The organism is Deltaproteobacteria bacterium (assembly GCA_016931625.1).
GTDB lineage: Bacteria > Myxococcota > XYA12-FULL-58-9 > XYA12-FULL-58-9 > JAFGEK01 > JAFGEK01.
Genome location: JAFGEK010000095.1, coordinates 1 through 42966 on the forward strand (window position 1 = coordinate 1; position 42966 = coordinate 42966).

Genomic DNA, 42966 nt, shown 5'->3' on the forward strand with positions numbered 1-42966 from the left:
ATTTAAAAGCATAAAAAAGATCTCTCACTACGTTCGAGATGACACCCATGTTTCGCCAGTATTTATTGAGAACTTACTAAATAGATAACAAAAGATTATAACGCAATTTTTAAAAATTTACTTCATTAAGCTTTTAGCTTGCTAATAGCCAATTAAAAAAAATAGCCAAATTATCAAAGCTGGCAGTAGGTCTTTTGATAGAGGGGTTTAACTCTTTTCATCTAAACTACCTATGATAAATAGAGTATTAGATGAAAGCTAATTGTCTGTAATAATTATGAAAATTAGTTAAAGAGATTTGGAGAATTCAAAGTGAAACTTGCAGCAAAAAAATCATTAGTTGCTAGCGATACAGATTCAAATCCACAAGAAGTCTTAGATCACGTTATGCTTTTAGGCTCAGTGGTGCAAGTCGACCCAGAGGGTAATGTTTGGGTTAAATATGCTGGGCATATGGCAACTAAAGCACGTGTTGCATCAACTTTAAGCCTTAGTGCTAGTGAAAACGTACCAGTAATGCTGTATTTTGCTGAAAAACAGCTTAAAAATCCTATTGTCTTATACGAAATATGCGAACGCTTAAGCGTAAACTCAAACGACCTTGCTGTTAATGCGCCAATCGAACAAGCTGTAGTCGATGGCAAAACTATTACTTTAAAAGGCAGTGAAGAAATACGTCTTACTTGCGGCAAAAGCTCAGTTATTCTTAATAAAAACGGTAGATTGATAATCAAAGGCGTTGAAGTTATCAGTCGCGCTAGCAAAACAAATAAAATTAAAGGGGGCTCGGTCAGAATTAATTGACAGGGTAATACTGCTTATGTTGCAGATGACCAACGAAACACCTTTTGAAGCGTCTTTTTTTCTTTTTCCTGATCAGCATGGGATTGATACAGTTTATACCGTCATAAAAGCCACTTTTGAATTATATCCAAAAGTACGCATTGCAGAAGAACAAACACCTGTTAAACTTGAAGATGAGTTTTGGTGTAAACCTGGGGAATCGAGCCTTAAATATGCATCTGAAATATGCCTAGGCAAAATAGGTACTGATGTTGTTGTTGGTGGTGATGCATGCGCACTAAATGAAAATGAAGTATCAGAGTTAGACGTAAGCATTAGTGTTGCAAGTCGTAGGCAAATGGCTCGGGTCATTGGCGATAGACAGTGGATTAAAACTTTTGACCAATGGCGTATATCGCCTGCAAAACCTTTTATCCGTATGCCGCTAATCTACGAACGTGCATATGGAGGGTATCATAAGCAAAATACAGAAGATGATAAATATTTAGCTGAAATGCGAAACCCAGTGGGCAAAGGCTTTTTAGGTAAACGTAAAAAAGATGAGATTGCCGATGCTGGGGTTCCTAATATTGTTCATCCAAAAAATGCTCAAGAACCGGTGGGTTTTTCTTTTATCGCACCGACATGGCAACCACGTATAGGTTTTGCAGGTACCTATGATGAACAATGGCAGAAAAAACGCGCACCATTTTTACCCAAGGATTTTAATTTGCGCTATTTCAACGTTGCCGCGCCAGAGTTAATTATTGAGCAGGGTTTAAAAGGTGGCGAAAAAGTCAATATAACTGGTATGTCACCAAGGGGTAAGCAAAGCTTTCTAATTCCAGTTTGTGAATTTGAAGTTAGTTTTTTAGTCGCGGGTAATACTATTACGCCTGAGGTTAAGTTAATAACAGTATTTATTGAAGCCAGTAGTGACCGCATTTCTTTAAGTTATATGGCCTCAGTGCCATGTAATAAAAAAGTATTGCAGGTTGAATGGATTGGTATTGCACTCGCTAAAAAGCCGGTGACTTAAGGAATTAACAGCAATGACGAATATAGCAATACTTAAAATTGGAATGTTCACGCCGGTTGGTCTTGATGCTGCTCAAACATCAACCTCGGTGGCGGCAGGGCTTTCGTGTGTGCAAGAATCCAGTATGGTTGATCAACATCAAGAGCCAATATTGGCTGGGTTGATTCCTGATGATTGTTTGTTACCAATTGAACCAAGTATTAGTCCCGAGAAGCCACTAGCCAATTTACATAAACGTATTTTGCAACTTGGTGGCGCTGCTCTGCAAGAAGTACTCACCGATGTTGAAAATACCGCTGCAATCCCAGTGTTTGTTGCACTGCCAGCCAAACCGAAGAATAAATTAAATAAACCCCTTGCAGATTCATTTGTGGCTGAATTAGCAATACAAGCACAGGTAGAAATTGATATAGCTAATAGCAAAATGTTTTGTAATGGTCGTGCTGGTTTTTTCTTAGCATTAAAAGAGGCGCGACAACGCTTAGCGAGTCCGCAGGGCCCTAATTTTATTATCGTTGGTGGTGTTGATAGTTATCTTGATCCTTATTTAATTTCACATTTACTCATAGTAGAAAAACGTATTTTGGCAACAGATGTGTTTGATGGTTTTCGCCCTGGTGAAGGCGCGGCATTTTTGTTGTTAGCATCAGAAAACGGATTAAAAGCATTTGCCGATAAACCTTTAGCAACACTTGCTGGTATTGGCATCGGTTCAGAATCAGGGCATCTTTTTAGCTCCGAGCCATATCTTGGCGAGGGGTTGTCTCAAGCTTTCGATGACTTATTCGCAAATACATCATCGCTCAGCGAAGGCGAAAAAGTGCAGACAGTATTTGCCGGGTTTAACGGTGAACATTTATTTTCAAAAGAATGGGGGGTAGGTTTTATGCGTCATCATCAATATATTAACGAAAAATATCGCATCGAGCACCCAGCAGAGTGTTTTGGTGATGCGGGTGCAGCATTGCCTGCTATAATGGCTGGCTGTGCAGCAGCTGGTCTGCAAGAAGGTGATATTGAGGGCCCAGTTTTACTATGGGCTGCGTCTGACGGAAGCGAGCGTGGCGCTGCTTGCTTTGTAAATAATAGAGAGGGTGATTAATTATGGCATCAACAGTTTTTGTAAATAGCCGTGGCGTTGTGCATAAAGGCAGTGGCGGAATGAATATAACGTTTCCAGATGTCTGCAAGACACCGTCACCGGCCGGGCCAATACCTATCCCTTATCCCAACATTGGCAAATCTTCTAATACCGCAGATGCCACTACCACCGTAAAGTGCGATGGAAAAAAATGCATGGTTAAAGGTGCAAATTATTCTTCAACTACAGGTGATGAAGCTGGCACCGCTGGTGGCGGGATAGTGAGCAGCAGCACCAGAGGCAAAGCAGAATTTATGCTTTACTCATTTGATGTAAAATTTGATGGTAAAAATGTATGCCGTATGGGAGACCCACTTTTTCATAATAAAAAGAACATTATGGGATAAGCCATGCCTAATATTTTAGATGGATTTGCAGTTATAATCGGCGCAGCTGCAAGTAAAATAAAAGAGCTTACTAGCAAAAAAGCCAAAAAATATAAATGTAAATGGAAAGATTGCAAAGGTGAACATGACAAAGATATTAACCCAATATATCCAGATAAAGGCTCAGTAGAGAAAGGTAAAGCTACGTCTGGCAAAGACTATGAAAAAGAATGGGTTAAAGAAGATCTTGAACCTTGGAAATTTCGCGGAATAGGGTATAACCCAAATCGCAAAGAAAAGCACTATCATGACGATGTGTTAAGCATGGATTCAAAATACAATCGAGATATAGTAAAAAAAGCCGTGTCTGATTATCCCTTTCCTACCTATAAGACACAGAAACATCATGTTATTTCTGTGCATTTGTTTAGTGACTTTAGTGTTTTAGCTTATAACGCAAAATTAGTCGATTACAATGTGAACGATAAAGAGAATGGTATATGCCTGCCAAGTTTTATTGCTGATATCGTAAGGCATGATTTACAATGTCATTTTGGTTCTCACCCAGCAAAGTATGATTCTATGTTAAAACCTATGCTAAGCAAACTTCAAAAAGCATCAAAAAAATATTGTAGTAAAAATAGACAGTTTAACCTTAAAATAGAACTTGAATTAATTTCATCAAGAGCTATTACTAATATAGAAAACTGGAAAAATGGCTGGTATGTGCGAAGTACAGCGTTAGAAGATCGAAAAAAGTCTTACAAAAAAGCTAACATACCGATGCCAAACTAAAATCTTAAAAAGAGAGTTTGCAATGTATTGGATATGGATAACAGGTGCACAAAACGAGTCTCAGGCTTGTATTCATGGGCAGCCAGAAGTTATTGAACGTTTGGATATTGAGTTTGATAATGGGTTGCCGATAACAATTGAAGTGCCCCATATTGAAATTATAGTTGAACCTGAATATGAAGGTATATATACTGACAATTTAATTGCGATGGGTGTGCCTGGTCTTGTATTTAATCAAAAACTTAGTGATGTGATAAGTGGAGCAGGCGTTGATAATATCGAATATTTTCCTGTTTCAGTAAAAATCGCAAGTACCGGCAAACTAATTACCGGCTATCAAATCGCTAATGTAGTAGGTCGTATTGACTGTATTGATCCAGCTTCTGAGCTGCAAAGAGATGATTTGGGAGATATAAGGTTTATAGACCATTTAATTCTCGATCATTCTAAAATACATGGTATGTTAATATTTCGGCTTGCTGAATACCTGCCCCTTGTAGTTGTTCATGATAGGGTAAAACAAGCAATTGAAAACGTAGGCATTACAGGTATCGATTTCTATCTTCCAGAAAAATTGGTTTTATAATTTTTAAAGATAAAGGCCCTACAAAAGAAATGGCATTACAATCGGAAAAAAGAAAGACTACGAAGTCGAACTAAATATGTCTAAAAAAAAGAACCGTGACCGAGTTGAAAAGTCTGCCACACAATTTCCATTTCCCACGTATATGACAGAAAAGCATCATGCGGTATCAGTAAAACTTTTTAGCAATTATTCAGATCTTACTCATAATGCTAAGTTAATAGGCTACAATGTTAACGACAAAGAAAACGGTATATGTCTACCATGTTTTATAGCTGATATTGTCAGACATGATTTGCAATGTCACCGTAGTCATCACCCACCAGCTTACAATAACCGGGTGTCAGAATTGCTAGAAGAGCTTGAACAAAAATCGTTGACCTACTGCAGTAAAAATAAACAGGTCGTGCTGAAACAAAAACTTGAGAATATTGCAAGACGAACAATGACTAATATAGAAAACTGGGTGCCTGGATGGTATTTGAGGAGCAACGCTCAGAAAGAAAGAGAAGATTCATATGCCAATGCAAATTTACCAATGCCATAATTAGCAACTATTTTCAGGAGAAAATAGCATGTACTGGATATTCGCGACAGAAACACAAAATGAATCACAGGCACAAATATTCGGACGTCCTGAAGTAATTAAACAATTAGGTTTATCATTTAACCGTGGTTTGCCAATAACTACCAAAGTCCCTGAAATTGAAATAAAAGTATCTCCAGCAGATGAAAATATTCTGACAGATAATTTAATCGCTAAGGGAACAAAAGGATTAGTTTTTAACAGCAAACTTCGCGAAGCCATAAGCAATACAGGAGTTGATAATATCGAATATTTTGATGTCGCAGTTTTGCTTGAAAGTTCTGGTAAAATCATTCGAGATTATAAAATGGCCAATATAGTTGGTCGTATTGACTGTATTGATCCAACATCAGAACTACAGAGAGATGATGATGGCAGTATAGAATTTATTGATAAATTAATTTTGGATGAATCAAAAATCCACGGCGCTTTAATGTTTCGCCTTGCTGAATTTCTTTCAATTGTTATTGTTCATGAAAACGTTAAGCAAGCAGTTGAAGCAGGGGGCTTTACTGGTATAAATTTTTATCAACCTGAAGATTATGTTTTATGATGTAAATTCACTTACAATGCTGTAAGTACGTTATGTGATGAGCAGCCAAGCAAAAACAAATTTACCAGCTGAAGTTATTGAAGGTCGTAAACGTTTTACTAGTGAACTAATTGAAGAGCACATCGATGAGGTGTCATTTCTTTACTTACGGCGAGCAACTTTACTTAAAGATTATACGCTAGGTTGGGGAATTGTCGCTGATATCGAAAAACGAATGCTTGCGCATATTGATGCCTTATTAAAACAAAGAGCCGCTGTTGAAAATGGTGATTTGAGCGACCCCGAAAGAGTTTATACACTCTTACGTATTTATTGTAGATGCGAAGATTTCAACCGGGTATGTACCATAATTTCAAGTATTTCTCCCGCAGTTTTGTTTAAAAAACATGACACCCACGCATCATTTAATGATAATTATTGGAATGATGAGGCTGCAATTCCTTTAATCAATGGTTTGCCAAAACCATTATCTAATGAACAAAATGCCTCAAATAATTTAACAGAAGAAGATGAAGAAGATGATACATTAGATGAATTAATAGATGACGATGATACGCGCAATGCGCTCATGCAAGCTGTGCAAGATGCGCTAATTATAGATATGCCAGTATCATTTAAACAGCGTTTTAATGAATTAGCCTTAGATAAAGATTTAATGCTTACCGATATCTTATGGAGAATTTATGGTCATCGACGCTGGTCTGCACCAAGTGAATCGCTGGTAATACCAGAACAACCTAGTGCGGGATATTGTTTTGCCGTTGGCCGATTGCAGGACAATAGCGCCTTTATGAGATTAGTTAGAGCCAATCATAGTGATAATGAGGCAATAAGTTGTGCTGCTGCCATTGGTATTTTAAGACTAAAAAACCGATTGTTGCTGAAAATACAAAAACCCGATTACAAATTGCCATGGCTTGCAACAGCAATAGGGCTAGCAGGGGCTTTTGATAACGTCAAAGAAATTTTATCCATACCAATTGACGAATGGTCACCTGCAACAACAATAGCGCTTGGATTACTAGGTTGTATACAAGCAGTAAAACCTCTTATCGAAGCACTGGCGGATGAAGATTTGGCGGCAATGGCGAGTTTGGCTTTAAATTTAATAACTGGGGCTGGGTTACAAGAAGAAGTATTTATTGCCGATGAAACTGAAGATGATGAGTTATTAGATGAAGAATTAGAAGAGCGACAAAACCACAAAGAATCGGACGAACAACAAGACGATGGATCTGAGGGCGAGTATGTTACGCGCTTGTCGCAAAAACCAGAGCAATGGCAACAATGGTGGTCTGAAAATCAGCAAAAGATGCAACCTGAATTGCGCTGGCGTTGTGGCAAACAATATTGCCCAGAAGTTTTAGTCGATTTTTTATGTGATCAAACATCAACCCCAATAGTACGTGATTTGGTTATTGAAGAATTAGCTATTCGCTATGCAATCGATGCTGCTTTTGAACCCAATGCACCGGTAGTTGAACAGCTAAGTCGACTCGAACAGCTAAAGCACACAGTAGCCAAAAGAGGACAAAAATTTAAACCAGGGGGATGGTATTTTGCGGGTGAACTAATTAGGGATACCCCCTAAGTAGAGTACTCGTTAATGCTTTCCTCACGTTGGTTTTCAACGTATTGCTGAATTTCATCTAGCGCAGTGTTGCTATTTGATGTTGCGAAATAACTTGGCGACCAAAGCACGCCTTTCCAATACCGTTTTTCGATGCTTGGCATATCACCTCGTAATAAACGTGAAGATACACCTTTTAAGCTATTTACTAATTTGGCAAGAGCAATCTTTGGGGGATAAGAGACAGTTAGATGAACATGGTCATCTTCACCATCACAGGCAACCAAAGTGCTTTCAAAATCATTACAAACTTTTTTAAATATTCGTGAGCAATATTTGATAGCTTGTTCGTTTAGCACGCCACGCTTATATTTTGTGACAAAGACCAAATGTGCCTGCAAGTTAGAAACACAATAACGACCACATCGAATATCATTCATATCATCCATAGACCAATTATATTCTACAAAACTTGTCTAAATACAAGGGTATTTTGCCTGCTTGATATTATTTCGCTGAATATAAAGGGAAAAGCGCAAATATAAGCATAATTTAGCGGGTTTTATAACCGAGCATGCAGGGTCTTTTCTCATATGCTATAATATTTTCGATGTCTAAAAGATTTAAAATGCGTACCATAGGATGTCTTACATTTGATTTAGCAGGTCCTTACAATTTCCCATTGTGGAAGGATCTCTCTGAATCAGCAATCAAAAATGGTGTTCAGTTAATTACATTCTGTGGTGGCCTGCTTAACGATCCTAGCGATTTGCACCGTCACTGGAATAGAATATTTGACCTTGCATCTGATCAAGTAATTGATGGGTTAATAGTACTCTCATCATCGATATCACATAGCTGCGGTGTTGCAGGACTTGCCGAGTTTTTAAATCGTTATAAAAATATACCAGTAGTAAGTATAGGTGTTGAGATCGAGGGATTCACCTCTATTTTGGTTGATAATGAAGGTAGCATGAAGACGCTTGTGCAGCATATGCTAAATGTGCACAAGGTTAAAAAGCCTCTATTCTTGTCTGGACCAAGCAATAACCAAGAAGCAAAGGTGCGTCTTGAATTATTTAAAATGTCTATGAATGAACATGGGCATACAATTGACCCTGCGCTAATTAAAAATGCTGATTTTCGTTATGATATTGCAATGGATGTAATGCGTGAATTCTTGTCAAATAAAGTCGCTTTTGATTCAATAATTGCTGCAAATGATGATATGGCACTTGGCGCTTTAGAAATATTATTAAAAGCCGGAATTAAAGTACCGCAGAAAATACCAATTTGTGGTTTTGATGATAGCGATTCAGCTCCTTGTAGTGCGGTTCCGCTTACGACAATGCGACAACCGATTAGTGCTATTGCTGAAAAAGCAATCGACATTGTTATCAACCTTCTTGATGGAATAAAAATGGAGTTGGTGCATCGCTATCCATCAGAAATTGTGGTGCGTAAATCATGTGGATGCTTAGCTAAAGAATACATATCATTATATGATCAGCAAGTAATTGATGTGCAGAAATTAACCACTTTTCCTAATGAAAACATATTCAATATAAACTCGATAAAAACCACACTTAGTGGAATATGCGATAGTATTATTTGCAGTGATCAGAAAGATGAATTATGGGCTAAATTTAAAGCTGGAGTTGAGACTGGTGAATTTGATGAGACACTTCTTGCATTTAGTAACATCGTTCAGCAATCAATAGGTAATAAAACTGAAAACCTTACCGCTTGGCACAACATACTCACTTTGTGGCAAGCATTATCTCGTAACACCTTTGGCCAAGATGTATCGCGATGGCCGGTAATTGAAGATTTTTTCCTGCGTGCGCGATTCCTTATCATTGATGCAGGCAACATAATGCAAGCAAGCCAAAGGATGAACATTAAACGACGAGACTTACGATTTTTTCTGTTCAGTGCTTCATCTTCTTTGATTGTTGATTTTTACCACTCTCTTGAAAGTATTGCCAATGAGCTACCGAAATTTGGAATCGTTGGTACTTATGTCTGCCGTTTTGATGAAGAAAATTATTTAAAAAATCGTCTTATCATGAATTATACGCCTGATGGCTCGCGCTATTGGAATCGTGAGGGAATAATATTTGATAGCAAAAACCTTCTGCCTGATTCGATTGTGATTGATGAAAAATATAACATCGTAATTGAACCACTTCTTAATTACGAAGACATTATTGGTTACATAATTTACCAATTTGAAGAACCAATTGAGATAATGGAAAACATTCATCAGCAGGTTAAAAATACTTTAATTAGCAATCAACTTATTCATGAGGTGCTTAAAGATAAGCAATTAAAAGTTTTATTGCATGATCTTGAACAAAAACAACATGAGCTAGAAAAAGCTTATAGCTCCCTCGAAGAAAACCAAGAGAAGATGCTGATTATTGAAAAGATGGCATCGTTAGGGAGAATGACTGCAGGGATAGCCCATGAAATGAGTACACCGATTGCTGCAATACGTATCGCTCTTTCTGGCATCAAACGGCTTATTGCTGAATATGATGCATCGATTAGAGATCCGGAAATTACCCAAATTGACCATCTTGGAATTGTTAATGATATGCGTCATACCATAGATCTTGCCGAGAGTGCTGCCGATAAAGCTGCCGCGTTTGTGCATGGTATGCGGTCGCAGACACGTGATCTTGAACCAAAAGACCGTTTTAGATTTAATGCGGTTTCGGTCATTCGTGAATCATTATTACTTCTCGGGCATACCCTTAAGTATGGCAATTGTGAGATGGTTTTTACTCCACAGACAGAATATGTCGAACTTTTTGGTGTTCCAGGGCGGCTTTCTCAAATTATTACTAATCTAGTTAACAATGCTGTTGACGCTTGTACGAGCGCTGGCCGCAAAGAAATAATCATTAAATTGAAGAAAAAAAATAATGAAGTTGAACTTTCCGTAAGCGATAATGGATGCGGAATAAGTCACGAAAATATAACTAAAATATTTGATCCTATGTTTACAACTAAGCCTTTTGGTGTGGGTACAGGTTTGGGGCTCACTCTAGTGCATAACATAGTTACTGGCGATTTCGGTGGCAAAATTGATGTTGATAGTACACCAGGGAATGGCACGACTTTCACTATCACATTCACCGAATCAAAGGAGGCTGTGCGTGGCAAGGAAGTATAAGCAGATTGGCGAATCCATAGCGTCCATTCTCTTAATTGATGATAATCTTGAATATCTCGAAGCCACGCGAATGCTTTTGCAACGTGAGGGTTATTCAATTACCACTGTGGCCTCATGTCTTAGTGCCCTTGATATTGTAACAAAAAATTATTTCGATCTTATACTTGTTGATTATTATATGCCCAATTTTACTGGGGAGGAGTTTATCAAAGAATTGCGGACTTTTAATAAGACCGTTCAAGTAATTCTCCAAACGGGATATGCAAGCGAGAATCCTCCACGTGAGCTACTTCGTAAATTAGACATTCAAGGTTTTTTCGATAAAAGCGAGGGGCCGAGCAAACTTCTGTTTTATATTGATATTGGAATCAAAGCGGCACGTACAATTCAACTGGCCCAAAAGAGTAAGGAAGGACTAAGTTATATTCTTAATAATGCCCCAGACCTTTATCGATTGCAATCTTTTGACGAATTAATGCAGAGTATTTTAACCCATTTAATAAACCTATTAAAAATGAGCAACACCTTATCAATAATATTTATGAACAATCAGCTTTCTGAAATAAAAGATAGCAATTATAAAAAAATAGACGCCTTCATCGCGATTGCTGATGAGCAATATGGGTATACTGTAAAAATAGGAGCAGGACGTTTTTCTCAAAAAGGTCCTGTTTCATTATATTTTAAACACGATGAAATGGATCTTGTAAACGAGGCTTTTATATCGGGCAATGTCTTATTGTCATCTAACCTATGCACTTTTATACCACTTAAAACAAAAGATAGCAGAGTTGGATTTGTCTATCTTGAGCATGAAATTTCAAATGAAGAAGATAAAGATCTGCTTAAGCTATTTGCAAATCAGGTAGCGATAGCGATTAATAACGCCAAAATAAGCTAAGCAATGTTGAAGCAGTAATGGTTTTTGCAAAAAACCTATGGTAATTTAATAAATATATTCTAACTCTTCTATAAAAAGTTTATCGCCAACGCTTACTTGGTTGTCTTTATGTAAATCAGATAGCAGCGAAAAGAAAACATTGCTACTAATTTTGCTGTGTTGATATAGCCATTGGGCTGTTAAAGCGATTGTAGATGCTTGTTGTTTATAGTGTAAAACATTTTTATAATTTTGCACGTAATCAATAATGTCAATCCCAGCGTAGCTGTTAATCTCATAATAAGCTAAATAAGAGGTCAGAAAATAATTTATAGTCGGATTGGTTATTACTAATACTTGCTCTAAGTTTTGACGTGCAGCTTCTTTTCCTTCAGTTACAGATTGCTCAAGACGTATGACCGCATCAGTATAGAAATATAGGTCAAATAAATTATTAGTAGTAATTTTGTTGTTTGCAATTGTCATAAAACGGGAACGCCAAGCATCAACATCAGTTGGACATTCTTTACCATATGGTGTCGTTTCGACGTCGGCACGGCACTCAATCCAGGCAAAAGCATTCTTGCAAGGTTTTATAGCGATATCAAATTCATCAATTGATAAATATTTGGAGTGCGCCAAAGCGATATCGCAAGCTTGTGCTAATAGTGACAGTAAGTTTTCGAATGAGGTGTCTATTAATACTGTCGAAATCCCAGCATTAAGATAAATCAGATTGTTCGTTAACGCTGAATCATTTGTTGTACTTTCAGCTACGGAGATTAAAGAAGATAATTGAGGTATGTCTCTGGCGTTGAGAAGAGATTCTGACGCAGTACCAACAAAGAACACATTAATACCTTCACTTGTAATTATATCTAGTGAGTTAGCCGAACGGTGCAATAAACCAACGATTTTTCCGTTATCATCAAGTACTGGTGATCCACTATCGCCAGGTAATGCATAACCAGTGCTATAAAACCAATCACCATAAATATTGTATACAAAACCATCACTCCATTTTTTTAATCTGCCTTTAGGATGGCCCACAACAGTAACGTGAGTACCAAGGAGTGATGCTAAATTGCGTGAGTTAATATCTAAATAATTTGAGGTTTTAAGCTTTGGTCCAGTTGGGTTTTCGAAAATTTGCACTATTGCCATATCGAGGATAGCGTCCACCGATACAGGTACAGCATAGGCGAATATTGGTTGCTGAAATGGCATATCTATTTGATAATTGAAACTTAATTTTACCCAACAACCCTCAATGGCGCACACTGAACCACCCAACACGTGGTCATTAGTTAGCAATAAGCCAGAGTCAGAGATGAATGAGCCAGTTCCATAGTTTATTTTTGTTTCTATACGAACCACTGCTTTAGCGGCGTTTTGAATTTTTACAGGGGCTTCACTAAGATCGAAAAAAGTTGGTAGGTTAAGATCTGTTGTATTCTTGGTATCCCCACAACTTGAAATAGCAAGCAAGAACGATAACAACCTCAATTTTCTAGATATCATCATGGTATTGTTAACTCCTCGGTGAGATAATAGGTGCATTATTATAATAGAGTTTTTAAAGGATGTTAAAGTAAACTTAGAAAAGCAAAATAAAGCCTAGTGGCTTTTTATGCCGATTACAAAAGTCAAATCATGTTTTGGCGGTATCAGTTATCATCATAAATAATTTTATTGAAATAGCGGATACGAGAGGTTATTGGTAGTTGCTAGGAGGTTTTTGCTTTGCGTACGCTCATTATACTAGGTTTAGTTGCATTGTCCGGTTGCGCTAGTGCTGGTTCAAAGTCTAAGCATTTTACAAACTCCAATGAAACGATGGTCACTCGCGATAGCTTTTGTCAATCGTTATTCACTGCATTTAAGGCATGTGCTGGCAATCCAGATTTGGTTCGTGGCGTAATCGAAGGCGCGTTGATTTCTGAAGAAGTTGGTAAAACCTACGACCAACTTTCAGACCAGGAGCTTGCCGAGCTTCATACAAAGGCTCAAAACGAAGTCAATAAACTTAAGCAGAACTTCTTAGATCCAGAGTTTGTGCCTAACTGTCAGCAAAGCATGAGTGCTGGTAAAATCGATCAGCAAAGGTACGATTTCGTTGCTCCGAAAATACATGGTAGTTGCAATGAGTTAGGTGCTGGGGTTTTCTTGTTCGTTCATGGGATTGTCGGCGAATTCGTGTTTTCTGGTTGAATTACGTTGATCAGAAGAGGACATTTCTAAATGGGGGAAACCGGACATTTCTATATCGGTTCTATATATAAAGTTTACATAATGTATATTATCAGACAAACATATATATCGATTTGAGACTGTTGTTTAGGCTCTTCTGTTTTTTTATTTAGAAATTTTTGTCTTAGCAAAAAAAATTAAGCCGCTTTATAGCTAACTAATTCTGCAAAAATTTTGCGCACATTAATATGTTTATATCTTTCACTACGGTTAGCTAAAAATTCAACTTGATGAACAAAAGCGATTTTATCATTTTCTGTAGATTTTGTTTTTCGAAATTTTTTTGCTGCTGCCAAAATTTCTTTACGTGCTTCGCGAGGTTCACAAAAATAACAATCGCTAAATAAAAACAAATCATCAAAAGGAATTATTCGAGCTTCTAAGATATCACCAATTTCAAGTCCGGCTGGTTTACGACGTTCAAATATAAGAAGTTTTTTACCAGTTAATAAATTTTTTACTTTAATTTTCTCATGTTTAAACGAGATTATTTCGAAAATTGAAAGTTCGGTTCTTGTAAGACTTGCATAACTATTACAATTATTCTCGTCCATACTTTTGCCATATTGCATTATGAAAAGCTCAGCTGGAGTTAATTCTGGGCGAAAAGATATTTTTCGATCAAGAATGTACCATTCAAGAAATATTGCAATTCTTCTTTCGAAACTAGCATCTGTTTCAAATAAATCGCCAGTTCGTTTGATATATTCTTTTTTAGCAAGCTGTAATTCAGCAGTAAGCTCTCCTTCGGCAGCAAAACGGGCTACTTCCTCGTAGTAATGTTGATACATTAACGAGACGTCCTTTTTTCTAATCACCTTTTCTCTTGAACCTTATACGCCCTTGCAACATGGTAACCTCTATTCTTCCTTGAAGACAATGGCCTATAAAGGGAGAGTTTTTGCTTTTAGATAATATGTCGTTAATTGATAAATTCCAACTAACATCCGGATCAATAATAGTAATATCAGCCGTACTCCCCTGAGTTAGTCTACCATAAGGAATACCTAAAACTCTTGCTGGACCAAAAGTTAATAATTCAAATATTTTTAAAAGCGGTAAGCTACCATTACGCCATAAATTCAACGATAGTGGCAAAGCAGTTTGTAGACCAATTACTCCAAATGCTGCATCTGCAAATGTTGTATCTTTTTCAATAATTGAGTGTGGTGCATGATCTGTTGCAATTACATCAATAGTGCCATCCGCCATCCCTGCAATTAAAGCCAAACGGTCTTTTTCACTACGCAAAGGAGGATTCATTTTGGCGTTGGTTTTATAATTAATAACAGATTCTTCATTTAATGTAAAATGATGCGGGGTTGCTTCAGCAGTAATTTTTACCCCTCGTTTTTTCGCTAAACGAACCATTTCTACAGATTTCTCAGTAGATACATGACAAATATGCAATCGCCCGCCTGTATATTCCGCTAACATAATATCTCTATTAATAGCAATTTCTTCAGCAATAGCCGGAATGCCACGAAGACCAAGGCGGGTAGCAGTTGGACCTTCATTCATATGCCCATCTTTTGACAAATTATGTTCTTCTGCATGCGAAAGCACCGGCATGTCAAAATCTTGCGAGTATTCAAGTGCATGGCGCATCAAGCGAGCATTTCCTACACTCTTACCATCATCACTTAGCGCTACGGCACCAGCCCGTTTTAGTTCACCAACCGGAGCCATAATCTCGCCATTGAGGCCGATACTAATTGCACCAACAGGTAAAACGCGTACTAAACCAACTTCCGAACCCCGACGAGCAACATAAGAAACAACTTCAGCGTTATCAGCTACCGGGTGAGTGTTCGGCATTGCAGCGATAGTAGTAAAACCACCAGCTGCCGCCGCCAGTGAGCCAGTAGCAATATCTTCTTTATATTCTTCTCCGGGTTCGCGAAGATGTACATGCATATCTATAAGGCCAGGAACCACCCATTTATTGCTGGCATCAATTTCACGTATATAATTTTCACCACCTAGATTTTGTTGGACACTACCAATAGCTGCAATAACACCATTTTCTATGCGAATATCGCAAACTGCATCAGTATTTGAAGCAGGATCAAGTACTCTTCCACCCCTGATTATAACAAATTCATCAGCGCAATCGTTGTCATTCATGCGCTTCGCCTCCTAAAATTAAATACATAACTGCCATACGTACAGCTACTCCATTTTCTACTTGCTCAAGAATAACGCTTCTTTCCCCATCCATAACATCAGGTGCAAGTTCAACTCCGCGATTGACTGGGCCCGGATGCATAAGAATGCCTTCTTTGCGAATATGTTTTAAACGGTTAGAATTTATACCGTATTCAACTGCATATTCCCGTAGATCTGGTAATAAACCCGCACTCATGCGCTCTCGTTGTAGGCGCAAAGTCATTGCAACATGCACACCGTCTAAAGCCTGTTCCAAATTTGCGCAAACAGTACAGCCGTATGTTTCAGCTAAACCTAATGGGATTAGTGTCTTGGGACCAAAAACCCGTAGCTTAGCACCAAGTTTGTGAAGACCTATAAGATTTGAACGAGCTACTCTTGAATGTAGGATATCACCAATTATTGCTACTTCAAGTCCTTCAAATTTTTCAAAATAGTCTTGGATGGTGAGCATATCAAGTAGCGCTTGGGTCGGATGTTCATGCTGACCGTCACCTGCATTTATTACCCGAGCTTTAAGGCGATTTGCTAAATAATGCGGCGCACCTGAGTCATGATGGCGTATAATGACTGCATCCAATTGCATAGCATCGAGGTTTTGCATGGTATCAAGAAGACTTTCGCCCTTCTTTACTGATGAACCCGCCGTTTGAATGTTTGAAATGTCAGCAGAAAGTCTTTTAGCAGCTAACTCAAAACTCATTCTCGTGCGTGTGGATGCCTCGTAAAAAACCGTCATTATGCTACGACCTCGTAAAGACGGAACTTTTTTTATTAACCGACGCGAAATGTCTTTGAATCCACGAGCTGCATCTAAAATGGCGTATATTTGGTCGACTGTAAGATCACGTATTCCAAGCAGGTGTTGTCCTGCAATCATTTTTGACTCCCTGAAATATAGCGTGAGCTGCCGCTTTGGCGTGTAATTCCCTCTCGTTTAGTAATAATTGCAATATCAGTTAAATTACTTACTTTACCCAAAGTAACATCAACGTGGTCATCAGCGGCGGTAGCTGCAATTTTACCGACTACATCAGCAGCTATTGGCAATTCACGCAAACCTCGATCAATTAGTACTGCCAATCGAATAGCTTTGGGTCTACCGTAATCCAAAATTGCATCAAAAGCAGCACGAACAGTACGACCAGTGTATAAGACATCATCTGCTAAAATCACTGTATATTGCGGTATTTTAAATGGTATTTGGCTACTGCCTACTACCGGCCAATCATGTGGGCCAAATCCGTCATCACGATATAAGGTTATATCAACCATCCCGATAGGTGGTATTTGCCCACTTAATTTTTCAATATGAGCCGCTAGGCGATGTGCTAATGCTTCGCCACCACGTTTAATACCAATTACAGCCCATGGAGCATCTTGCTGATTAGCAATTAATTTTGAGGCCATATCAGTAATAGCTTGCTCAATTTCAGTTGCGTCTAAGACAATTGTAGACATTTTTTAATCCCCCAACACTACATGCATGGTGTAAATCACCTTGTTAGATTCGAGGTTGTTCTTATGAACCGGAGATTATGGGTGTGTCAACGGGCAAGGTTAGATTTAAACAATGTACTAAATATGATGTAATAATGCATTAAGTCTTAGAAATAATGTTTCATTGACTCTTGCGTGTTTCTAGGTAGCCACGTTATCAGCATAAAGGTAGAGAATTTAGGGACACCACCTATAATCTACTGCCGTAAAGAAGCCTTTGCAGCGAAACTCAAATAGCAACCATGTTGTGTTGTTGTGGTCTTACAGCAGGCCAAAATTGAATTTTTGCTAATAAATGTAACCATGATTTATCAACGATAATTAATAATAACATCAGCGTGTTAGGATGAGTATGACAGGTAGCACATTAACCCACGAATCCCCTATTCGCTTAACTTATCAACTTGAATTCACCGGTAAGGCGCAGACAATATTAGTCAAAGCAAGTTTGAATATAGCTAGTGATCGTCTAACCGAAAGCGAATTAAAAAGGATGATTAAACGTCTGCATCCTATCGACCAAACCATAGCTCACGAATTATTCAGCTCTTCAATATTTGGTCAAATTTCTGATACTCAATTAGCTCGAATATTGCCTTTATTGGCACATAGAGAAACGCTGTTTGATAGCGAACCATTAAAGATTGAAGACCGAGAATTAACCCCACGTATCGAAGTGACTACCTCATTAGCAAATGGCTTGCGCATAGCAATGTATTTTCAAGATCGGCGAGGCGAACGCATTAATCTAGAGGGCAATCGATTGCTCGCAGGAGCTCAAGCTTTTTTAATGGCTAATGGCAAATTGAACCCCATTACATCAGGAGCCCCATGGGATCTTACCGCTTGGAGTCGTCAGCCAATACACGAGTATAAGAATGCGTTAGGACCAGCACAGCGTGATGAATTAGTTCATTCTTTATCACGAATCGGAGTACCCCCAGGTGATTTACAGTCCCTTGCCGTAAGGCGAGCACCACCTGATCGTATAGTCGCCAGCCTTTATCCGTTTGAACAAAAAGGCAGTATTGAAACTGAGTTGGTCTTACATGCCCAGTATGCTGGAGATTTGGCGCCAATAACCACTGCTAGTCATCGCGAAATTTATATGATGGCGCAAGAAGGCCAAGATTGCGGACTAATTGAACGTGATCTTGAAGCCGAACATGTAGCACGAGAACAAGCACGCCATGCAGGATTTCGTTATGATGCCAATCGAGGTCGTTTCATTGCTCGTGGTGAAGCAGCTTTACGTGCGCTTGATATACAAAGCGGTGCTTTACCTGCAAGCTGGACCATTACCATAAGTGGTAGCGCACCACGATTTCATCATAATTTGCAATTAAATAACCGTGTTGAATTGATTGCAGATCGTGGATTGTTGGAACTTAATGTAGATTTAAAATTTGGCGAACAAGACGACGATACTCAATTACAAACTCTTATCGATATGCAAGATCTACTAAAATGGTTAGCAAAAGATACCAAGTATATTCGTTTAGCAGATGGTTCTTTTATCGCGCCGAATGAGAAAATACGCCGTGGTCTGCGGGTACTTGGTGAGCTTGGTGCAGATAGTAACCGCATTCTTGTTAGTCCTTTATGCATTGGTTTAATTCGATTGCTGGGAGAAAGCGGTACTTTAGCTGCTGTCGATGCTAATACAAAAGCCTGGATGGACGAAGTAATGGGACACAGTGCTCCTCGTCAAGTAGAACCTCCTTTACAACTCACAAAAATTTTACGTGATTATCAGCATCGCGGTCTAGATTGGCTGATGATGCTGCATCGCTATTGCCTAACCGGCATTTTAGCTGATGATATGGGTTTAGGTAAAACGCTGCAAGCTTTAGCTTTATTGCAACTTGTACGTGATAACACCGGTCCAATGCCTTCATTAGTAGTGGCACCGACTTCGGTATTGCCTGTTTGGAGTGATGAAGCATTACGTTTTACTCCAAACCTGAAAGTACTTATTTGGCATGGTAGCCCGGAAGAGCGTCGTGATCTTTCTTTAAAAAATAGTGATTTAGTTGTTACTAGCTACGGTGTTTTACGTCGTGATATTGAACGCTTTGCAGAGTGCAGTTTTCGATATGTTATTCTTGATGAAGCGCAAAGTGCTAAAAATGCTGCCACTCAAAATGCCAAAGCGGTACGACGGCTTAAAAGCGAACGACGTTTGGCTTTGACCGGTACCCCTATTGAAAATCGACCCGAAGAGTTATGGTCAGCTTTTGACTTTTTGGCTCCTGGATTTTTAGGTTCGTTGCATTCATTTCGCAAACGTTTTGCTCGGCCCATTGAACGTGGTGAAGACCATGCACTAATAATGTTATCGGCAAGAGTGCAACCTTTTGTACTAAGGCGATTGAAAAGCGAAGTTGCCAAAGAACTGCCACCAAAAATCGAGTCTATTGTGCATTGTGAAATGTTGCCCGCTCAAAGAGCCCTTTATGACCACATGGCTGGAGAGCTACGCACTAGTGTAAAACAAAAAATTGCCAGTGTCGGTATTGAGCGTGCGCACATGAGTATTTTGGCGGCTTTAACACGTTTGCGTCAGATTTGCTGTGAACCTGCTCTACTACCAGTACCAGAAGGTATAAAAACCCCAGAATCAGCTAAATTATCTTTGTTTACTGAGCTTATGCGTGAAGCTTTAGAAAGCTCTCGTCGTGTGGTTGTATTTAGCCAATTTGTTGAAATGCAAAAACGTCTTATTGCTGTTATTCGTAAACTTGGCGTAGAGCCCTTATGGCTGCATGGTGGAACACGTGATCGAGCGCGTGTTGTTAGTGCCTTTCAAGATCCTGCAGGCCCACCAGTAATTGTTGTTAGTTTAAAAGCTGGTGGTACTGGTGTTACTCTCACTCGTGCAGATACGGTCATGCATTATGACCCTTGGTGGAATCCTGCGGTTGAGCGTCAAGCGACTGATCGTACTCATCGTTTAGGGCAGAAACAAAAGGTTACTGTCTATAAACTTGTCACCACTAACTCAATTGAAGAGCGAGTAGTTAAAATGGCTGGTCGTAAAGATGACTTGGCTGCTAAACTTTTATCTAGTGATGGCGTTAACGCAAAACATATTACGGTAGATGAAATATTACATTTACTTGATTAGAAATTTTAATCTCACCAATCTCGCAATAATTCACAGACTTCATCAGTATAAGAACGCCCATCATCTTTGTGAACAATTAATGGATTTTCAGTTAGGGTATTATTTTTGTAGATTTCATTGTGTTCTTGATATGAAGCTTCGATAAGCAAATATTTAGCAGCCGATTGTTCGCGAGGTTGTACAAAACGTCGTCGTAAAATAGTGATATGTTTATTGCTGATAAGAAGTTTTTCTAACTCTTCGCCTCTGCGTACTGGTATTATAGCCCCCACCCTTCCGATTATTGAATGTACCGCATGAGTGTTTTTAGGTCTGGTTGCTAGTTTAATCGCTTTAGCAACAAAATCAGCTAAAGTCCCATTTCGTTCATGGCGGGCTATATCACGACTATATTCACTAGCACCATGGCCTTCATTATTGCGAAAATATGGTGGATTGAAAACAACAAGATCAGCGTGAGAAATTTCAACTTGGCGCAAATCATCGTTTATTATCTTCATTCGATTTGTATAACCATTATTTTGAATGTTTTTATCCGCCAATTGCGCAAGCGATGTTTGGATTTCAACTGCGGTGACTTGCTTTGCTTTGCCCATGGCTAGCAAAAGAATCCCAATAATACCTATACCTGCTCCTAAATCGACAACCTGAACAGCAGGGCTGACAAAACCTGACAATAAAATTGGGTCTAGATTAAAACGATAGCCATAACCACGCGCTGGTTGCTCAAATAGAAGATCTCCATTCCATAAAGTATCTCTAGTAGTTTTCATCCGTTACGACGTGATGCCAAATGAGGATAATAACCAACCACTTCTTTTAAATCACTGCGAGAGATCGCTCCTTCGCGAAAAACTATAATACTTCCCTTATCATTTAGCCCTACTACCGTAGATGGCTCGCCACCAAAACATATGCCCATATCAATTACAATATCTACTGTATTTGACAATATAGGAGATAAATCGCTTGCATCTTTTATCGGGGCTTCACCAGTAATATTGGCGCTAGTTGCAGTAATAATACCTGTTTTAATAGCTAATTGCTGAGCAAAAGGATGGCTTGATATGCGCATACCAATAGTGCCATTCTGTGAATACAAAGCTGTTGGTAAATCTTGCTTTGGAGGCAAAGCTAAAGTTAATGGCCCTGGCCAATATTTTTTTGCTAAGAGCGCTAAAGTATGCGGTATCTCAGCCCAGCGTTCTACTTGCTCATTTGTGCCAGCTATAAGAGCTAAAGCTTTAGCTGCTTCGCGACCCTTGTTAATAACTAAACGCTCAATTGCATCTGTATTGCTGGCATCAACTGCGAGGCCATAGAATGTCTCAGTAGGAAACACCACTATTTTTCCTAAGTTTATGGCTTTTTCTGCAATATCAATAGCCTCATGGAAATCAACTGTTTGTGCCCATGGAGGCCGATTTCGCCGAATATTTTGAGAGTCAACAACTAACCAAACTGGGCTTAAAGACGACATATTAATAAGCCTTATCAATCAGTATAACTCGAGCCGTGCGTAATAGTATTTGAATATCTAAAAGCAACGACCAATTTTCAAGATACTCAATATCAAGCTTGACCATTTCTTCAAACGATAGTCGATTACGACCAGAAACCTGCCAAAGACCAGTAATTCCAGGTGGAGCTTCAAATCGACGACGATGCCATTGGCGATAGACTTCAACTTCATAAGGTAGCGCAGGACGTGGCCCGATTATGCTCATTTCTCCGCGCAGAACGTTAATTAGCTGAGGCAACTCATCAATAGAAAATTTACGAATAAATTTTCCTACCCAAAAAATACGTGGGTCATTTACAATTTTAAAGGTTTGATTTCCTCTTTGATTGCTATGAGCTTTGTTTTCAGTGATCCATTTTCGTGTGTATTCACGATGAATTTTATCATCATTACCAATGTGCATAGATCTAAATTTATAAAACGAAAATAATCGTCCGCGATATCCAACTCGCTGTTGTACATATAAAATAGGTCCAGGAGACGAAAGGCGAATTGCAATAGCAACAGCAATTAAAAGTGGTGATGATAACAGAAGTATTATTAATGAAACAACAATATCAATAATACGTTTTGCCGCCCAATTAAAGCCAACAATATTGGTACCACGCATACCGATTAAAGGAATGCCGTCTATTAATGTTATTCGTGCCCGATCAATCAGTAACTCATGAACACTTGGGATCATACTCCAAGCAATTTGATGACCTAGGCAGGCCTCAATTGATTCGAGTATAATGTTTTCAGAAGGTTGGTGTTCAACAATTATTAATGAGTCAAAAGAACCACTAGCGCATAACTGTTCCAACTCATCTGAAAAACCAATGGTGGTTAGGTCATTGTCACTAGTAGTAATCGATGTCCCCTGTTTACTATCATTTTTATTTTCTTGTTTATTTACAGATAGTTCTATCCTGCCCACTACTCGATAATATTCTTTGTCTTCTAAAAGAGCAGTAATTAAGGCAGCATCTGTTTTACTACGACCTAAAATTGCAACACGTGATTGTCCACCAAAACGGATTAATACTCGGTGTCTAATAACTCTAAAACATAATCGTTCAATTGAAACTAAAATTAAAACTAAAGGGATAAAAAAGACTATCATACCACGTGAATATGAGAAACCGCGATAAAAGAAGGTTGCAGATAACACGGCTAGAAAAGTCAGCAAGGTTGCTTTAAATACGGCACTTATTTCCTCGATAGGACTTTGAAAAATTCTATAACTACCGACGAAGGCACCAGCGATTATCCAAATCAATGCAACAAAAGGATAAGCAATAAAAATATCTTGCCAAGGCGCTGGTCCGCCTTTGGCAAATGGCAAATTTGCAGAATATCTTAAGTAAATTGCTAGATTAAGAGCGCCAAAAAAGACCGCCATATCTAGCAAAAATAACGCAAGTTTATGTTCTGCAAGACCTCTATCCTGCATAGAGCTTAACTTCCTTCACTTATAAACAAAAAGGAGCATATGCACTCTTTTTATAAATCAAGGGCAATAGGCACCCCTCCCTGCTCGAGACTTTTTTGAGCCGCAGCTAAAGCTTCAACCACTCTAAGACCAGCATGACCATCGGCACGAGGTATTTTGCCCTTATCAATAGCCAATAAAAAATCTAAAGTTTCTAAGGCTAAAGGTTCAGTTTGATCTAATTTCGGGCTCCAAATATCACCCGTTCGGTAAGATAAATGAAACTCACCAAAACTTTCTGGCGATTTAAAATTAACCCCGCGGTCAAAAATTTTAACTTTTTCGACAGTTTCAGTGTCATCATAGACCAACATTTTTTTATCACCCACAATAGCAGTACGACGAAGCTTTGATGGAGCTAACCAGCTGACTTCAAGGTGAGCAATACAACCAGAGGGGAATACTGCTGATATAAATGCCACATCGAATATTCCTTGCTGTACAAATGCTGCACCGGTTGCAGAAACGGTTTTAGGTTTTTCTTTTAACCAAGAAAATAGCATTGATAAATCATGTGGCGCTAAATCCCAAATTACCGAAACGTCACGTTGATGCAGGCCTAAATTAACTCGCATGCTAGAAATGAAAAAAATACGTCCTAATTCACCTCGTTCAATTAATTCTTTTATTTTTATTACCGGAGGTGAATACTCGAACGTATGACCTACCATAATCGTCAGTTTATTAGTTGCAGCATGACTAACAAGATCCCTAGCCTTTTCTACTGAAGCGGCTAAAGGTTTCTCGATAAATACATGTTTGTTAGCATTTAAGGCTTGTTTAGCTAAAGGATAATGAGTGTTAACAGGCGTTGCTATAGCAACACCATCGATATCACTTTGCAACAACTCATCATAGCTTGTAACAAACGTGACTCCTGGAAAACGAGTCTGCATGTGAGCTATTCGTTTTGGATCACTATCACATGCCCAAAGTTTTGAGCATAGTGGTTGCCCATAAAAGTTACGCAGCAAATTCGGACCCCAATATCCCAACCCAACTATTCCGATTTTTGCCACTTTATGCTCCTGCTTTAATAAAGGCGATTACTGCTTTGGTGATTTGATCAACTTCCTTCTCAGTTAGTTCAGCAAACATAGGTAGACTTACACAATTTGCTGTTACATGTTCAGCAGTTGGAAAAGAGCCTGGCCCATAACCAAGATATTTATAAGCCGGCTGAACATGCATGGGTGCCGCATAATGAATACCAGTTTGAATTCCTAATGTATTTAAGTGTTCACGTAAGCGATCTCGTTCAGGAACTAAAACGACATATAAATGATAAACGTGAGTGAAGTTGTGCTGAACTTTGGGAGTGACAATTGCATCAATGCCCGCGAAGCGTTCGTTATACCACGACGCTACTTTGGCGCGCTTAGTATTATTTAAAGATAATTTTTTTAACTTTACTGTTAGAATGGCTGCTTGAATTGCATCAAGACGACTATTTACTCCTGCCACTATATGGTCAGTATGAGAACCCCTACCATGATTAGCGATACAACGAATTTGTTGTAATAATTTATCATCGTTACCAACAACAGCACCAGCATCACCAAAGGCCCCTAAATTTTTGCCTGGATAAAAAGAAAAACCGGCGAGATCACCAAAACTCCCAATAGGTCGTTGGTTTATTGTGGCCCCATGAGATTGAGCGCAATCTTCAACTACTGCTAATTTATACCTCTTAGCAAAAACAATAATTTTCTCCATATCAGCAGGCTGACCATATAAGTGCACTGGAACAATTGCTTTTACCCCAGTTGTGTCTGTTTGCGTAAGATCAGCAGCAGAAATGTTGTATGTTTCTGGGTCGATATCAACAAAACGTGGAATTGCGCCTAACATTGATACAGCTTCAGCAGTAGCAATAAAACTATGAGCTGGTAATAATACAACATCGTTGGTACCAATACCTAAAACACGCAAAGCCAACATTAGGGCATCAGTACCATTAGCTACACCAACACAATTTCTAACTTTACAAAATTCTGCAAAAGCCTTCTCGAAATCACTAACCGCCCCACCACCAATAAACGTCCCTGTGCGTAAATGTTGTAAAAATACATCACTTAGCTCTGACTCTAGCGGTCGATGATGTCGTGATAAATCGAGAAATGGTATTATAGTGTTGTCCATGAAAACACTCGTATAATGGCTTATATACTTTGCTTTTGGTTAGTATTGTTTAAAGAATTGCTGTAGCAGACCAATAGAGTAAGGTACAAGTCACACTATACTGTAATCTAAAAACTAATAGGCGTTTGGTGATAAGAAACCACCGAATATGGTACGCAGTAAGATCTTTAGATCTAATAGTATTGACCAGTTTTCAATATAATAAAGATCAAGTTCTATACGTTTCTTCATACAAGTTTGTCCACGCATACCATTGATTTGTGCCCAACCAGTCATACCTGCTTTTATTTTATGTCTTAGAGCATAGCGAGGTACTTGGCGTTTAAACTCATCAATAAATGCTGGTTGCTCTGGACGTGGCCCTACTAAGCTCATATCACCACGCAATACATTAAAAAGTTGTGGCAGCTCATCAATCGAAAAACGTCTCAAAAATGCGCCTAAAGTAGTGCAACGAGGATCTCCTGGTTCAGTCATACGTGCGCCATTGTTTTCTGCATCAAGGCTCATGGTACGGAGCTTGAACATAGTGAAGATACGGCCATCCATACCAACTCGTAACTGCTTAAAAAATACTGGTCCATGACTGGTAAACTTAATTAAAGCGGCAGAAATAGCGATAGCCGGCAACGAAAATAATAAGGCTACACTTGAAGTAAAAATATCAAAACCACGTTTGGTTAATAAATTCCAACCTGCCAAAGGGGTTGATTGCAGATTAATAATAGGCATGCCATTTAATTCTTCGATGCTGCCACAGAGAGTCATATATTGATAAAAATCAGGTACTAAGCGCACATCAACGGTCTCTTGAGAAAGTACCGCCATGATACCTTTAAGCGCACCAAGTTTATCAACTGGTAAGGCAACAATAACCTGATCAATATTATGCTGTTCGAGTAAAGAAGAAATAGTATCTATGGTACCAATTACTTTGGTACCAAAAATAAGCTTGCCGACCAGATTTTCTTCATTATTACTGACAGCTATGCCAATAACTCTTAGACCTAATGTATCATGTTCGCGAATAGTTTCTAAAACACGTTGCGCTAAAGCACCGCCGCCAACAATTACAACATGACGTAAGTTATATCCCCGAGAACGTAATTTTTGTAATAACCAGCGAAAGCCCATACGCGCTGTCGAAACGAAACATACCGAAAATATTGCCCATAGTATAAGTGTGGCGCGTGAATAACGAACATCGCGAACAAAATAAGTAATGGTTACAAGTACTAAAAATGCTAGAGCAGTAACTCGCACAACATCGAATAATTCTGATGCAATACTTTGTGAACGACGACTAATATACAGCCCATTTGCCCAACCCATAGCAGGCCATACTGCAATCAGCATAATAAAAATAGCCGCTGTTTCTTTAGGGTCGGAGATACTTTCGTAAGGAAAATGAACCGGAAAAGAAAAACGAATGTTAAAAGCTAAATAAAAAGAAACTCCTACGAGTATTACATCGCGGAGCACCTGAATCGATTGAAAAAAGCGATGATTCCTCCGTAACATGTACGCTTCCTATTTGCTGATAAACATAAGATTAGATAGCTGTATATACAACGTATTGAATGCGTTATTTATTCTTTTTAAATAGCTTCAATAATCTGTAATAATAATTATGTGGTGTTTTAGATATCACACAATTGTTACAAACTCAATCTCTGAGATAGAGATATGCATACTTTCAACCACATCGGACACTCTATTAAGAGATTTTCCAACAAATGCATACTTAGTGCGTTGCTATGTTACATTCAATACTCTTAAGAAACAAGGAGTTAGGAGCGAAGCTAGCCGCCGAGTGGAAACTAGTTTTTAACTTTTTTATAAATTTCAAGCATTTTTGCGGCAATTTTTTCTGGGCTACGATTTTTTATACGTTCTTGCAGCTTATTTCCCATTAATTTGCGAAGCGCGAAAGTAAGACATGCTACTTTATCAATATATGCCGCTAAAGAAATGTAATCATCAATTGGTACTATTTGACTTTGATCTCCAAGTGCTGATTTTGCTCCTGCGGTGGCTGTGCAGATACAAGGAATACCTGCTGCCATTGCTTCCAATAGTGCTATTGGCTCCCCTTCCCAACGCGAGCTAAGAACAAATAAGTCAAAAGCAGGCCATAGCTTATCTACATCATTTCTTTCACCCATAAATATAATATTTATATTTTCGGCTGTTGCTTGTTCTATAAGTTTAGAGCGTAGTGGACCATCTCCAATAATAATACATTTCATTAAGCTATTGCATTTCGATATAGCTCTAATAAGAATATCTAATCCTTTTTGTTCGACTAATCGTGCCACGGTTACTACAACAAATTCATCTGGTGCAATTCCAATTTTAGCTCTAATTTTTTGACGAGAATCTGCCGTAAAGCTTTTTACTTCTACTGGGTTTGCAATAGTAGTAGCGTGATTATTTAAGATAAAACCACGCCTGACTAAATCATCGCGATCATGTTTTGAAACAGAAATAATCTCATCAACATTAGCACAACAAATACGCTCGGCTAGTAGTGCTAATTTTCTTTTTATTCCCTTATGTCGTTGGCTATACGAAAGACCATGTACTGTATATATCGATGGTATTTTTGGCATTAGCGGACGAGCTAACGCACCAAAAAAAGCTGCTCTTGTCCCATGGTAATGAACAATATCCGTATTATTTTTCTTAATTTGCCTCGCCAAATTAAAAGGGGCCCAAGGGTCAATACGGCTACGCATTAAATTAACATATTCAGTTTCAATACCATGATTTCGTAGTAATTCAGTTAGAGGTCCATCAGAACCGACTAAGACTCTTATATTTACCCCTTGGCGTGCTAATACAGGCAAAAGTTTTAATAAATGTGTAGAACCACCGCCAATAGCACCTGAAGCGATAACATTCAGAATTCGCATCATAAATAAAATATTAAGTCCTTATTTAAATAAATCATACAAGACGAAAAACACGTTGGTATGCTTTAATAAGATAATAAAAAAGAGCCCCTTTATATTTGCGCCAGTAATAGATTTGACTTTCTCTATAAGCTTTCTTCGCTAATTTTTTAGTGCTTTTTGCGCTAGCACCTCTTGTATGAATGACTGTAATAGTTGGATCATAATACACTTTCCCACCATTTGCTCGAAGACGCAGACAGAAATCTATATCTTCAAAATAAAGGAAAAAGCCTTCATCAAATCCATTTATTTGTTCAAAAGCTTGACGTTTCACTAATAAAACTGAGGCAGCTACCCACGGAACAATTCTTGGATGGTTTAGCATATTATCAATAAATCTGCCTATACGATGTTTGCCTGCATCAAGACGTCTTTGCACTAAACAACGCATTATTTCTAAAAGCAAACTTGGCGGAGGCCCAATGGTTAATTGATAATTTCCGTCATCATCGATTTGACGAAAGCCAATAGCAACAGCATCCTCATCTTTAATGAATGCTTCAGGCATTTTTTTTAATTGCTCGGTTTGTAATATTGTGTCGGGGTTAAGTAATAATATTAGATCTCCACTTGCTTCTCTTACCCCACAATTTACCGCCGCTGAAAAACCACGATTTTTTGGCCAAGCAATAAGACGTACAAAAGGAAATCGCGATCGTATCGTGTCTACAGAGTTATCAGACGAAGCGTTATCGACAATTATTATTTCATTTTCATCACCAAGTGCAGATAAACATCGCACAAGTTGATCGCAAACGTTATAGCTAACTATTATTACCGACAGTTTCATTAGCTGATAACTCCTCGGTAGCTGCATATATAGCCCAAAACATCAATGCAACCTCGGGGATAAAAAAAAGATTATTAGTTAGGTCGTGAACAATAAAAGCCGCTACTAAAGTTAAGCGCGTAATAGATAGTGGCGTTACATAGTGCCGTACTCTACGTACTGCTTCTACTAATAATAAAATATATAGTGATATAAGTGCACCACCAGCAAAGATACCATATGTAGCGGTAGCATATAGTATAGAGTTATGGGGAGTACGCACTAATGGCACGTTTATTCCTTGGGCAACCTGCATAGCTGAATTTAAATAATTCCCATCACCCGTACCCAACCAAAAATTAGAAGCAATAACTCGCAGAGCAATCATCCATTGACCTATGCGGTCAGTATCGAATTCTAAAAACCGCTCACGCAATGGACTCCAGGCTGTAAAAGCCAAGATAACCATAATTGCAGTTATCGTAGCGCTAATCCAACGTTTGGTTAGTAAAGCGGCTAAGAAAAAACCAACTACTGCCGCAGCTAAACTCATACGTGAATAAGAGACCAAAATACCGCTGGTGATACATAAAGCTGTAATTAAAACCAACCAGAGTCGACGGCGTTCGGCCCAAAAACTAGTCAGTGCCATAAGAGCAATTACTAGATAAGCAGAATAAAAATTTGCGCGATTAAGAAAACTTTCACCAAGCGGAACTTCACCGCCAAACGTTCCTTGAACCCTGATGCGGCCATCTTCAGGAATTAATTTTTCAGGATAAGCCAACATTCCTGTTTGCCAGGGCCCATGAATGCGAAAAATATAAGAAACAAGGCCAAATAGACCTTCAATAAATGCTAATGCTATCAAAAATATAATTAGCTGCCGTCTTTGCTTAGCATTTAGCAAAAAGCGTCCGGAAAGCAGCAAAACTCCATAAAGTGAAAATCTAATGGTTACACGAAGGATTCCATAAATTGCGGCGTTTAATGATGCGGCCTGAATAACTGTTGTGAATGAAGCGATAATTATTACTAAAACAAGCCCAAGCAAAGCAGGGGTCGAAATAAGATGAGTCAGTATACGCTGCAAGAATTCTTTGCTTACACCAATAAACCCAATTGCAGAAGATGGACGAATATTTAATAAAATTGCTACTGCACAAAGACATACTACTGCTGTTGGAATTAAATCATCAGTACCTATAGGACCCCATAATTTAAAACGAGGAATTAATACATAAAGCGGAAAAAGCCAAATGAGCGAATGGATTGCAATTGTAGCCAATCCTTGTGTTATTGATTTATTTTGCTGCATTTAAGGATCAAAATCGCCTTGATGAGGATCCCACCCTATAAAGGCATCGAGTTCATGCTCAGCAGAAACATTGCGAAGTTTTTGCAAACCTTCAACTTCTACTTGCCGCACTCGTTCACGAGTTAAATTTAATAATTCACCAACCTCTTCTAGAGTGACACCGCCTCTCTCAGCAATATCGAGAGCGCAGGTGTCATCAAGTTCCCAAGGTTCTTTATCAGGAAAATTTACCTTTATCGAACCTGTTTCAGGGTTAACATCAAGATAAAGGTGGTGTTTGCACGCAACAAATAAGCAAGGTCTTGGACCATTAACGCATTCTGATCGGCGTTGCGGACGATCGTATTGAACGATCTCCGCAATATTGCCTGCACGCTCACGTCGTCGCTGCTCCCGCATCATTTCTCGGCGCGACATTGTTTTTGGCTTTTTAGGCGCACCTGCAGAAGCCGCGGCGACATGGCGTGGCAGCCGTGCACTATCAGACGGCTTAACGGTCATTATTTGCGACCCCGCCCGATTCGCACGGCAAGTTTCTCAAGTTCGCTAAAACTTGATTTTAAAGAGCGTCGTTGTGCGTTAAGCGCTTTGTCAAGTGCTTGGCGCAACTTGCTATCATCACATTTTTTAATGGCATTTTGAAAATGCTCTAATGTTTCTGTGCAAGTACGACGCGAGGCATCTAATTCGCCAGCTAAGGCGACGTAGCCGAAACGAATGTCTTCAAGAGTGGCACCGCTATCAAGGGCTTTTTTGATCTCATTGATGAGCCTTACTATGCTCACCGGATAGAGACCACTTGATCCCTTGTGGCGGCCACGCACCCCTACCCTTCGAGATTTTGGCAACAAACCCAATTGCACATATTTGCGCAATGTTGCCTCACTGAAGCGGTAGCCCTTGGCCTGAAAGACCTCGACTACTTTTCCAGATTTGATGCCTGAGGTGAATTGTTTTTCAATACGACGGATTTCGTTTAAGTTTAAGCTAGCCATGTCCATTCGGTATAATGTTGTGGAATTATCGTCAAGGTTATAGAAGCATTTTTACACTCTTTTGAATGTGAGAAATTTTAATGGCGGCTAATTTTCACAGACAAATGCCTCGTGCAGCAGGCATTTTACTGCATCCTAGCTCTCTCCCAGGTGATTATGGAAATGGAGATCTTGGGCAAGGCGCATATGCCTTTATTGACTGGCTTGTTACAGCAAAAGCCTCTTTATGGCAAATTCTGCCATTAGTACCAACAGATGACAACGGTTCGCCCTATTCTAGCTGGTCGGCATTGGCCGGAAACCCCGATCTTATTGATATTGCTGGGTTAGTTAAGCTAGGTTTATTAGAACCAGCAGAGATTGCCGCTTTTGATTTACCAACTGCCGCAAATACTAATTGCAACGATATCAGACGTGCACGTCAACCGCTGCTTGATAAGGCTGTAGCAAGGTTTCTTGCAGACCAAAAATCTGATTTTTATAAGAATTTTTGTGATTTTGTTAATCATTCTGCATGGGTACAAGACACGGCGCTTTTTTGTGCCTTAAAGCAAATTTATCAAAGCGCATGGTGGGATTGGCCTGAAGATTTGCGCGATCGTCAAACAGAAGCTTTGGCAAAAGCACGCCAAGAATTATCTAATTCCATTGATGCTGCCATGGCACTACAATTTCTATTTGAACACCAATGGCAATCTCTACGTCGTTATGCAAACGAACGTGGAATTAAGATCGTTGGTGACATTCCAATTTATGTTGCTGCAGACAGCGCCGATGTTTGGGCAAATCGTGAACTTTTTGAGCTAAATAAAGAAGGCACACCCATAAGAGTTGCAGGTGTACCTCCAGATGCTTTTAGCGATACAGGTCAACGCTGGGGAAATCCGTTATATCGTTGGGATAAAATGGCTACTGATGGCTACTCTTGGTGGCGTATGAGAGTGGCAAGATCATTAGAACTTACAGATTGGGTCCGTATTGATCATTTTCGTGGTTTAGCAGCGTATTGGGCAATACCAGAATCATCTCCTGATGCTCGTCAAGGTGATTGGCTAATAGGGCCTGGCGAAGCATTATTTGTTGCTTTACGCGAGGTTGCCCCTGATTTGCCAATTATTGCAGAGGATCTTGGAGAAATAGACGACAGTGTTCGATCATTTTTAAAAAGTCTTGGACTACCAGGAATGTTAGTGCTGCATTTTGCCTTTGGCTCAGATGCAAAAAATCTCTATCTTCCTCATAATCATACAACAAACTCGGTTGTTTATACTGGCACTCACGATAATGACACGACGCTTGGCTTTTGGCAGTCAACATCTGAACATTCTCGTGATCATATTCGGCATTATTTTGGTGTAGATGGACATGATATCGTTTGGGATTTAATTCGTGCGGCCCTTGCCTCAGTTGCACGTTTTGCCGTTATCCCAATGCAAGATGTACTACAGCTTGGTCATGAAGCTCGTATGAATACTCCAGGTGTAATTTCTGGAAATTGGCAATGGAGAATGGATAGCCAAGCATTACAGCCTTACATTGCTGAACGTTTCGCATTATTAGTTGAACTTTATAATCGAATTTCTTAAGTTAATGTAGATAATAAATAATTTTCTTTAAGATTATTTAATACGCACTGATTATATCTTTTTTAGCCAATTTTCCAATGAAACAGGCAAAGCACTCTTAAGATGTAATGCAATACTTGTAATCGGATGTTGCAAGTGTATTTCACTAGCATGTAAAAAATGTCTGTTTTGCTTACTATTAGAACCACCATAAAGGAGATCACCTGCAAGCGGATGGCCAATAGCAGCTAAGTGCACTCGTATTTGATGACGAACTCCTTGATGTAAAGAAACCTCAATTAATGTATGTCGTTGTTTATATTCAATCACTTTAAAATGAGTAATAGCATTATTGATATTGTCTAAATCACAATTTTGAGTTGCTGCTATATCTGCAATCATTCGTCGTCGATCAGTAATATCATGTTTGATAGGAAATTTTATTACCCCCGTTTGTTGAGGGTGGCCATCAACTAGAGCAAGATATTTTTTTAATACTGTATTATTACTAAATTGTTGCTGCAATTTTGCGAATACTTCTGAACTACGAGCGACGAGTAATACTCCCGAAGTATTATTATCAAGTCGATGCAGCAATCCTGCTTCAAGAATTGAATGCCCGATGCCACAAAGTTCAGGGTAACGAGCGATTAAAGCGTTAGCCAAGGTATCAGTCTCATCAGGACTTAATGGCAATGAAGCCATACCAGCTTCTTTATTGACTGCTAATATATGTTTATCTTCGTAGATTAGAGAAAGAGGTATTTCATGGTTGGCTATTGGTAAAGGTGCATTTGCCGGGGGTATTCCCTTTATTATTATTTTCATATTTACATTCAAGCGCATACTTGAATTCTTTATCTTGCCATCAACATAAACACGATGTTGCCGAAGAAGCATACGTACACGCTCTCGTGAAAAGCCACTAAGTTTATTTGTTAAAAAAATATCGAGCCGTTGACCTACTTCATTATTAGAAACGACTAGCTCAAATGGAGGCCAAATAAACATCACTTTACTTTATCATTTTAGTGTTAATAGTTTGCTTTACTGGCTTTTTTTTAATGTAGTAATTAGTAATATCGTGCTATTCGTTAATGAAGCAATAACTCATCAAAGCACCAAGAAAGAATTAGAGGTGCAATTTTGGAAATCGGTATTGCCTACAATTTACCCTCTACAAACAAAAACAAAAACGATCTGATTAATAATATTCCTGAAGAATTCGAAAATTTTAAAACAGTAGAAGCAATAGCTGAAGTTATCGATAAGCATGGTCATCGTCCCCGTTTATTAGGTGGTGGTCGCGGATTTGTTGCCGAGGTAATGAAGCATTCATCAGATTTGGTTTTCAATTTTGCTAAAGGTGTCGGTACCAGATCAAGAGAAGCTCATATTCCAGCAGCTCTTGAAATGTTAGAAATACCTTTTACCCATAGCGATCCGCTTACTCTTGCAGTTGCTTTTGAAAAAGCCATATGCAAGCGGGTTATTAATAGTGCCGGAGTATCAACATCACGTTATGCCGTTATTCATTCTTTGCAAGAAGCGTCAGCTTTAACCTTAACATTTCCTTTAATGATCAAACCATTACACGAAGAACTAGTTGTTGATAAACGTTATCATCTACAGGTTACTAACTTGAGAGATCTTGTTGAACAACTTGAATATATTAATCAAGAAACCAATCAACCTGTTATTGTTGAAGAATTTTGTAATGGACCAGAATTTGTAATTGGTATCATAGGTTCTGAAGCTAAGGCTCATGTAATTGGTATTATGGAAATTGTCCCAAAACACGTATCACTTGACTCATTTATTTATTACTCGGATTTAAAACAGAATCATACTGAACAGCTAAACTACGTCGTTCCAACTAAGCAGCCAAAGCAACTTTTAGATTTAATAGCCAAAATTGCATTAGATGCTTATAGAACAATCCAGTGCCGAGATATTGGTAAAGTTGTGGTTCGCCTTGATAGTAGTACATCGTCTCCTGTATTTATAAAAATCGACCCATTACCAGGATTTAACCCAAAAAATAGTGATATTGTCATTCTGGCTCAAGGTATGGGAATTTCATATGAAGATTTGATCACTGAAGTAATCAAATCAGCCTGTGAACGTTATAATCTTTCATTTTAAATAGTTCCCTTGACTACATAGGGCATACCTGATTATCACGCCCTCGTAATTATGCAATACAAAGGAATTGTCCTAAGTTTTTAAAAAGTCCGGAGGAATTATGAAGTCGGTTTGTCGCAGAACCATCGAGGCGCTGGCAAGTTTTGCAGTGCTCCTCGTTGCATCATCGGCCTTTGCAAGTGAAGCCGATTTGGTATTACCCTCTCTCGATGTCGATATTAGCGGTATCAATGCACATACATTGCTGCTCATCGGCATGGCTATCTGTGTCTTGGGTGGTTTGTTTGGATTAACTGTGTACCAGCGTCTTAAACGTTTGCCTGTACACAAGTCTATGCGCGAAGTCTCAGAAATCATTTATGAGACTTGTAAAACTTATCTATTCAATCAAGGCAAATTTTTATTAATTTTAGAAATCCTAATTGGCATTATCATCGTTATTTATTTTGGCTGGTTACGTCATTTTGAAGCCAGTCAGGTAATTGACATTGTGGTGTTCTCATTAATTGGTATTGCTGGTAGCTATGGTGTTGCTTGGTTTGGTATTCGCGTTAATACGTTTGCGAATTCACGAGCATCATTTGCCTCGTTAAAAGGTAAACCTTATCCAACTTTTGCCATTCCGCTTATGGCTGGCATGAGCATTGGTACCCTGCTTATCTCAGTTGAATTAGTGATGATGCTTGCCATCATGCTGTTCTTCCCTGAGAACGCTGGCCCCTGCTTTATCGGTTTTGCTATTGGCGAGTCGCTTGGCGCTTCAGCTCTGCGTATTGCTGGCGGTATCTTTACTAAAATTGCCGATATCGGCTCTGATTTAATGAAAATCATCTTCAATATCAAAGAAGATGATGCTCGTAATCCTGGCGTTATTGCTGATTGCACAGGTGATAATGCTGGTGACTCAGTTGGTCCCACCGCTGACGGTTTTGAAACTTATGGTGTAACAGGCGTTGCTCTTATCACCTTCATTTTACTTGCTGTTGATCCTAGCTTAAGAGTCGAATTGTTAGTCTGGATTTTCGTCATGCGCATCATGATGATTATTACCAGCATCATCTCCTACACCATCAACCAAATCGTTGCTCGTGGGCGTTATCTTAATACTGATAAGATGAATTACGAAGCCCCACTAACGGTTTTAATATGGCTTACTTCAATTATCTCTATTGGCATGACTTATTTAGTTTCTTATTTGGTCATTCCAAATCTTGGCAACGATCCAACCTTATGGTGGAAATTATCTACCATCATCACCTGCGGAACTCTTGCGGGTGCGGTTATACCTGAAGTAGTGAAAATCTTTACTTCAACTAAATCACGCCATGTCCAAGAAGTGGTCACCAGCGCTCGTGAAGGCGGTGCCTCACTTAATGTGCTCTCTGGTTTAGTAGCAGGTAATTTCAGTGCGTTCTGGATGGGTCTAGTCATTGCTGGGCTTATGGCTATAGCTTTCTTTGTTAGCACTACCGGCCTTGGTAATTTTATGGTCACCCCAGCAGTATTTGCTTTTGGTCTTGTGGCTTTTGGTTTCTTAGGTATGGGACCAGTTACCATCGCTGTCGACTCCTACGGACCAGTTACTGATAATGCGCAATCTATTTACGAATTATCGATGATTGAATCTATTCCTGAGATCGATAAAGAAATCGAAAAAGAGTTTGGCTTTAAACCTGCTTTTGATAAAGGCAAGCTTTTCCTTGAAGAAAATGATGGCGCTGGCAATACCTTCAAAGCTACCGCTAAACCTGTTCTAATTGGTACTGCAGTAGTTGGTGCAACCACCTTGGTATTCTCGATCATCGTACTACTAGCCAAAAATGCAGCAGGGATGGGTGCTGATGCTAGCTTGACTCAATTAGGTGGGGCAATCGAATCAGTATCTAAATTCTTTTCTCTGCTACATCCCACATTTTTATTAGGCCTAATTTGTGGTGGTGCGGTTATTTACTGGTTCTCGGGGGCTTCTATCCAAGCTGTTAGTACAGGTGCATATCGTGCCGTTGAATTTATCAAACGTAATATCAAACTAGGTGGTGAAACTGATAAGGCTTCAATCGAAGACTCTAAAAAGGTTGTAGCAATTTGCACTAAGTATGCACAAAAAGGTACAGTTAATATCTTTCTATCGGTGTTCTTTGGCACCTTAGCCTTTGCTTCAATTGAACCATATTTCTTTGTAGGTTATCTAATCTCCATCGCCATTTTTGGTCTTTATCAAGCCATTTTCATGGCCAATGCTGGTGCTGCTTGGGATAATGCTAAGAAACTTGTTGAAGTTGACTTGGGCGAAAAAGGCACAGAATTACATGCTGCAACTGTTGTGGGTGACACTGTAGGCGATCCATTCAAAGATACCTCATCAGTGGCTATGAACCCCATTATCAAGTTCACTACTCTTTTTGGCTTATTAGCTACTGAGTTAGCTCTTGAAATGGATGGTTCAACTCGCATTGGTTTAGCAATCGTTTTCTTTGCTATTATGTTAGTGTTTGTATACCGTTCATTTTACGGTATGCGCATTAAAATCGATGATGATGCTAAACCTTCATAAGCTAATTAATGTTTAATAGTTATTAAAGCTATTTGCATAATTTAATTTATTCGTACTCTGGCGGGCCTAAATATTTTATTAGGCCCGCCGTTTTTTTTATTCTCTATAAATTATCAACAAAATTGCTGAACCTATAAACGTAAGTCTAGTGTACGTTTTAACAACAAGTTATTTGTTTAGCTATTTGATGTCTCTAATATGGAGTTAACACTATGAGTGCCCCGCACCCAATTGATGGCAGCAGCAATATTGGGACCCAAGGAAGCGCAAATGTAGTCGACTATGCCATTCGCGCCTTATATATGGCTGACCCGGCAACTATTGATAATGCATTTGACTCATTTAATACTTGGTCACCGCTTGAAAAAGAACGTCTACAAAAACTATTAGAAGAACGTAATCTAGTTTTATCCCCCGAAGCCAAAGATGCTATCAATTATGGCCGTATTGAAGAAATAAAACATCTGTTGCGCCGTGCCATTATTGAACAAACTCAAGAAAAAACTTTAGAATTTGTAAATGATAGAGAAACTGAATTTAAAACAGAACCGCAGCAAACGCTAACTCGTGATCAAGGGGATCTGCCACAAATAAAAAAAGCACCAGATTCTTCTACTCCTACAGTTCGTTTGCCCATAGATAGTAATGAAGAAATTTCAGCTGGTGCTAATTTATTTGCCTCTGAAATACCTACTGAAATACCTGAAACTGATGTTGTTACTTATCAATCATATCAAGCACCACCAAATTTTACAGGTAAAAAAACAGCAGTTTTGACTGACCAAAAAACATTAGAAACTACTGTTAGCAACATCAAAGAACCCCTAACAATATTAGAAGCAGAGGTAATAGAAAAACCCTCCCCCTCAATTAAGACACCTGCAACTAATGCGCCAACGAGCAAAACGACTAACGACGCAAAAACGCTTGAAAAAAATATTAAACCTCAACCCAATTTTACATCGTCATCTAAAACTAACGTTGATGTAGCTAAAACTCAGCCACAATTAAATTTAATACCGCTTACGCCCTGTATCGATCCCGCAATTTTAGCCCGGGTGCGCAAAGAATTATTGGCTTTAGTAACTGTGCTTAAACATTCATCATCACAACCCAATAAAGCTAAGCTCCCTTTGAAAGATAAAAAAGCATTACTTGGACAATCTGTGGCAACTTATCAATATATTAAAGAATTTCCCGCAGATGGCCGATCAAAAATAGCTGCTAGTTTACCTTTAATGCAATTTGCACCAGATGGTTTACGCAAAACTTTAGAGGGATTAGGTATTATTAACTTAGCGGATTTTTTAGTGCGTGGAATGCTGATTACCGGGCGCCGTATCTTAGCGCCTTTATTAGATATTCCCACGGCAACGCTGTTGTTAGCAATGTATCGTGCTGAATTACTTGATCTACCTTTAAAGCCAGGTCAAGCCACACCACATCCAAAAGATTTAATATTGCTTGCGCATCTTGGTATTGTCTGTACTGACGATTTAGCCTTATTGGCGCAAATCATCAACGATAGCCCAGAGCAATTACAGTTACTGCAAAAATTGTTTGCACTTGTACAAAAAAATTATCCTCAATTTGTAGGCAGACAATTGATTTCGCGCCACGATTTAAAAAATTGGGCGCAGGCAGCTCAAAAACGAAATAGCGATATAGAATTACCTAAACCGACAAAAGATATAACATTAGATAGCGATTCTTGTTTAGAAGCAGTTCTTGGTTGGCATTTGCAGCAGCGCTACCCTAATAAACAAGCCCTTTGGGATACTATAGTCTTTTGTTGTATTAGTTTATTAAAAAATAAAGATGCTAACGTTGACTTCGATCTGCAACGCCAAGTTTTAGCCTATGGTAGTGACGACCTACATGCAGCAATCGCGGATTTAGATAAAGAGAAGAATATAGAGCAAGAACGCCTTGATTTGCAGCGATTAGATGCGACTCGACAAGAAGTAATTAGAGAACAACAGCTATTTTATGCAGCCCAACGTGAAATGAATGAGCGTTTAGCGCAATTACATCCTCACGGCTGGTCATTATTAACCAATCTTCAGCCACAAATTGCAGCTCATTCTACTCGCAAAGGACGTGTAAGTTTTTGGTTGGAGCCCATGGCTGATACAAAAGGCGCCCGGTTACCCGGAGAAACTGGTCGTTTGCCTGCAGCGTTAAATCCTATCTATGTCAGTATAAATCCTGATTCAGGAGCTATCGAGCCTGTAACCTAAACACCCATTTTCAGTACATACGTGGTATGAATTAGAGACACCCACTAGTTATGATGATGTCGTGTTTGGCGTTTCGGTTGTTTATTTTTGATAAGATTATTAGCGGATTTACCTTTATTATTATCATTGGATGTCGACTCAAATAGCTGTTGAGCTTCAATAGATGACATCCCACGTTTTTCAACAAGATATGTACTTAGCATAGATGCTAATCGCATTGGTGTGATTTGATGTGTCTTCTTAATTTTTATAAAGAGCCATTCAGCGAAGTCTAAAAATGAGAAAAATGGAGATTCTGTGGTGCATAATGCTTTTGTAGCGGTAATAAAGCGACCACTATTAGCAACGAGATCCCAATAGCGAGCAAAACGTTTTAATCGTTGCACTAACATAAAATCTAAGCATGAATTTTGTAATAGTTCATAAGGTGGCAATTGAGCATAAACCATTTGCCAATCAGTATCATGCCGAGCGATCAAAGCCCCTGGTAAACGTTTTAATATACCTACCTGTATTTCATGAGGATTAGTGGCATAAAGGCGATCAAAGCTTTGCGCTATACTTGGTAAATTTTCACCAGGCAAACCAATAATTAAATCTGCGTGCAAATGTGCCTGGGTTTTTTTGCGTAATTTAGTAATGCTTTTAACTACCTGATTGGCTTTTTGTTTACGGCCAACACGGGCAACAATTTTGTCATTTAAGCTTTGCACTCCTATCTCTAACTGTAGCGTGCCTTTGGGAAACTGCGCCATAATGTTTAAGAGTTGTTCGGGTAGCTGATCAGCAATTACTTCAACATGTACAAAAAGTTCTGGGCAGATTTTATTAATAAAAAACTCAAGTATTTTATAGCTAATTTCTGGTTTAATATTAAAAGTGCGATCAACAAAACGAAAATGACGCAATCCCCGTTGCCATAAATTTGTCATGGCTATAAACAAATTATCAAGTGGCACCCAACGTACTTTTCTATTGAGCGCTGAAAGACAAAACTCACAGCCAAAAGAGCAACCACGTGAAGCTTCAAGATAAATAATACGTTGCTGGATATCGATATCGCTATACTCAGAATATGGTAATTGTATGCGCGATAAATCTGGCAAACTTCCATGAATTATCTTAGTTGCAGGTTGTTTGTTAGCAAAATAATCATTAATTAATTCAACAAAACTCTCTTCGCCTTCACCAGTAATAACATGATCAGCTTGTGCTACCATAGCTATCGATTTGCTGTCATAACTTACTTCAGGGCCACCAAGTACTATGAATAATTCAGGGCGAATTCGCTTTAATATTCCTATTAGTTCAGCAGTGATACGAGCATTCCAAATATATACTCCAAGTCCTAAAATACGTGGTTTTAACGCCAAAATGCACTCAACTATATCGTTGGGACGTTCTTCAAGGGTAAATTCTATAATTTGCGAATGCTCGCGCCAGTGACCAAGATTAGCGCGTAAATAACGTAATCCTAGTGAGGTATGTGAATAACGAGCGTTTATAGTTGCAAGTACGATATCTGCCATAAGCACTAGTCAACTATCTGCTAACTGGCTTATCTGACAAGTATGATAAAAAGGAAAATTTAAGATGCCTGATAAAAAACTTCCATTAGAATGGCATGAAATATTTTCACGCTTAATTGCTTTGTACGGCCTAGCAGCGGTCAAAAATTTTGCTCAAGCACGTGTGATAGTATTTGGTGTTGGAGGTGTTGGTAGTTTTGCTGCCGAGGCATTAGTACGTTCAGCGATTGGCAATATACTGCTTGTAGACTTTGATACAATTGTAAACAGCAATATCAATCGACAACTTCAAGCATTTGTAAGCAAAGTAGGACAGCCTAAAGCAACAATTATGCGTGAGCGACTATATAAAATTAATCCGTATGCGCGTATTGATGCATCAATTAAAAAATATGATTCAAAACAAGCTGACATTCTTTTAAAACCGCCTTGGCCTGGCGCGGCATTTGATTATGTCGTTGATTGCATTGATGATCTTGGTGCTAAGGCTCATTTACTTGCGACCTGTCGTACACTTCAATTGCCCGTTGTGTCATCAATGGGGGCAGGAGGTAAAACCGACCCAACTCGCATTCGTATCAAAGATTTAGCAGCAACTGATATTTGTCCATTAGCACAACAATTACGTAAACGCTTACGACAAAAGCATGGATTTCCACGTAAAGGCAAAATGGGAGTTATGGCGGTTTTTTCTGAAGAGACACCGCAAAAAATTGATACCTCAGAATCAGAAAGATTGTTTGTAAATTCTGAAGCAATAGCAAATTTGCCCCGTATACATGGTACGTTAGTAGCGGTAACTGGCAGTTTCGGTTTAGCTTGTGCTAGTCAAGTAATAAATTCACTCAGGAGCCACTTGCAAAAGTCATAAAAAGAGCTAATTTTTTGAATTTTATTATCAAAATTAAGCATCAAAGATCCGTCGCTGCCGATCATTAATTTATGAAAAAAAACAAAAAAACAACAACGGATCTCAGAGGCTTTCTATCACAATGGTGGGGTAATATTCAACGGTCACTTTTCCCTAATCTTCAAGAAGAGCTAGGACCATTAACTTCGCCATTACAAAAAGTAATAATGACGCTAGAAATGCTTCGTGTTGAAGAATTTGTCCGAGAGCAATGGTATAGCCGAGGTCGTCCATCAAGTTCACGCAAAGCGATAGCCAGAGCTTTTGTAGCCAAGGCCGTGTTAAATTTAGCTACTACACGAACTTTACTTGATCGCCTTTATATTGATGTACGCCTTCGGCGCATATGTGGGTTTTTAACAA

Annotated in this window: 38 protein-coding genes; 19 read left to right on the forward strand and 19 right to left on the reverse strand. The window is 38.9% G+C overall.

Annotation, left to right across the window (positions count from 1 at the left end):
- The first annotated feature begins 312 nt into the window (after positions 1 to 312).
- The 9 genes from JW841_08690 to JW841_08730 all read left to right on the forward strand — a co-directional run bounded on the left by JW841_08690 (position 313) and on the right by JW841_08730 (position 7397).
- Complete coding sequence (locus JW841_08690) at positions 313 to 804, forward strand: hypothetical protein (protein ID MBN1961011.1); 492 nt, start codon at positions 313 to 315, stop codon at positions 802 to 804.
- A 16-nt stretch (positions 805 to 820) separates the two neighbouring features.
- Positions 821 to 1822 (forward strand): DUF2169 domain-containing protein, encoded by a 1002-nt coding sequence (locus tag JW841_08695; protein ID MBN1961012.1) that lies wholly within the window; start codon positions 821 to 823, stop codon positions 1820 to 1822.
- A gap of 13 nt (positions 1823 to 1835) precedes the next feature.
- Positions 1836 to 2924: a hypothetical protein gene (locus JW841_08700; protein ID MBN1961013.1), complete on the forward strand. Its 1089-nt coding sequence runs from the start codon at positions 1836 to 1838 to the stop codon at positions 2922 to 2924.
- 2 nt (positions 2925 to 2926) lie between these two features.
- The gene (locus tag JW841_08705; GenBank protein ID MBN1961014.1) at positions 2927 to 3310 is read left to right on the forward strand and encodes a DUF4150 domain-containing protein; all 384 of its coding nucleotides are present in this window, start codon (positions 2927 to 2929) and stop codon (positions 3308 to 3310) included.
- A 3-nt stretch (positions 3311 to 3313) separates the two neighbouring features.
- Positions 3314 to 4084, forward strand: a complete 771-nt coding sequence (locus JW841_08710; GenBank protein ID MBN1961015.1) for an AHH domain-containing protein — start codon at positions 3314 to 3316, stop codon at positions 4082 to 4084.
- Between the two features lie 22 nt (positions 4085 to 4106).
- Positions 4107 to 4670, forward strand: a complete 564-nt coding sequence (locus JW841_08715; protein ID MBN1961016.1) for a hypothetical protein — start codon at positions 4107 to 4109, stop codon at positions 4668 to 4670.
- Positions 4671 to 4746: 76 nt separating this feature from the next.
- Positions 4747 to 5214, forward strand: coding sequence for an AHH domain-containing protein (locus JW841_08720; protein ID MBN1961017.1), 468 nt, complete (start codon positions 4747 to 4749; stop codon positions 5212 to 5214).
- Between the two features lie 28 nt (positions 5215 to 5242).
- Positions 5243 to 5806 carry a hypothetical protein gene (locus tag JW841_08725; GenBank protein ID MBN1961018.1) on the forward strand — a complete coding sequence of 188 codons (564 nt, stop codon included), beginning with the start codon at positions 5243 to 5245 and terminating at the stop codon, positions 5804 to 5806.
- 34 nt (positions 5807 to 5840) lie between these two features.
- Positions 5841 to 7397, forward strand: a complete 1557-nt coding sequence (locus tag JW841_08730) for a hypothetical protein (protein MBN1961019.1) — start codon at positions 5841 to 5843, stop codon at positions 7395 to 7397.
- Here the strand turns inward: JW841_08730 and tnpA are convergent.
- The gene (gene tnpA, locus JW841_08735; protein ID MBN1961020.1) at positions 7394 to 7825 is read right to left on the reverse strand and encodes an IS200/IS605 family transposase; all 432 of its coding nucleotides are present in this window, start codon (positions 7823 to 7825) and stop codon (positions 7394 to 7396) included. The two genes, JW841_08730 and tnpA, sit on opposite strands and share 4 nt — an antisense overlap.
- A gap of 179 nt (positions 7826 to 8004) precedes the next feature.
- Between tnpA and JW841_08740 the strand changes: the two genes are divergently transcribed.
- Both JW841_08740 and JW841_08745 read left to right on the forward strand, forming a co-directional pair.
- On the forward strand, positions 8005 to 10557 hold the full coding sequence (locus JW841_08740; GenBank protein MBN1961021.1) for a substrate-binding domain-containing protein: 2553 nt from the start codon (positions 8005 to 8007) through the stop codon (positions 10555 to 10557).
- Positions 10541 to 11458, forward strand: a complete 918-nt coding sequence (locus JW841_08745; GenBank protein MBN1961022.1) for a DUF3369 domain-containing protein — start codon at positions 10541 to 10543, stop codon at positions 11456 to 11458. Before JW841_08740 ends, JW841_08745 begins: the two co-directional genes overlap by 17 nt.
- A 45-nt stretch (positions 11459 to 11503) precedes the next feature.
- On the opposite strand, the gene JW841_08750 is transcribed toward JW841_08745, so the two are convergent.
- On the reverse strand, positions 11504 to 12961 hold the full coding sequence (locus JW841_08750) for a trypsin-like peptidase domain-containing protein (GenBank protein MBN1961023.1): 1458 nt from the start codon (positions 12959 to 12961) through the stop codon (positions 11504 to 11506).
- Between the two features lie 219 nt (positions 12962 to 13180).
- Here JW841_08750 and JW841_08755 point away from each other — a divergent pair, with 219 nt between their 5' ends.
- On the forward strand, positions 13181 to 13648 hold the full coding sequence (locus JW841_08755; protein ID MBN1961024.1) for a hypothetical protein: 468 nt from the start codon (positions 13181 to 13183) through the stop codon (positions 13646 to 13648).
- Between the two features lie 176 nt (positions 13649 to 13824).
- Here JW841_08755 and JW841_08760 read toward each other — a convergent pair whose 3' ends face one another.
- From JW841_08760 to pyrR, 4 genes are read right to left on the reverse strand one after another with little or no spacing between them, the layout of a single operon-like run.
- The gene (locus JW841_08760; protein ID MBN1961025.1) at positions 13825 to 14505 is read right to left on the reverse strand and encodes a hypothetical protein; all 681 of its coding nucleotides are present in this window, start codon (positions 14503 to 14505) and stop codon (positions 13825 to 13827) included.
- Positions 14498 to 15814, reverse strand: a complete 1317-nt coding sequence (locus JW841_08765) for a dihydroorotase (protein MBN1961026.1) — start codon at positions 15812 to 15814, stop codon at positions 14498 to 14500. Before JW841_08765 ends, JW841_08760 begins: the two co-directional genes overlap by 8 nt.
- Complete coding sequence (locus tag JW841_08770; GenBank protein MBN1961027.1) at positions 15807 to 16736, reverse strand: aspartate carbamoyltransferase catalytic subunit; 930 nt, start codon at positions 16734 to 16736, stop codon at positions 15807 to 15809. Before JW841_08770 ends, JW841_08765 begins: the two co-directional genes overlap by 8 nt.
- Entirely contained in the window at positions 16733 to 17317 is a 585-nt protein-coding gene (gene pyrR / locus JW841_08775) for a bifunctional pyr operon transcriptional regulator/uracil phosphoribosyltransferase PyrR (GenBank protein MBN1961028.1), read from the reverse strand. The genes JW841_08770 and pyrR overlap by 4 nt, the downstream gene beginning before the upstream one ends.
- A gap of 391 nt (positions 17318 to 17708) precedes the next feature.
- On the opposite strand from pyrR, the gene JW841_08780 reads away from it, so the two are divergent.
- Positions 17709 to 20483 carry a DEAD/DEAH box helicase gene (locus tag JW841_08780; protein ID MBN1961029.1) on the forward strand — a complete coding sequence of 925 codons (2775 nt, stop codon included), beginning with the start codon at positions 17709 to 17711 and terminating at the stop codon, positions 20481 to 20483.
- An 11-nt stretch (positions 20484 to 20494) separates the two neighbouring features.
- On the opposite strand, the gene JW841_08785 is transcribed toward JW841_08780, so the two are convergent.
- The 11 genes from JW841_08785 to JW841_08835 all read right to left on the reverse strand — a co-directional run bounded on the left by JW841_08785 (position 20495) and on the right by JW841_08835 (position 31660).
- Entirely contained in the window at positions 20495 to 21256 is a 762-nt protein-coding gene (locus tag JW841_08785; protein MBN1961030.1) for a methyltransferase, read from the reverse strand.
- A complete protein-coding gene (locus JW841_08790; GenBank protein ID MBN1961031.1) occupies positions 21253 to 21963 on the reverse strand; it encodes a threonylcarbamoyl-AMP synthase in 711 nt (236 codons plus the stop codon). Before JW841_08790 ends, JW841_08785 begins: the two co-directional genes overlap by 4 nt.
- Before the next feature lies 1 nt (position 21964).
- Entirely contained in the window at positions 21965 to 23389 is a 1425-nt protein-coding gene (locus tag JW841_08795; protein ID MBN1961032.1) for a sugar transferase, read from the reverse strand.
- A 101-nt stretch (positions 23390 to 23490) separates the two neighbouring features.
- On the reverse strand, positions 23491 to 24498 hold the full coding sequence (locus tag JW841_08800; GenBank protein MBN1961033.1) for a Gfo/Idh/MocA family oxidoreductase: 1008 nt from the start codon (positions 24496 to 24498) through the stop codon (positions 23491 to 23493).
- Between the two features lies 1 nt (position 24499).
- Positions 24500 to 25621 (reverse strand): DegT/DnrJ/EryC1/StrS family aminotransferase, encoded by a 1122-nt coding sequence (locus tag JW841_08805; GenBank protein MBN1961034.1) that lies wholly within the window; start codon positions 25619 to 25621, stop codon positions 24500 to 24502.
- Positions 25622 to 25735: 114 nt separating this feature from the next.
- Positions 25736 to 27142 carry an undecaprenyl-phosphate glucose phosphotransferase gene (locus JW841_08810; GenBank protein ID MBN1961035.1) on the reverse strand — a complete coding sequence of 469 codons (1407 nt, stop codon included), beginning with the start codon at positions 27140 to 27142 and terminating at the stop codon, positions 25736 to 25738.
- Between the two features lie 299 nt (positions 27143 to 27441).
- Positions 27442 to 28539 carry a glycosyltransferase gene (locus JW841_08815; protein MBN1961036.1) on the reverse strand — a complete coding sequence of 366 codons (1098 nt, stop codon included), beginning with the start codon at positions 28537 to 28539 and terminating at the stop codon, positions 27442 to 27444.
- Positions 28540 to 28570: 31 nt separating this feature from the next.
- Positions 28571 to 29368 carry a glycosyltransferase family 2 protein gene (locus tag JW841_08820; GenBank protein ID MBN1961037.1) on the reverse strand — a complete coding sequence of 266 codons (798 nt, stop codon included), beginning with the start codon at positions 29366 to 29368 and terminating at the stop codon, positions 28571 to 28573.
- Entirely contained in the window at positions 29343 to 30665 is a 1323-nt protein-coding gene (locus tag JW841_08825; GenBank protein MBN1961038.1) for a hypothetical protein, read from the reverse strand. Before JW841_08825 ends, JW841_08820 begins: the two co-directional genes overlap by 26 nt.
- Positions 30666 to 31082, reverse strand: a complete 417-nt coding sequence (locus JW841_08830) for a DNA-binding protein (GenBank protein MBN1961039.1) — start codon at positions 31080 to 31082, stop codon at positions 30666 to 30668.
- 83 nt (positions 31083 to 31165) lie between these two features.
- Positions 31166 to 31660, reverse strand: coding sequence for a MerR family transcriptional regulator (locus JW841_08835; GenBank protein ID MBN1961040.1), 495 nt, complete (start codon positions 31658 to 31660; stop codon positions 31166 to 31168).
- 80 nt (positions 31661 to 31740) lie between these two features.
- Between JW841_08835 and malQ the strand changes: the two genes are divergently transcribed.
- On the forward strand, positions 31741 to 33246 hold the full coding sequence (gene malQ, locus JW841_08840) for a 4-alpha-glucanotransferase (GenBank protein MBN1961041.1): 1506 nt from the start codon (positions 31741 to 31743) through the stop codon (positions 33244 to 33246).
- A gap of 51 nt (positions 33247 to 33297) precedes the next feature.
- Here malQ and JW841_08845 read toward each other — a convergent pair whose 3' ends face one another.
- Entirely contained in the window at positions 33298 to 34236 is a 939-nt protein-coding gene (locus JW841_08845) for an RluA family pseudouridine synthase (GenBank protein ID MBN1961042.1), read from the reverse strand.
- Between the two features lie 135 nt (positions 34237 to 34371).
- On the opposite strand from JW841_08845, the gene JW841_08850 reads away from it, so the two are divergent.
- The 3 genes from JW841_08850 to JW841_08860 all read left to right on the forward strand — a co-directional run bounded on the left by JW841_08850 (position 34372) and on the right by JW841_08860 (position 40164).
- Complete coding sequence (locus JW841_08850) at positions 34372 to 35370, forward strand: hypothetical protein (GenBank protein MBN1961043.1); 999 nt, start codon at positions 34372 to 34374, stop codon at positions 35368 to 35370.
- Positions 35371 to 35470: 100 nt separating this feature from the next.
- Positions 35471 to 37924: a sodium-translocating pyrophosphatase gene (locus tag JW841_08855; protein ID MBN1961044.1), complete on the forward strand. Its 2454-nt coding sequence runs from the start codon at positions 35471 to 35473 to the stop codon at positions 37922 to 37924.
- Positions 37925 to 38136: 212 nt separating this feature from the next.
- Positions 38137 to 40164 carry a hypothetical protein gene (locus JW841_08860; GenBank protein MBN1961045.1) on the forward strand — a complete coding sequence of 676 codons (2028 nt, stop codon included), beginning with the start codon at positions 38137 to 38139 and terminating at the stop codon, positions 40162 to 40164.
- 44 nt (positions 40165 to 40208) lie between these two features.
- On the opposite strand, the gene JW841_08865 is transcribed toward JW841_08860, so the two are convergent.
- Positions 40209 to 41693 carry a DUF4080 domain-containing protein gene (locus JW841_08865; protein ID MBN1961046.1) on the reverse strand — a complete coding sequence of 495 codons (1485 nt, stop codon included), beginning with the start codon at positions 41691 to 41693 and terminating at the stop codon, positions 40209 to 40211.
- A gap of 64 nt (positions 41694 to 41757) precedes the next feature.
- Between JW841_08865 and JW841_08870 the strand changes: the two genes are divergently transcribed.
- Both JW841_08870 and JW841_08875 read left to right on the forward strand, forming a co-directional pair.
- Positions 41758 to 42564 carry a tRNA threonylcarbamoyladenosine dehydratase gene (locus JW841_08870; protein ID MBN1961047.1) on the forward strand — a complete coding sequence of 269 codons (807 nt, stop codon included), beginning with the start codon at positions 41758 to 41760 and terminating at the stop codon, positions 42562 to 42564.
- Positions 42565 to 42635: 71 nt separating this feature from the next.
- A partial coding sequence (locus tag JW841_08875; protein MBN1961048.1) for an IS5/IS1182 family transposase occupies positions 42636 to 42966 on the forward strand: 331 nt, incomplete at its 3' end.

Coding starts and splice junctions, on each gene's coding strand:
- JW841_08695 (MBN1961012.1), top strand. CDS start 821: ATGTTGCAGATGACCAACGAAACACCTTTTGAAGCGTCTTTTTTTCTT.
- JW841_08700 (MBN1961013.1), top strand. CDS start 1,836: ATGACGAATATAGCAATACTTAAAATTGGAATGTTCACGCCGGTTGGT.
- JW841_08705 (MBN1961014.1), top strand. CDS start 2,927: ATGGCATCAACAGTTTTTGTAAATAGCCGTGGCGTTGTGCATAAAGGC.
- JW841_08710 (MBN1961015.1), top strand. CDS start 3,314: ATGCCTAATATTTTAGATGGATTTGCAGTTATAATCGGCGCAGCTGCA.
- JW841_08715 (MBN1961016.1), top strand. CDS start 4,107: ATGTATTGGATATGGATAACAGGTGCACAAAACGAGTCTCAGGCTTGT.
- JW841_08720 (MBN1961017.1), top strand. CDS start 4,747: ATGTCTAAAAAAAAGAACCGTGACCGAGTTGAAAAGTCTGCCACACAA.
- JW841_08725 (MBN1961018.1), top strand. CDS start 5,243: ATGTACTGGATATTCGCGACAGAAACACAAAATGAATCACAGGCACAA.
- tnpA (MBN1961020.1), bottom strand. CDS start 7,825: ATGGATGATATGAATGATATTCGATGTGGTCGTTATTGTGTTTCTAAC.
- JW841_08740 (MBN1961021.1), top strand. CDS start 8,005: ATGCGTACCATAGGATGTCTTACATTTGATTTAGCAGGTCCTTACAAT.
- JW841_08750 (MBN1961023.1), bottom strand. CDS start 12,961: ATGATGATATCTAGAAAATTGAGGTTGTTATCGTTCTTGCTTGCTATT.
- JW841_08765 (MBN1961026.1), bottom strand. CDS start 15,814: ATGAATGACAACGATTGCGCTGATGAATTTGTTATAATCAGGGGTGGA.
- JW841_08770 (MBN1961027.1), bottom strand. CDS start 16,736: ATGATTGCAGGACAACACCTGCTTGGAATACGTGATCTTACAGTCGAC.
- pyrR (MBN1961028.1), bottom strand. CDS start 17,317: ATGTCTACAATTGTCTTAGACGCAACTGAAATTGAGCAAGCTATTACT.
- JW841_08780 (MBN1961029.1), top strand. CDS start 17,709: ATGACAGGTAGCACATTAACCCACGAATCCCCTATTCGCTTAACTTAT.
- JW841_08785 (MBN1961030.1), bottom strand. CDS start 21,256: ATGAAAACTACTAGAGATACTTTATGGAATGGAGATCTTCTATTTGAG.
- JW841_08790 (MBN1961031.1), bottom strand. CDS start 21,963: ATGTCGTCTTTAAGCCCAGTTTGGTTAGTTGTTGACTCTCAAAATATT.
- JW841_08795 (MBN1961032.1), bottom strand. CDS start 23,389: ATGGCGGTCTTTTTTGGCGCTCTTAATCTAGCAATTTACTTAAGATAT.
- JW841_08805 (MBN1961034.1), bottom strand. CDS start 25,621: ATGGACAACACTATAATACCATTTCTCGATTTATCACGACATCATCGA.
- JW841_08810 (MBN1961035.1), bottom strand. CDS start 27,142: ATGTTACGGAGGAATCATCGCTTTTTTCAATCGATTCAGGTGCTCCGC.
- JW841_08815 (MBN1961036.1), bottom strand. CDS start 28,539: ATGATGCGAATTCTGAATGTTATCGCTTCAGGTGCTATTGGCGGTGGT.
- JW841_08820 (MBN1961037.1), bottom strand. CDS start 29,368: ATGAAACTGTCGGTAATAATAGTTAGCTATAACGTTTGCGATCAACTT.
- JW841_08825 (MBN1961038.1), bottom strand. CDS start 30,665: ATGCAGCAAAATAAATCAATAACACAAGGATTGGCTACAATTGCAATC.
- JW841_08830 (MBN1961039.1), bottom strand. CDS start 31,082: ATGTCGCGCCGAGAAATGATGCGGGAGCAGCGACGACGTGAGCGTGCA.
- JW841_08835 (MBN1961040.1), bottom strand. CDS start 31,660: ATGGCTAGCTTAAACTTAAACGAAATCCGTCGTATTGAAAAACAATTC.
- malQ (MBN1961041.1), top strand. CDS start 31,741: ATGGCGGCTAATTTTCACAGACAAATGCCTCGTGCAGCAGGCATTTTA.
- JW841_08845 (MBN1961042.1), bottom strand. CDS start 34,236: ATGTTTATTTGGCCTCCATTTGAGCTAGTCGTTTCTAATAATGAAGTA.
- JW841_08855 (MBN1961044.1), top strand. CDS start 35,471: ATGAAGTCGGTTTGTCGCAGAACCATCGAGGCGCTGGCAAGTTTTGCA.
- JW841_08860 (MBN1961045.1), top strand. CDS start 38,137: ATGAGTGCCCCGCACCCAATTGATGGCAGCAGCAATATTGGGACCCAA.
- JW841_08865 (MBN1961046.1), bottom strand. CDS start 41,693: ATGGCAGATATCGTACTTGCAACTATAAACGCTCGTTATTCACATACC.
- JW841_08870 (MBN1961047.1), top strand. CDS start 41,758: ATGCCTGATAAAAAACTTCCATTAGAATGGCATGAAATATTTTCACGC.